Raw genomic sequence first — 57,226 nt, forward strand, 5'->3', positions numbered from 1 at the left:
CTCGGCCCGGTCGCCGCCGGCCGGACCGCCCGCGCCGTCCGCGCCGGCGGCTGCCTGCTGATCGCCGCGTTGACCGCGGCGTTCGCCGCAGGCGCGGGCCACCACGGCCCACCCGACGAGCAGGCCCGCACCGCCGTGCCGATCTTCGCGGTGCTCCTGACCAGCTACCTGATCGGGTTCCTCGCCCTGACCGCCGCCCGCACCGCCGTCACCGGCCGCGCCCTGGCCGTCGGCGTCGCCGCGGCGTGCGCCGCCGCCGGGGTCTGGCTGGCGCTGCAGGTCGCGTTCCCGCCGCTGCCCACCAACGTCGGCGGCGCCGTGTTCACGGTCGGCTGCGGCGTCGCCGCCACCCTCCTCGCCCGCGGCGGCGCCCTCGCGGCCCTGTCCGTCGGCGTGCTCGCCCCGCTGCTGGTGTTCGGCGGTGTTGTGCTCCTGTCGGTGTACGGCCCGCCGCGCCTCATCCCCGACCTGGTCCCGGCCGCCCTGACCCCCGCGGACGACCTCGCGAACAGCCGCATCGAGATCCAGGACCCGTACGTGGCGATGCTCTTCCTCGCCTGCCTGTCCGCCCTCACCCTCACGGCCGCCGCCGTCACGACCCGCCGCCCCGCCGCTACGATGGCCGCGTGCTGATCTTCGGCTGGGGCTGGCGCGTGACCCACCTGCGTACCCTGACCCTGCGCTGCCCCCACTGCGGCAACACGGCCGCCCACCCGCTCTACAAGCGGGTCCTGAAGCTGTCGCTGTTCTTCATCCCGCTGATCCCGCTGCGCGTGAAGCACACTGTGCAGTGCACCGCCTGCGGCACCTCCCGCGACGTGGACCCCGCCAACGTCCACTGAGTCGCCATTACCGGTTTCCTGCAATCCGCTAACCGGTAATCGGTCGCGCGCCGGCACCGCTGCCGTTTGCCCGGCCGGTCGCGGGCGCTCATGCTGTACAGCGGGATGAGCGCCGACGGGACGACGGTCGACGACGACGGCGCCGCCGGCGAGCTGAGGGGGCCTTCCGACATGGTGCGCTGGACATGCCCGACCACACGGTAGCGCTCGCGGCGTTCGGCGAGGAACTGCGGGCGCTCGGCTGGGTCACCGACCTGCTGGTCGCCGGCTCGCTGGCCACGGGTGACTACGTGCCGGGCGTCAGCGACCTCGACCTCGTCGCGGTCACCGACGGCCCCGTCGGCGAGGACCGGCAGGCTCAGCTGGCGGCCCTGCACCGCCGCCTGGACGCCACGACGGCCGCGGGCCTCGACCTCGGTTGCGTCTACGTCGACGGCGGCCGGCGCGACGGCATCGGCGTACAACACCCGACGTGGACACACGGATTGCTGGTGCTGAGAATCCTGTCCCTGGTCTCCAGGGCCGAGCTGGCGCACCACGGGTATGCCGTGTTCGGGCGGGCGCCGCAGGCGCTGTTCCCGGCGGTGACCGGCGACGACGTGCGGGAGGCGGCCCGCGCGGAGCTGACCGGCTACTGGGCGTGGGCGTCGCGGCGGCCGTGGATCTTCCTGAGCCCGGTCATGATCGACCTCGGCCTCACGTCGATGGCGCGGGGGCGGCACGCGCTGCGCACCGGTGAGCTGCTGACGAAGTCCCTCGCCGTCGAGCAGGCGGCCGCGCCGGCGTGGCTGGTCGGGCAGCTGCGCGCCCGCCGCCGCGGGGAGACGGTCGTGTCGCCCCGGCTGCGGGCGGCCTGGATCGCGTGGCGCGACACCCGGCGCACCTGCAGGGCCGCGACCGCCAGGTAGCGGGTCGCTCGCCGCCGGATTCTTGTCGTACCCGGGCGCTATGTTGACGGCGTCGGGTTCGGGGTGTGGTTCGGAGGTGCTCGGTGCTGGCGCAGGATTCGCCGTTTCGTCCGTTCTGGTGGGGCGTCAGCAGGACGCCGATGAGCACCTATGGCAGGTATGAGTTCGACGATCTGCCGCCCGTGCCGTTCGCGATGTCCGGGGACCTGGGGTGGCTCGCCGCGCAGCCGGCACCCGACGCGTGGGGCATCGGCTCGGCCCCGGCGAAGGAGCTCCCCGCGCTGCTGTCCGCGTGTGCGGCGCTGGGCCTGCCGCTGCCGCCGGCGTTCGTGAAGTTCGCCGGCGACGGCGAGTTACAGCGCAGGATCCGCTCGTGCACGGCGTGCTTCGTCGACGTCAGCGCCGCACCCGTCGCGGCGCCGGGCGCCGACGGGTATCTGATCCGGTTCCTCGCCGACCAGCAGGGATGCCTGTACTGGTACCTGTACGTCACCGCTGACGGCAGCGACCACGCCGTGGTGTGCTCGCCGAGCCACTTCGGCCCGTCCGCGGACGACGACCCCGACGTCCGGAAGGACTGGGACGACCCGGACGGCGAGCCCGGACCGGAGGAGGTCGTCTTCTGCGGCGAGTCGTTCGAGGCGTTCCTGTGCCGCTACTGGTTGGAGAACGAGCTCTGGTTCGCCGACAACGAGAGCTTCCCGCCGCCCGCCGTGGACGCCGCGTACATCGAGGGCTTCCGGTCCTTCAGCGCGACGGAAGGATCCGTGACGGGATAGGCTCAGGCGGTCACCCGCGACGGCGCTCGGCTCGCATCCACACCGTGCCGGCCGACTGCCTGCGGGGCCCGGCGACGGCCGGGCCCGCGCGGACCTCTACCGATGCCGCGTTCGACCCTTCGTTACCCCCATGGCAACCCGGTCCCTGCCACGTCCGTGGAACTTGTTGTACCTGCTCGCGAGCCTTCGCCACTGCTTGCGGCGGCCGAACCTGCGTTCGACCTGGTTGCGGTGCTCGGTACCGGGCCGGGCCGAACCTGGGTGACCGGCCGCCGCGTGATCCAACGCCGGCGGCGCCCGCTCCCCGGCCGCCATTCCTTGCCGGTTGGCGATCTGGTCCTTCGGCCGCGGGAACACGTTGGTCGTCAGTCCCCGCGAACGTGACCCAGACCCTGCCGCGCCTGCGAACCGGCAGCATCGAGCCTCTCACGGCCCGAGCCGCATGTTTGATTAGCCCGCAGCCACCGTCGAGCCGGCCTGCGCGTCCCGGTCCACGTCACCGGCAGCCTCGGCCATCGCGATCACCTGCTGCAACCGTGCCCAAGTCGCGTCGTCGGTCCACCGCCCCAACCTGCAGCTGCGCCATCCGCCGCGGCCTGTGCCGCCGCGGAGGCCCAGTCCGGTTCGCTCCGCAGGTTCCGTTGATCACCTGCCGCTGGTCACGCCCCGAGCCGCATGCTGATGCGCCCGCACCACCATCGAGCGGATCTGCGCGTTCCAGGCGAATCCGCCGGCGGCCGCAGTCGGCGTAAGCACCTGGTGCTGCGCCTGACGGGCCCCGCGATCGGCTGGCTGTGCCTCAGCCGGCCTGGCCGGTCGCGGTGCGGGAGAGGCGGGCCGTGACGTGCGGGCCGGCGTCGAAGAACGACCGCCACTCGATCGCCTGGCGGGCGGTGGGGTGGCCGGCGAGCGTCACCGCGTGCAGGTTGTCGAGGCGGGCGAGCGCCGGACGGACTCGTTGCCACTGGTCGAACGACAGCTCCAGGTACCACAGGCCGGTCAGCTCGGCGATGGTCTCCAGGTCGGTGACGGTGGCGGCGCCGGCCAGGGCGAGGCCGTGCAGGTTCGGCACGTCGCGCAGCGGGGCGAGAGTGACCGGGGCGGCGCCGGGCCACAGGGTGAGCGTCCGCAGGGTCGGGTGGCCGGCCAGCGGGGCGAGGGAGCTGCCGGGGTGGATCTGCAGGCACTCCACCGGCAGGTGCCGCACGGGGGTGAGGTCGATCGGGCCGCTGGACCACAGCCGGCGCAGGTGGCGCAGCCCGGCCAGCGGTGCGCTGTCGATGCCGGCCCCCTGCAGCCGCATCGCCTGCGCGGTGGGCCGCAGGCTGAGCGGGCCGACCACCACCGGTTCGACGTCGGCGTCGGGGTCGGCGGCGGCTCCGGCGAGCAGTGACGTGACCGAGTCGGCCACGTACTCCGGGCCGTCGGAGTGGGAGTTGCCGATCCGGATGACCTGGCCGGGGCGGCCCAGCCGGGCCGGCGCCAGGTCGACGGCGAGGAAGTTGCCGTCGGAGTCCTCGGCGAACGGGATCCACCCGGGGCGGCCGGTGGCCCGGCGTACGGTGTCGAACGGCTCGGCGTCGAGCACGACCCGGTCCCAGCGGGTCGTCCAGCCGCCCGGCTGCGGCGCCGAGGTGAGGTCGGCGTTGCCGAGCTCCGCCAGCGTCAGCCACCGCATGCCGTCCATGATGTCGTCGCCGCCGCCGTCGGCGACGGTGTAGAGCGCGCGCAGGTCCGGCGGGAGCGGGAAGCCGAGCGCCGCCTCGGCCGCGGCGATGGCTTCCTCGGTGGCCGGCGGGTTGAGGTCCGCCTGGTCCAGCGCGCGCAGGAGCGCCACGGACCGGTCGGGGTCGCCGGCGTACGAGGGGTCCGCCACCACGGGCTCCGGGTCGAGCGACTCCGGGGGCATGCCGTCGCGGAGCACCGCGGTGTAGGTGCTGCCGACGTTGGCGCCGCGCAGGTTGAACCGGGCGGCCGCGTCGAACCGGCCGGCGGCGTCGAGGGTGAGGTGCGCCAGCACGTTGCGGAACCGTTCGCCGGCGGCGAGCTCGTGGAAGAGTTCGACGAGGGCCGGTCCGACCGCCCGGTGGTCCATCGACGGCTGGTAGATGCCGGTGCCGTCCTCTCGGAGGTAGCGGACCCCTTCGCCGCCGTGGCCGTTGCGCACGATGTCGGCCGACAGGACCGCCGTGTGCCAGCCGTCGGGTGCCTGTTCGTACATGCGCCGAGCGAACCGCTCGAATGCCTCAGCCACCCCGTCCGCCGCCATGGCACGAGATCATAAGCCGCGACAATCCGGGAAGGTGGCCGCGGCCGGGTCGCCCGGGGACCGGCTCACCGGCCGCAGCCACGTCATGTGCCCGCGGCGCCGGTCAGCTGTCAGGGTCGAACGCGCCGTCGAACTCGAACGCCGGGTTGGTCACGTCGACGCCGCGGGTGTCGGTGATGGTGGCCAGGCCGACCAGCTTGGACGGGCCGCCGGCGACGTAGGTGGCGTCGGCGTTGGCCGTGACCTCGAACTTGCCCTCCTGCCGCTGGCCGGCGTCGTCGGTGAACGTGATCATGCAGATCCAGTTGGCGCCGGGCCCGGTGTCGGGCACCTTCGGGCCGCCGCGGTCGCAGGCGGCGTGCGCGTCGATCGAGGCGACGGTGACGCCGGTCTTGCCGAGGATCGTGGAGCGCTGGACGTAGAGGTTGGCGAACGTCGGGGCGATCGCGTGTTCGAGGCGGGGCTTGGTGATGTCCTCGCCGCCGTGGCCGGCGGTGGCGGCGAACACGGCCGCGACGACGGCGAGGACGGCCGTGGTCGGGCCGAGCCGGCGGATGGGCAATGTGGTGCGGTGCATGTCGGTCAGCCTCCGATGACGTCGCGGCGGCGCAGCGCCAGGTAGCCGATGAGCAGGCACCCGACGGCCCAGCCGGCGGCGACCGCGCCCGCCTGCACGATCGGGCCGGTGAACCGCTGCTGCGTGAACAGGCCGTGCCAGGCCTCGAAGCCCGTGGTGAGCAGCAGCCGCCGGGCCAGGTCGAGGCCGCCGAGCGTGGACAGCAGCTGCATGGCGAAGCCGAGCACGACCGGCGCGGCGACCCCGGCGGTGGGATTGCGCGACAGTACCGACAGCAGCAGAGCCAGCGCGGTGAAGCCGAGCAGCGGCGCGATCGCCGTCGCCCAGGCCGCGGCGACCAGTGGCAGGGCGGTCCCGGCCGGGATGAGCTGCCCCGACAGGCCGGGCAGCGGCTGGGTGCCGACGATGAGCAGGCTCCCCGCGATCGTGCTGGCGGCGAGGACGAGCAGCGCTAGGAGGTTGAAGCCGGCGGCGGTGAGCGTCTTGGCGGCGAAGATCTGGCCGCGGCTCGCCGAGCGGGTCAGGATGGTCTTCCAGGTGCCGTGGCCGTCCTCGTTGGCGAAGATGTCCCCGGCGACCAGCGACGCCAGCAGCGGCAGCAGCCACTGGTGGGCGAAGGCGAGGATGAGCAGCGCGTCGGCGAGGCCGCTCTCGTGGATGTGCCGGCCGTAGATGGTGTCCGACGGCGGCTGCTGGCCGGTGAACACGGCCACGATGACCGGCGGGACGATCAAGCAGCCCAGCAGGAGGTAGCGGGCGCGGGCGTGCGCGGCGAGCTTCGCGACCTCCCAGCGCAGCACCGTCAGGGTGCCGGGGCGGCGGGCCTGCGCGTGGTGGCCGGCGGTGTGCGTCGCGACGGCGGCGACGCTGTGGCCGGTGGCGGCGTCGTGGCCGGTGGCGGCGTGGGTCATCGGCGGGCCCCGGACGTGACGGCGTGACGGGCCTGGTCGGCGGCGGGCGCGGTGGACGCAGTCGGCGCCACGGGCCCGGTGGACGCAGTCGGCGCCGCGGACGCGGCGGACGCGGCGGACGCGGTTGGCGCGCGCTCGGTGAGCATGAAGAACAGCGCCTCCAGGGGTGTCTCGGACATCGCCAGGCCGCGCAGCCCGATCCCGGCGCCGACGAGGTCGGCGATGAACGCGTCGAGCGCCTTCTCGTCGCCGCGGACCGCGAGGCCGCCGGCGGCCGGCTCGGCCTCCAGGCCGCGGGCGCCCGCGAGGGCGGCGGCGCGGTCGTCGTCGGTGGTCGTCAGCCGGTGCGCCGGGGCCGGCGCCCGGTCGCGCAGGCCGGCGATGGAGCCGTGGTAGACGACCTGGCCGGTGCGCATGATGGTGACGTCGTCGCAGATCTGCTCGACCTCGGCCATGTCGTGGCTGGACAGCAGGACCGTCATGCCGCTTCCGGCGAGGCGTTTGACGAGGGCGCGCATGTCGCGGATGCCGGCGGGATCGAGGCCGTTGGCGGGCTCGTCCAGGACCAGCAGGCGGGGCGCGCGGAGCAGGGCGGCGGCCACGCCGAGGCGCTGGCGCATGCCGAAGGAGTAGCCGCGGACCTTCTCCCGGTCCCGGCCGAGCAGGTCGACGGCGTCGAGGACCTCGTCGACCCGCCGGGTCGCGGTCGCGCCGTCCAGACCGTCGAGGCCCGCGAGGAGCTGAAGGTTGCGCCGTCCGGACAGGCCGGGGTACAGCTTCGGGCTCTCGATGAAGCCGGCCACCCCGTCCAGGGTCCGCACCCCGTCGCGGGGCCAGGAACGGCCGAACACCTCGAGGACGCCGCTGTCGGGGCGGATGAGGCCGAACAGCATGCGCAGAACGGTGGTCTTGCCGGCGCCGTTGGGGCCGAGGACGCCGTAGACCTCGCCCTGGGCGACCTGCAGGCTGATGTGGTCGACCGCGGTCAGCGGGCCGAACGTCTTGGTGAGGTCGACGGCGTTGACCGCCAGCACATCGCTCATGGCCGCCGACGGTACGGAGGCGACATGAAACAGACATGAAGCCGCACGGCAGGCCGCAGATCATGCGGGCCGCGCACCACCCGGCCATCGGACGGCAGGCCGCCGAAGATGAAAAGCGGATGAACGCCCACGGCTGCGTGATGCACTGGGCGGCATGCGCGTACTGGTGGTGGAGGACGAGCGGCGCCTCGCTCAGCTGCTCGCCCGCGGCCTGACCGAGGCCGGCCACGACACCGAGACCCGGTTCACCGGCCCGGACGGGCTGCTCGCCGCGGCGGGTGGCCACTTCGACGCCGTGGTCCTCGACGTGATGCTGCCCGGCCTGGACGGCGTCGCTGTCTGCCAGCGGCTGCGGCAGGCCGGGCACCGGGTGCCGGTGCTGATGCTCACCGCCCGCGGTGAGGTCCCCGACCGGGTGGCGGGCCTCGACGCGGGCGCCGACGACTACCTCACCAAACCGTTCTCGTTCGACGAGCTCCTCGCCCGGCTGCGGGCCCTGCACCGGCGCAGCGCCGACGCGGCCGCGGCCACGCTCACGGCCGGCGACCTCACCCTCGACCCCGCTGCCCGCCGGGTCGCGCGCGGCGGCACCGAGATCGACGTGTCGGCCCGGGAGTTCGACATCCTCGCGCTGCTCATGGCGCGGGCCGGGCAGTGCGTCACGCGGTACCAGATCCTCGACGAGGTGTGGGACGGCGAGACCGACCTGCGTTCCAACGTCATCGACGTGTACATCGCCACCCTGCGCGGCAAGGTCGACAAGCCGTTCGGGCGGCACGCCATCGAGACGTTGCGCGGCGCCGGTTACCGGTTACGCCCGGACGGCGGCTGAGGTGGCGGCTGAGGTGGCGGCCGAGACGGCGCGCGGGTCGGTGCGGTGGCGGCGGCTGCCGGTGCGGGTCCGGCTGATCGCCGGGTTCGCCGCGGCCATGCTGGTCGTGCTCACCGGGGCAGGCGGATTCGTGTACCTGCGGGTGCAGTACGCCCTCGACCGCCGCCTCGACGCGGACCTCGCCGCCGAGAGCGCCGCGGTCACGGCCGCCCTGCACGACGGCACGCTCGGCCCGCGCAACCCCGCGGTCGTCTCCGGCGGCCTGTACGAGATCCTCGACCCTGCCGGGACCGTCCTGCAGGCCAGCCCGGGCCTGGCCGGGCGGCCGCTGCTCACCGCCGGGCAGGTCACGGCCGCGCGACGCGGCCCGGTCCGCGCCGATCACGGCACGCTGCTGCCGATCAGCCCCGAACCGTTACGGGTGCTGGCCACCCCGCTGTCCACCGACCCGGCACCGGCGGCCGGGCGGCCGGCCGTCGTGGTGGTCGCCGTGCGCCGCGACCAGCGCGACGAGGCCCTCCGGGAGCTCATCGCCCAGCTCGCGCTCGCGAACCTCGCGGCCCTGGCGGTCGCCTCGTTCGTCGGTTACCGTCTCGCGCGGGCCGCGCTCGACCCGGTCGAGCGGTACCGTGCCCAGGCCGCCCGCATCACCGACGGCGCCGCCGGTGTCCGCCTGGACGTCCCCGCCGGCGACGACGAGCTCACCCGCCTCGGTCGCACCCTCAACGACATGCTCACCGCGCTGGACGCGGCCCTGGAGCGGGAGCGGCGCTTCGTCAGCGACGCCAGCCACGAGCTGCGCACGCCGCTCACCCTGCTCGCCGCCGAACTCGAGCTGGCCCTGCGACGTCCACGCCCCGCCGCCGAGCTGGAGGAGGCGCTGCGGGCCGCCGCCGCGGACACCGCCGGGCTCATCGCCCTCGCCGACTCCCTCCTGGACGTCGGCGTGCAGCCCGCACCCGCGGCGGACGCTCCGCCGACCGACCTCGCTCTCACGGTCGCGCCGACCGTACGGCGGTACCGCACCGCCGCCGGCCTCACCGACGACGCGGTTCGCACCGACCTCGGCCTCGCGCCGCCGGTCCGCATCGACCCGGGCCGCGTCGACCGCATCCTCACCAACCTGCTCGACAACGCCCTGCGACACGGCGCGGCACCTGTCACCGTCGCCGTCTCCGCGACCGACAGCTGGGTGCGGCTCACCGTCCACGACGCCGGCCCCGGCATGCCGGCCGAGTTCCTGCCGCACGCCGCGGAGCGCTTCGCCCGTGCCGACGCCGCCCGCACCACCCCCGGCACCGGCCTCGGCCTGTCCCTCGTCGACGCCATCGTCACCGCGCACGGCGGGTGGCTGCGCTGGTGTTCCGGCTCAGAACACCATCACCCGCAGCCCACCGGGGTCCCGTGCACCCACCCCGGTGCAGGCACCACGATCACCGTGCTGCTGCCCGCGGCACCCGAACCGGGCACCGGCCGACTTACATGAAGGCGAATGCCGGCGGGAAGATCAGGACCACGGCCCACGCCCAGACCGCGTACACCGGCAGGAAGCGGGTCTGCCACAGCTCCAGCGCCGCGAACCGGCCCTGCCGCCGGATGAACCGCAGCAGCAGGTGCGCCGACCAGGCCAGGTTGACCAGCAGGATCACGTTCTCGCCCAGCGCCGCGGCCTTGTTGGGTGTGGTGCCGAACTCGGTGACCCGGCCCGTGATCTCGATCAGCACCAGCGCGTCGATGGCCAGGGCGCTCACGACCAGCGCGAGCTGCAGCTTGTCGAACAGCCCGGGCGGGGCGAGCGGGTCCCGCGCCGAGATCGAGTACAGCAGCAGCCCCAGCACCACGACCAGCAGCAGGTCGAACAGGATCAGCGCCTCACGCTCCACGTCGATGCGGGCCGCGGTCACCCCGACGGCGACCAGGAACGCGATCAGCACCGCCGTGAACAGCGGCGTGAACAGCCGGGTCAGCACCGGCGCGATGTTCTCCACGACGCTCTGCTTCGCCTCGACGAGCCACCCGGCCACGACGACCGACGCCATCGCGCCGCACGGGACCAGCCACTCGACGATGAACCGCTCCGGCTGGACGCCGATCGCCTTGAACGTGCCGACCATGAACGCGACCATCACCACGCCGCCGAGCGCGATGAGCACGAAGTAGATGACCACCTCGCCGGTGAACCGGATGAAGTCCATGTGCCGGCGGGTCGAGCGCCAGTCGTCCGCCACGTACGCCAGCCCGACGACCAGCCAGAGCGCGATGGGCAGGTGGATGGCGGTGATGACCAGCGACTGGGACCCCTCGTCCAGCGGGTAGACGTTGGCGGCGACCGCGCCGAGCACGAACAGCGCGGCGATCAGTGCGATCAGCCCTGGCCGGGCCCGCCGCCGCCAGGCGAGGAACCCGGCGAGCCACGGCAGCGCGAACAGGCTGATGTTCGTCGCGTAGAACAGGCCGTCCTCGTCGAGGTCGGCCCCGAACAGCTCCGGCAGCTTGAACGTCGCCGCCGCCCCGGCCGCGCAGCCGGCCATCACCCACAGCGTCTTCCGCGACCCCGTCTCGCCCGCGACCGCGCCGTCCGGGCCGGTCAGCACCAGCTGCTTCCACAGCCGCTCGGAGTGCTCCCGGGCGAACTCGCGGGACAGCTCGTCGAGGCTGCCCATCCGCTTGACCGCGACCAGGAACGCCTCGTCGCCGCTCAACCCGGCCTCGACCAGCTCGTCGACGGATCCGCGGAGGTGGTCCTCGAGCTCGTCGGCGTCGGCGGTCTTCAGTTCGCGCCGCCGCTCGACGTACTCCCGCCACTGCGCGATCTGCGCTTCCAAGGCCTCGTCGGGCCCGTCCAACGCTTCGAAGTCGGTCATGACGGGCACTCCACCGGCGCGACGGCCAGCGGGGCCCGCCAGATTTCCCGCAACGCGTCGACGACCGTGTCCCATTGCCGCCGCTGCTCCGCCAGCTCCGCGAGCCCCTGTTCGGTGATCCGGTAGTACTTGCGCCGCCGCTCGCCGGTCACCGCCTTCCAGTTCGACTCGACGTGCCCGAGCCGTTCGAGGCGGTGCAGCAACGGATACAGCAGCCCTTCGGTCCAGTCCAGCTCCCCGCTGGACAGCTCGTTGATCCGCTTGAGGATGGCGTAGCCGTAGCTGTCGCCCTCAGCGAGAATCCCGAGCACCATCGGAGTCGCCGACGCCGCGACAAGGTCCTTCGCCACTTTCACCGGGACCACCCCTGGATACCCTAGAAGTATGATGCATAGTACTGCTAGGTAAGACCGTCCACAATGGCATGACGGTGGGTCGCTACTCGTGCTGGCCGCGGGCGCGGGGCAGGTCGCGGAAGTAGCGGAGGTTCTGGCAGGCGTCGCAGGCGCACCGGCCGGCGGGATCGTGAGGCCGAGGTGGAGCCCGAGAGCGCCCATGGCGGCACACCGTGCCGGCGCCGCGGACGATGACGCGAGGGCAGGGTGCGGTAGCATCGACGGCGCGCGATGCCATGGGAGCCGGGCAGGTGCTGTTGCACGTCCGTCTTGCCTAGGAAGTGTGCTCTCATGTCGCTGCGTTCCATCATGTACGCCACCCTCGCCGCGTTCCTCGTCGCGGCGTCCTTCGTCGTTGCCCGTCCGGCCGTGTCGGCGGCGGCGGCCGTGCGGGTCATGCCGCTCGGCGACTCGATCACCGCCGGGCCGGGGTGCTGGCGGGCCAAGCTGTGGCACCGGCTGCAGACCAGCGGATACACCAACATCGACTTCGTCGGCGGGGTGTCCGACGGCGGCGGGTGCAATCCCGGGTACGCCTACGACTTCGACCACGAGGGTCACGGCGGGTTCTCGGCGACCGGGATCGCCGACAACAACCAGCTGCCGCCGTGGCTGGCCGCGGCCCGGCCCGACGTCGTGCTGATGCATCTCGGCACGAACGACATGTGGGGCGGGTACATCCCGACCGCCACGAAGCTGGCCGCGTTCACGAAGCTGGTCGGCCAGATGCGGGCGCAGAACCCGGCGGTGCGGATCGTGGTCGCGCAGATCATCCCGATGAGCGCGTCGGCGTGCGCGACGTGCCCGGCGGACGTGGTCGCGCTGAACGCGGCGATCCCCGGGTGGGCGGCGGGGCTGACGACCGCGCAGTCGCCGATCGTCGTCGCGGACCTGTGGACCGGGTTCGACGCGGCCACGGACACCGGCGACGGCGTGCACCCCAACGACGCCGGCTTCCAGAAGATGGCTGATCGCTGGTTCCCGGCTGTGACGCAGGTCCTCTCGGGCGTCACGCCGTCACCGTCCGGTTCCCGGTCGGCCTCGCCGTCACCGTCCCGGTCGGTGTCACCGTCGGCGTCGGCCTCCGCGTCCCGGTCGCCGTCCATGTCGCCGTCCGCCGGCGGCGCGAAGTGCGTCGCCGAGTACAAGCTCGTCTCGCAGTGGAGCGGCGCGTTCCAGGGTGAGGTCACCGTCCGGAACGCGTCGGCGGCGGCGTCCTCGGCGTGGACGGCGACGCTCACGTTCAGCGGCGGGCAGCAGGTCAGCCAGGCCTGGAACGCCACCGTCACGCAGGCGGGCGCGGTCGCCACGGCACGCAACGCCGCCTACAACGGTGCGCTGCCGGCCGGCGGGTCCACGTCGTTCGGGTTCATCGCGAGCTGGACCACCACGAACCCCGCGCCGGCGGTCACCTGCGCGTTCGCCTGAGCGGTCCAGTGTCACCAGTGTGCCGGCCCGGGTGTTCCACGGGTCCGAAGGACCACCCGGGCCGGGCACGCTGTCGTCAGCCGATGCGGTTGTCGGCAGCCGACGAACAGGAGCGCGACATGTCCACCATCCACCTCAGCGAGACCACCACCGCGACGCCGGAGCAGTTCGTCGCCGGCCTCACCGACTTCGGCCCGGGCCGCCAGCGGCTGTTCCCCGCCAGCTCCGACGAGTACCTGAAGGTGCACGAGCTCGGCCCCGACCACGCCGACGTCACCGAGGGCTCGGGCGGCGTGTGGGAACGCCTGCGCTACGACTGGTCCGACCCGCACCGTGTGACGATGCGGACCACCGACTCCAACGTGTGGGGCGGCGCGTCGGGCCACACGTACACGCTGACCAGGCGCCCTGACGGCACCACCGCCGTCGACGCGGTCGTGGTCCGCGAGGGCAGGAACCTCAAGGGCCGGATCATCGGCGTCCTGCTCGGCAGCGTCGCCAAGGGGCAGCTGCGCAAAGCGCTGCGCAGCACCGTCGCGGCGATCGAGGCCCGGAACCAGGACGGACGGCCCGCAGCCGGAGCCGCCCGCCCGTGACCTGGGCCGGTCGGGAGACCTCAGATGTACGTGAGCGGGCAGCCGTGCCGCAGCGAGTGCTCGGCCGCCTGCCGGTACATCGCCACATAGAACGCAACCGGATCGTCGATGCCGGTAACGAGCGCGAGCGGGCCGCGCGGCAGGGGCGACGGCAGACGGACGTCGGCGACGAGCGGCGCCACCAGGTCCCGGAGCCGGTGCGAGCTGAGCACCACCGTGCGCTCGTCGTCGTACGCGTTGCCGACCGGCAGGGTGATCAGGCCGTCGAACGGCACCGGCACGAACAGGGCGGCCTCCAGCACGTCCGTGGCGCCGTGCCGCTCGCACAGGTCGGCGAAGCCGTCCATCGGCGGTGACAGCTTCTCCTCGAAGCGGTCCGCTGTCTCCTGGCGCGGCCCCGGGTACGCACCGAGCCCCCGCTCCGCGAGGGCCCGGTCGAACTGCGTCGCGTACTCCCAGTTCCCGGGCCGGACGTCGACGAGGTACATCCCCATGCGGGGCACCGTACCCGCCGCGGCAAAGGTGTTTCGCGTTCGGTCGTCGGATGGTCGCGGGCCGCCATACGCTGGAGGTGGTGAGAGTGGGTGGCGCGCTCATGGTGTGCGGACCATGGCGCCGCCGGTCACCAGTGGTAGGCCACGTTCACGACGAGCGTGGCCACCATCGTCACGAAGAACACCGCCCACCCGACGAGCTGCCGCGACCCGACCCGCAGGTGCGCGATCAGCGCCCCGGTGAAGTACAGCACCAGGCCGGCCGCGGCCAGGGTCCCGACGATCGGCACCGCGAACCCGGCGAGCAGCCCCAGCGACCCGGCGGCGAGGGTCGCTCCCAGCCGCGGCACCCAGGACTGCGGCAGGCGCTTCATCTCCGCCTGGGCCTTCGGGTAGTCGTGGCCGATGAGGTACGTGACGGCGGCGCTCCCGCTGAGGAACGCGGCGACGATCGTGAGCGTGACATAGGTTGCGAACATGCGCTGTCTGACGTGCCGCCCCACCGGAACGTGACACGCTCCGATGTGACCCGCCGCACAGCTCCTACCGGGTCACGCCCGCTGTAACACCGGCTCCGTCTGCTCGGCCAGCGGCTCGAGCTCGGGACGGGGCGGCAGGACCAGCGTGTAGCCGACCTGGCGCACGGTGCCGATCATCGACTCGTACTCGCTGCCGAGCTTCGCCCGCAGGCGCCGCACGTGGACGTCGACGGTCCGGTGGCCGCCGAAATAGTCGAACCCCCAAACCTCCCGCAGCAACTGGTCGCGGGTGTAGACCCGGCCCGGGTGCCGCGCCAGGAACCGCAGCAGCTCGAACTCCTTGTACGTGAGGTCCAGCGCCCGGCCCTTGAGCTTCGCCGCATACGTGTCGGGGTCGATGTGCAGCGCACCCGCCGTGATCACGCTCGTGGCCGCCTTCGCCGCGACCGCCGCCGCCTGCGTCACGAGCCGCAGCCGCGCGTCGATCTCGGCCGGGCCGGCGCCGGCCAGCACCACGTCGTCGAAGCCCCAGTCTGCGGCGAGGGCGACCAGCCCCGCCTCCTCGACCACCACGACGACCGGTGTCCGCACCGCCGAACCGCGCACCGCCCGGCAGAAGGCCCGCGCCTCCGCCAGCTGCCGGCGCGCGTCGACCAGCACCACGTCCGGCTCGGTCCCGGTGAGGCACGCCTGCACGTCGTATCCCGCGACCCGCCGACCGTGCGTCAGCAGGTCCAACGCCGGCAACACCCGCCCCACCGGCTGCATACCCGTCACCACCAGGATCTCCACGCCATGCAGCGTCCCCCATCATTGTTTCGGGCCTGTCTCCGAACGCCCGACATGTCGCAGTACCGTTCCGGACTTCCACCCTGCTGCGCGCCGCCGGTGTGCACGGGGGCCGACCCGGGTGCCCGCCAGGGTCCTCCACTGGGGCGACCCCGGGCGCTTCCGCGCGACAGTCTTCAGCAGATGCCGCGGGGCATCGCGGGGGTACGGCAAGAAGGAGCGGGACAGCATGGTCGACTACAAGCTCGAAATCGTGGTGCTGCCGGTTTCGGACGTGGACCGGGCGAAGGAGTTCTACACGCGGATCGGGTTCCGGGAGGACGTCGACTTCAGCGGGCCGGAAGGGTTCCGGGTGGTGCACTTCACCCCGCCCGGCTCGGCCGCGTCGATCATCGTCGGGTCCGGCGTGACGGACGCGGCGCCCGGGTCGGCGAAGGGCGTGCACCTGGTCGTCGACGACATCGTGGCCGCGCACGACGACCTGGTGGCGCGCGGGGTCGCGGTGAGCGAGGTGTTCCACGACGCGGGTGGGGTGTTCCATCACGCGGGCACGACGGCCCGGGTCGCGGGACCGCATCCGCAGCGGCAGTCGTACGGCTCGTTCCTGTCCTTCGAGGACCCCGACGGCAACGCGTTCGTGCTGCAGGAGGTCACCTCCCGGCAGCCCGGTCGGGTCAGCCACGTCGTGTACGAGTCGGTCGCCGAGGTCGAGCAGGCGCTGCGGGACGCGGCCACCGCGCACGGCGAGTACGAGAAGGAGCTCGGCCACCACGACGACGACTGGCCGTCCTGGTACGCCGCCCACATGGCCCGCGCCGCGGGTCTCGACGCCTGACGGCAAGCCGGGCGTTCGCCGTGCTCGTGGCCGGCGCCGGTTCGGCGGTGTGACCGCCGCCGCGCCGGCAGCGGCCGTTTGAACCCCGTCGGCTTCTCGACACAGGGCTCCCGCAAGGCCGAGATGCACGTGCGTCATGGCAACGGGAGGTGAATGCGGGTGATGCGAATCCGGTTGCTGGGCGACGTCGGGGCGTGGACCGACGGCGAACGCGGCGAGGCTGTGGACGTCGACATCGGGCACGAGCGGCAGCGGTGCGTGCTGGCGGCGCTGCTGGTCGAGCCCGGGCGCCCGGTCCCCGCCGACGTGCTGCTGGACCGGGCGTGGGGCGACCGGCTCCCCCGCCACCCGCGGGAGGCGCTGTACAGCTACGTGTCGCGGCTACGGCAGAGCCTGGCGCCCGGTGGGTGGACGGTCGTGCGCCGGCCGTCCGGGTACGTGGTGCAGATCGACCCGCTCGCCGTGGACCTGCACCTCTTCGACGATCTCGTCCGCCGCGCGGCCGGCACCGACGACGTCGCGGCGGCGGCCTCGCTGCTCGACGAGGCGCTGCGCCTGTGGACCGGTGACGCCTTCGGTTGCCTCGACACCCCCTGGCTGAGCTCGGTCCGCCGCGACCTCCACCGCCGCCGGCGGACCGCCGAACAGCGCCGGGACGATCTCGCGCTGCGGCTCGGACGGCACGCGTCGGTCGTCGACGGCCTGCTCGACCGCGCGGACGCCGACCCGCTCGACGAGGTGGTCACGGCGTCGGCGATGCTGGCGCTCTACCGCTGCGGACGCCGCGGCGAGGCGCTCGGCCGCTACGATGTGCTGCGGCGGCAGCTGGCCGGCCAGCTCGGCATCGAGCCCGGCGAGCAGCTGCGCCGCCTGCACCGCCAGATCCTGCAGGCCGACCCGGCCCTGTCCCCACCGCTTTCCACCATTGCCATTACCAGCAATCCACTAATCGGTAATGACCCGCAGACGCCCGCCACCAACGGGATTGCCATAACCAGCGACCAGCAACCCACCGCCCACCTGCCCGTCAGGCGGAACTCCCGGAGCGCTCCGCTCGCAGCGGAGACACCCGGCACCCCGACCATACAGGTGGACGAGCCCGGACCATGCATACCGGCGGCGGGGGCGGTCAACGACGCGGCGGACCGCCCGGCCGCACAGGGTCCGATGGACGTGGACGGCAGCCCCAGCCGGCAGGGCCCCCTGAGAGGGTCGGCCGCAGCAGGCGAATCGAGCACAACCGACGGATCGACCACGACCGACGGATCGAGCACCGCCAGCGGGTCTGCCACTGCCGGCGGGCCGGGCGCAGCGAACCGGTCGATCGCAGCTGGTAGGTCGAGCGGTGTCGGCGGAGCGCACATGCTTCACCCGCTTGTCGTGCACAGTGCGCGGGCTTTGCGGGATGCGTCCGCCTTACCCGGCGGGCAACGGGCGTCCGGCGAACCGAACACGGCCGGCACACCCGGCGTGCAGGAAGCGCCCGGCTCCCCGAGCACGCCGGCAACGGTAGGGCCGCACGGTGGGCACGAGGCGTCGAGCACGCCCGCGACGGTCGACCCGCACGGTGGGCGCGAGGCGTCGAGCACGCAGGGCGAGGGCAGCGTGCAGGATGGGCGCGGGATTCAGGTATTGCCGGCGGGGCTCGGGGGTGCGAGCGTGCCGGGGGTGTTGGGGTCGCCGGGGGTGTTCAGTGGGCGGCAGGCGCAGCTTGCGGAGCTGACGTCGGCGTTGCGGGGCGCCACCCGAGGGGGTGACCTCGGGAAGGCCGGCGATGACGGTACCGACGCGGCGAACGCGACCAGGGGGATTGTCGTCATCGGTGGGGCCGGCGGGATCGGCAAGACGTGGTTGGCGTTGCGGTGGGCGCATGAGCACCGGCGGATGTTTCCCGACGGGCAGTTGAACGTGAACCTGCGCGGGTTCGATCCGGCCGGGGAGCCGCTGTGCCCGTCGGTCGCGACGCGGATGTTCCTCACCGCGCTCGGGGTCGCCGCGGATGCGCTGCCGGCGGGGGCGGACGAGCAGGCGATGCTGTACCGGAGGCTGGTGGCGCACCGGCGGATGCTGGTGCTGCTGGACAACGCTCACGACAGCGCGCAGGTGGTGCCGCTGTTGCCGGGGACGCCGACGGTCGCGGTGCTGGTGACCAGCAGGCGGCGGCTGACCGGGCTCGTCGCGGCGCACGGCGCGCATCCGGTCACGCTCGAGTGCATGACCGATCCGGACGCGGCCGACCTCCTACGGGCGCGGCTCGGGGCGGCGCGCGCCGAGGCCGAGCCGGAGGCGGTCCGGGCGTTGCTGCCCCTGTGCGGCGGGCTGCCGCTGGCTTTGGGAATTGTCGCGGCGCGGGCTGCCACCGACCCGCACTGCCGGCTCGCCACGCTCGTGAACGAGCTGCGGGCCCGGCGGACCCGGCTGGACGCGCTCGACGCCGGGGACCTTGCCGTCAGCCTGCGCGCGGCCATCGCCGGGTCGGTGCGGCACCTGTCGGCGGCGGCGGGCGCGCTGTTCGGACGGCTGAGCCTCGCGCCCGGGCCTGACATCGGCGCGGGGGCGACCGCCAGCATGAGCGGGTGCGGGCCGGAGGCGCTGCGGCCCGCGGTCCGGGAGCTGCTCGACGCGAACCTCCTCGCCGAAGAGACGCCCGGGCGGTTCCGGATGCATGACCTGGTCCGCCTGTACGGGATGGAGCTCGCCGCAGGGACCGACGGCGCGCGGCCGGCGGTGGAGCGGCTGCTCGACCACTACGTGCGGCAGGCTTGTGCGGCGGCGCTGCGGCTGGAGCCGTTGCGGGACCCGCTGCCCGGGGTCGGGGCGTGGACGTGTCCGGACCGGCGGGCGGCGCTGGCATGGTTCGCGGCGGAGGACCAGGTGCTGGCGTCCGCCGTCCGGTACGCGGCCGGCGCCGGGTTCGACCGGCACGCGTGGCAGCTGGCGTGGGCGCTGGTGTACGTGCTCGACCAGCGCGGCGACTGGCACGCCCAGGCCGACGTGCACCGCACCGCGCTGCGGTCGGCGCGGCGGCTCGGCGACGACGCCGCGATCGCGCACTCGCTGCGGGGGCTGGCCCGGGCGTACACCTGGCTGCGCTGCTTCGACCAGGCGCGGGACCAGCTGCGTGTGGCGCTCGCGGCGTCGCGGCGGCTCGGAGACCTGGCCGGGCAGGGGTTCGCGTTCCGGGGGCTGGCCCGGGTGTCGGCGTGGCAGGGCGAGCCGGGCCGGGCGTTGGCGGACGACCGGCGGGCCCTGGCGATGTTCGAGGCGGCCGGCCACGACCACGGGCGCGCGCAGACCCTCAACGCGCTCGGCTGGCACCTCGCGCACCTCGGCGAGCACGAGCAGGCGCTCGCCTGCTGCGCCCAGGCGATCGAGCTGCACCGCCGGCTCGGCGACCGGCACGGCGAGGGCATCACGTGGGATACTCTGGCGTACTCCCGGCACCGCAGCGGCATGCCCGATGAGGCGGTCGGTTGCTACCGGCGCGCCGCGGCGCTGCTGCGTGAGCACGGCGACCGCTACCAGGAGGCGGTCGTGACGGGTCACCTGGGCGACACGTACGCCGCACTCGGCCGGACCGCCGAGGCCCGCACCGCCTGGCTGTGCGCCGCCGCGCTGCTCGACGCGCTCGGCCACCCCGACGCACCGGTCGCCCGCGCGAAGACCGCGATTACCGGTAATGACAATCCCGAAATTGCCGAGGGCGGCAGGCACACGGCGAACACCGCGCACGCCGTGTAGAGCGGCCCGAAGCACCAAGGCCCGACGAACCAAGGCCCGACGAACCAATGGCCGACGAACCAATGCCCGATCGGCCAGAACCGACAAACCAGAATCCGACGGACCGCAGCCCGCACGCATAGACGGATGCCCATGGGGTGTGGAGACTGGACGGGATGGAGCGGATCGGGGTGCGGACCGTCGTCTCGTTGCTCGCGGGCCGTGGGGCGTACCGGGCCGCGCAGCTGGTGGCGACCGTCGCGCTGCTGCCGCTGTGGGGCACCGAGCGGTACGCGACCTACGCGGGCGCCGTCGCCATCTTTTCGTGGGTCGTCGCGTTGCTCGTCTCCGGGCCTGAGAAGACGGTGCTGAAGCTGCTGCCGCGGGCGCCGCGGACCGGCCCGCTCATCCTCCGTGCCGCCGCCGCGCTGCTGTGGGTGCTGCCGGTGCCGCCGCTCGTCGCGTTCGTGGTCGCCGCGCTCGTCGCGCCGGGCGGGCCGGTCGCGGTGTTTGTGGGTGTCGCGGCGCTGTGCACGATGACCGGGACCTTGCTGCTGCTGGTGGGGCTGCATCGGGCGGTGGGCCGGCCGTGGTACGACGCCCGCGCGTTCTTCCTGCTGACCGTCGTCCAGGGAGTGCTGCTCGGCCTGGTCGCGCTCGGGCTCGGCCCGCTCGGGTACGTCGCCACGCTCGTCGGCACCGAGACCGTGCTGTGCCTGCTGCTGCTGGTGCGGCTCGGCCGGCCGTCGCTCGCCATCCGGCACCGGCCGGCGTTCCTGCGGCGGATCTGGTGCACGGTGGCGCTGATGGGCGGCCCTGAGGTGTGCATGTACCTGTGCTCCGGCGTCCTGGTGGCGCTGCTGACGGTGTCGGCGTGGAAGGAGCAGGTCGGGCCGCTGGTCGCCGTCGACGTCGTCTGGTCCGCCGGGATCAACTTCCTGCTGTACCTGCTGCGGGTCTACACCCCGTGGGCGTCGGTGCGGCTGCTCGGCGCCCGCGGCGCGGCGGGCAGGGACGCGGCCCGGCGGATCACGCGCTGGGTGATCGCCGCGGATCTCGCGTATGTCGCCGCCGCAGGTGTACTGGTGTCCGCCACCGACGCCCGCCAGGGTGTGGTGCTGTGGGCGGTGCTGTTCGCCGCCCGGACCCCGATGCTGGTGGCGACCATCTTCGCCGGCTACCTGGTGGAGAACTCCGACGCGCGGTCACCCCGGATCACCGGCCTGGCCGCCGCCATGGGTCTGGCCGCCGCGGCGGTCACCGGGCTCGTCGCCGTGCCGTACACCGGCGGCGTCGGTCTGCTGATCGCGCTCGCCGCCGCGGAGATCGCGCAGGCCGCCACGCTCCACGTCCGGCTGGGCAAGCGCGCCCGGCCGGCCCGCCGCACGCCCGTCGAGGAGGACGTCCATGTTGCTGCGTGAGATGGCGTACGTGCCGGTGACGCTGCTGCGGCAGTACGGCACCCGGTCAGGACTGCGGCGGTTCCAGCTGCGCCGGCTGAACCGGTTCCTCGCCCACGCGAACGCGCACGTGCCGTATTACCGTGGCAGGCTGCCGCGGCTTGCCGGTGTCGAGGACCTGGCCCGGTTGCCGCTGCTGACCAAGGCGGTCATGCGCGCCACGCCCAGCCGGGAGTTCGTCGCGGACGGCGTCGACACGGGCGGATGCGTGGAGTTCTCCAGCAGCGGCACCACCGGGCACCGGGTCACCGGCTGGCACGACATGAACGCGCACGACTACCACATGGCCGCGTGCGTCCGCCGGTTCTTCGCGACCCGCCGCTACCTGCCCTGGGACCGGCTCGCGCACCTCAAGCCGTTCCCGATGCCGGGCCGTCTGGTGGAGAAGGTGGGCCTGTTCCGCCGGCACGTCATCCTGACCACGACGCCGCCGGCCGACTGGGTCGCCGGGCTGCTGGCGTACCGCCCGAAGGTGCTGATCGGCTATCCGGTGCACCTGCGCGAGCTGGTGCGGACGATGACCGAGGAGCAGCGGGCCGCGCTGCGCAAGAACCTGCGGCTGGTGCTGACGGAGTCGGAGCTGCTGGTGCCGGCGTGCCGGGCCATGCTCGAGGAGCGCCTCGGGGTGCCGGTCCGCGACGAATACTCCGCGTACGAGACGCTGAACATCTCCTTCGAGTGCCACCGCGGCGGGGCGCACCTGGCCGAGGACCGCGTGCTCGTCGAGATCGTCGCCGAGGACGGGACCGTGCTGCCCGACGGCGAGGAGGGGCAGGTGGTGGTGACCGCGTTCGGCGAGCGCGCGATGCCGCTGGTCCGCTACGCGCTCGGCGACCTCGGCGCGATCCAGCCGGACCCGTGCGCGTGCGGCCGGCGGTTCCGCACCTTGAAGCTGACCAGCGGACGGATGAACGACGCCGTGGTCCTGCCGGACGGCCGGAAGGTCTTCGGCGACGTGTTCCTGGGGGTCGCGATGTACGAGCCGGGCGTCGCGGAGATGTTCGTGCGGCAGGACGCGGCCGGGACGATCCGCGTCCATGTGGTGCCGGACGGCACGCTGGCCCCCGAGACCGTCCTGGCCGGCGCCGCGCGGACGCTGCGGGAGCGGGCCGGCGGCGACCTGCCGCTGGAGATGCGGCTCAGCGACCGGATCCCGCTCACCGCCGGCGGCAAGGGCCAGCTCGTGCAGAGCGAGTACGCGCCCGCGGTCGCCGTCAACCGGTCGGCCGCGGCCTGACGCAGCAGCGGCAGGGGAACCCGCACGGGCGCTCCGGGCAGAAACAGGGCATGAACGCACTGACGACCGGGGCGCGTGACGTCTCGCCACCGGATGTGGCGGCCTTGTTCGACGCATACAGCGAGCGTGTCCACCGGTACTGCGCCCACCGCGTCGGCCCGGTCGCCGCCGAGGACCTCGTCGCCGAGGTGTTCCTGGTCGCGCACCGGCACCGGGACCGCATCGCCGGGCCCGGCGAGCCCCTCGCCTGGCTGTACGGCATCGCGACCAACCTGCTGCGCCGGCACCGGCGGGACGAGGTGCGGGCCTACCGGGCCCTGGCCAGGGTCGGCGTCGACCCGTTCGGCGGTGCGACGGGGGTTGTCGACTCGCACGACTCCCGCAGCGCGGAACGGGTCGACGCGACCAGGACCGGCCGCCGGCTCGCCGGCGCCCTCGCCGCGCTGCCGCGCCGCCAGCGTGACGTCCTGCTGCTGTTCGCGATCGCCGAACTGTCCTATGCCGAGATCGCCGTGGCGCTCGACATCCCGATCGGCTCGGTGCGGTCCGCGCTCAGCCGGGCCCGGGCGAGCGTCCGCGCCGCGATCGACCTTCCGTCCGACCCCGACGCCAGCACTGACGATGGGAGCACACCGTGAACGACCTTCGTGACATCGATGAGATCCGCGCGCTCCGGGCCCGGTTCGACCAGCCGGCCAACCTGACGCGCGCCCGCGCCCGGGTCCTCGCCGGCACCGGCGAACGATCCGCACGACGCTCACCGGTGCGGTCGTGGGCACCCGCGCTCGCCGGCGTCGTCGTCGTAGGCCTGGTCGTCGCCGTCGCGCTCGTCGCCCGCGGCACCGACACGGCTCCGCTGCGGCCCGGAGTCACGGGCACGCAGAGCCTGCCGGCCTCCGCCGAGCCGTCGGTGGGCCCGGTCGACGTGCTGATCCGGCTGGCGCTGACCGGACCGGCGCCGGCCGAGGTCCGTGCGGGGCAGCACATCAGGTCGGAGGTGCGACTGTCCGACAGCGGGATCCGCCGGACCGAGACGCAGCTGTACGAACCCGAGGGGCTGATCCTGACCACCACCGCCGCCGAGTACGTGCAGCAGCAACGGACCACGTTCGCCAAGGACGGCCCGTCGCTGCGCCACCCGACACCCGGCTACCTGGCCGGACTGGCCGGTGACCCAGGCCGGCTGCGCACGATGCTGCTCGACGCGCCGTGCCCGCCCAGTGGCTGCACCGACGAGGTGCGCGCCTGGTTCGCCTGGAACCTGGTGAGCGACCTCGCCCGGTCCGCCGACGTGATCACCCCTCCGGCGCTGCGGTCGGCGCTGCTGCGCGTCCTGACCGGCCTGCCGGGCGTCACGCTCGGCACCGAGACCATCGACGACGTCGGGCACCGGACGCTCTCCATCACCGTCAAGGGCGACCAGACCCACCGGCTGATCCTCGGCGAGCACGCCCGGATCGTCGGCGCGTTGACGGGGGGCGGCAGCACCTACTCGCTCTCGCTGTGGACGACCACGCTCGTCGACTGACGCAGCTGGCCGACCGGGACCCTCGCCGTGAACTCCAGCCGGAGCACGGCGAGGGCCGCGTCCAGGCGGGACTGGGCGGTGGCCGGGTCGGGGCCGGTGACGACGAGGTAGCCGATCTTGTTCGCGGCCTGGTCGAACGGGTGGACGGTCGCGCCCGGCTCCGCGTACACCTCGCAGCACACGACACCGGGCAGCTGCCGGGCCTGCGTGACGCCGCCGACCGCGGTGAGGATCGCGTCGCCGGGCAGCGGCGAGGCCAGCACGTGGATGATGCCCGCGTGCTCCTGGGTCGGGGTGAGGTTGAACGGCTCGCCGAGGACCATCGAGACGAGGGCGGCGACGGTGTCGACGCCGTACATGTGCCGCATCAGCAACGGGAAGGCGTTGCCGCACAGGCGGGCGTTGGCTTCCAGGACGGCGAACGAGCCGTCGGCGCGGAGGATGACGTCGAAGTTGGCGGGGCCGTCGAACAGGTCGATCGCGCGGCACAGCCGGCCGGCCGCGGTGACGAGTCGGCCGCGGACGGCGAGGCCGATGGTGGCGGGGGCGGCGTGCCCGCCGATGACGAAGCGCGGGCCGGGCACGATCCGCTTCTCGGTGATGCCGGCGAACGCGACCCGTCCGGCCCGCATGAACACGTCGACGGTGAGGTTGCGGCCGGCGATGAACTCCTCGACGAGCAGCGGCCCGCCGGGGGCGGTGAAGCGGGCGGCGTAGTCGAACGCGCCGGGCAGCTCCGAAGCGTGTGAGACGAGGGTGATGCCCTTGCTGCCGGAGGTGTCCGGTGGCTTGACGACGACGGGGAAGCCGATGTCGTGCGCGGCGGCGGTCAGGACGGCCCGGTCGGCGCTGCGCCGCCAGTGGTAGCCGGGGACGCCGGTGGCTCGCACGACGTCGTGGAAGGCCGCCTTGTCCAGCGATGCGCGGGCCGCGGCGGCCGGGAACCGGAACGGCAGGCGGTAGCGATGGCTGAGCTCGTGCCAGGTCCACAGGCCGGCCTCGCTCGCCGCGGCGACCACGGCGGTCGGGCGGCGCCCGTCGAGCGCGGCGACGATCCCCTCGTGGTCCTTGATGCTGACCGGCAGCCACACGTCGGCGTACGGGTACGCGGGCCGGTCGGTGCGCATGTCGACGCCGATCGTGGGGATGCCGCGGCGGCGGGCCTCGAGGTAGACGGGCAGCTGGTCCTCGCTCGCCCCCAGAATGAGCATCATCGGGCGGCCTCCGTCTCCGCGAGACGGCGGGAGACGGCACCCGCCGGGGGTGCCGCGTACAGCATGTCCCCCGGATCGATGGGAATGTTGGCCTCCCGCACGTAGTACAGCCCGGGCCGCACCGAGCCGCGCACGAGACGGTGCACGTAGGCGGCGAGGATCCCGACGGCGCCGAGCAGCACCACCTCCCCGGCCACCACGCCGGGCCGCCCCGCGGCGATCACGACCGGCACCGCGCAGGCGACCGCCGCGTACAGCCACACCAGGGGCCGCAGCGAGAAGCCGAAGAACAGCTCGGCGCTGTGCGAGAACAGCCGCCACACGGCCCACCGCGACCCGCCGTCCTGCCGCTGCCGGTGCGCGACGTCGACGGTCGCCCAGCGGGCCCCGAGCAGCGGCATCGTCGCGACGAAGTACGGGGTGGCCAGGCGCAGGTCGACGGCGCGGCGGGCGACGGCGGCGCGCACGACCCGGAACACCGACGAGCCGTAGACGAGGTCGACGCCGAAGAGCCGCTGCGCGAGGCGCTGCTGCGCCGCGGACCCGAGGCGGCGGAAGAGCGGGTCGTGGCGCTCGCGGCGGATCCCGTACACCACGTCGTAGCCTTCGAGGGCCTTCGCGATGAGTTTCGGCGCCTCGGCCGGCGGTGACTGCAGGTCGGCGTCGAGCTGCACGACCCATTCGCCGCCGGCGTAGCGGAACCCGGCGCCGTGCGCGGCCTCGAGGCCGAAGTTGCGGGAGAACGACACGTACCGCACCCTCGGGTCCCGGGCGGCGAGAGCCTTCACCTTGGCGAGGGTGCCGTCGGTGGAGCCGTCGTCGACGAACAGGATCTCCAGGCCGGGGTAGCCGGACAGCTCGGCGTCGATGGTCGCGTGGACCTCGTCGACCTGCCCCTCCTCGTTGAAGCACGGGATGAACGCGGTCAGCGAAGCGGGCGCCGGCTCGCCGGACCGTTGCCGTGGGATCTCACGCATGCGACCTCCCCGTACACCTCGGACAATGACCTCAGTCGCGCAGCACTGCCCGCCATGACGGTGGCAGGTTGCGCCGCACCTCGATCGCGTCGAACACCGACGGCTCGCGCGGTCCCTGCCCGCGCACCCAGGCCGCCATGGCCACGAGTCCGGCCTCAAGGGGCACCTCGCCCTCGTCCAGGCCGAAGCATTTGCGCACCTTGGTGTGGTCGGCGTACGCGTGCCGGACCTCGTTGCGGGCGGGCAGATGCGTGACCCGCAGCGGCACGTCCATCGCGGCGGCGGTCGCGCGGGCGAGGGCGTTGAGCGAGTAGACGCTGTCGCCGCCGATGTTGAACGTCTCGTTGTAGGCGGCCGGGGTGGTCACGGACCGGGCGACGACGGGTGCGACGTCGCTGATGTGGGTGAAGGCGCGGACCTGCTCGCCGTCGCCGAACACGGTGAACGGCTCACCCCGCAGCGCCTGGTTCATGAAGATGCCGATGACGTTGCGGTACCGGTCGCCGATGTTCTGGTATTCGCCGTAGACGTTGTGCGGCCGGAAGATGACGTACGGCAGCCCGAACATGTCGTGGGTGACCCGCAGCTCCTGCTCGACGGCGAGCTTCGCGATGCCGTACGGGTCCTCCGGCGCCGGCACCAGTTCCTCGCTCATCGGCACCTGGTTGCTGCCGTAGACGGCGATCGACGAGGTGAACACGAAGCAGCGGACCGTGCCCGCGTTGACGGCGGCGTTGATGAGGGTGACGCTGCCGAGCACGTTGTTGGTGTAGTTGAACCGCTTGATGAAGTGGCTGAGCCCTTCGGCGGCGTACGCGGCGAAGTGGAACACGTAGTCGAACCCGAACTCGGCGAAGAGCGCGTCGACGACGGCCGGGTCGCAGACGCTGCCGCGCCGGAAGACGGCGCCGTCGGGGACGTTGTACGGCGATCCGCCGCTGAGGTCGTCGAGGACGACGACGCGATGGCCACCGGCGAGCAGGCAACGGGCCACGTTCGCGCCGATGAACCCGGCGCCCCCGGTGACCAGCGACGTCGCTGTCGGCATGGCGCGTCTCCTCACACGCTGGTGGACTGCGTCGCCGCCGGCGCCTGCGCGTCGCCTTTCGCCCGGCCGAGGCGGAACCACCGGTCGGGCGCGGTCAGCACGAGGATGACGAGGACGACGTGGACGGCGATGAAGGCGTACGCCTCGTACTTGGTCGGCGGGTGGCCGAGGAACACCGTCATGTGCGACGCCCAGGTCCACACGTCGGGGATGGTCGCCCACTGCGGGTCGGTGTGGTCGTTGACCGTGAGGAACGCCAGGTCCTCCAGGCCGGAGACCATGATGAGCAGCATCGCGTAGGCGATCCGGCGGGCGTTGCCGGGTGTGCCGCCACCGAGCCGGTACGCGAGGGTGAGCGACATGATGACGATCGGGGTCAGCACGAGAATGTGGTAATAGACGGTCGGGAAATCGTCCAGGTAGAAGAAGATCTTCGGCACGAAGTAGAGGAAGAACACGCAGAACGCGACCGGGATCAGGATCCGCACCAGGTGCAGCCGCCGGGCCAGCTCGACGTCGAGGCGGGCGATCGCCTCCGCGGCGAAGACGAACGGCAGCAGCTTGAACAGGAAGATCGCGAGGGACTTGACCTCGCGGTCGTGCGGCAGGACGAACCACACCACGGCGGCGCTGGCGGCGGCGAGCGCCACCAGGACGAGAAACGCCGCGTTACGGCGGAGGACCTGACTCATCGGCGGTTGCTCCCCGATCGGGTGAGGGACGCGTGGCCCGAACAGCCCGAAGCATACGTGAGCGTCATTGCCGCCACGGAGATGATATTGACATGCGGCAATGATCGAGGGAGCGGGAAAGGGGTGCACGAAAGCGGCTAAGGAGCGTTCAGGTGTGCAAAAGCGGCAGCTGTACCCGCAAATGGGTACCGCGGCCCGCGGGGCTGTCGACCCGGATCGTGCCGCCGAGCGCCTCGACGCGGTCGGCGAGCCCGACGAGCCCCGATCCGCGGCCCGGGTCGGCGCCGCCGACGCCGTCGTCGCGGACCGACACCTCGAGCCGGCCGTCCCGCACCGCCCCGCGCACCTCGATGCGGGTGGCGCGCGCGTGCTTCGCGGCGTTGGCGAGGGCCTCGGCGACCACGTAGTACGCGGCGACCTCGACCGGCCCGGGCAGCCGCTCCGCCAGGTCGAGGTCGACGTCCACAGCGACCACGGACCGCCGGGCGAGCGCCTTCAACGCCGGCTTCAGGCCGCCCTCGGTCAGGATCGCCGGGTGCACGCCCCGCGAGATCTCCCGCACGTCGTCGACGGTCCCGTTGATCCCGTCCACCACCTCCGACAGCTCCTCGCGCAGCTCGGGCTGCCGCGCCGACACGGTGTGCTGGATCCGGCGGACGTCGAGGCCGAGTGACAGCAGCCGCTGCTGGACGCCGTCGTGCAGATCGCGTTCGATGCGCCGGCGGGCCTCGTCGGTGGCGAGCACCACCCGGGTCCGCGACGCGGCGAGGTCGTCGTGGGCCTGGGCGTTGGCGACGGCGGTGCCGATGAGGTCGGTGGCCGCCGTGAGGCGTTCCTCGGCGTCCGGCGGCATCGGCTGGTCTCCCATCGCGAACACCGTGACCGCGCCCCAGAGGCGGCCGGCCACGCTGATCGGGGCGCTGACGGACGCGTGCGCGCCGAGCTCCCGCGCGTGGATGGCGACCAGCGCTGTCGCCCCGTCGAAGGTGCCCATCCGGGCGGTCTGCCCGGTGCGTTGGACGATGCCGGTGGCGGTGTCATCGCCCAGGGACACACGCGCGCCGACCGGCATCTCCGGGTCCGGAGCCCCCCAGGCCGCGACGACGGTCGCGGTGCCGTCGGCCTCGAACCGCACGATCCGCGCCGCGCCCGTGCCGACGAGCCGCCCCAGCTCCTCGACGACCGCCGCCAGCACCTCGCCCGGGGTGCCGCCGTGGGCGACGAGGGTGGCGACCCGCCGCAGCGCCGACTGCGTCCCGACGCTGTGCTCCAGCGCCGCCGCCATCACGTTGAACGACCGCTCCAGCCGGCCGATCTCCGCCTTGCCGGTCTCGGGCATGCGGGTGCCCAGGGCGCCGCCGGCGAGCCGGTCGGCCATCGCGGCGGCCCGGCGGATCGGCTGCACCAGCAGGCGGGTCTGGTAGCCGCCGACGAGCGCGATGGCGAGCGCCGACCCGGCGATGCCCGCGATGATCGCGATCATCTCCCGGTTGGCCGTCGCCGCGGTCTTCGCGTCGCGGGCCCTGATGATGCCCCCCTCCGTCGTCCGCAGGGTGCTGAGGTCGGCGTGGAGCTGGTCGATGCGGCGGTCCCCTTCCAGCAGTACCGGTGCCGCCCTGGCGCCGGCGTCGCCGCGCTGCGCCGCCTCCACCGCGGGGCGCGAGACCTCGTCGGCGAAGCCCATGCTGGTCTGTGCGATCTGCCGCGTCTGCAGCCGCTGGGTGTCGGTGGTGGCGAGCCCCTCGAGGCGCTGGTTCGCCTCGACCAGGGCGGTGTGCGCCGTCTGCCACCTGGCCAGGAACTCCTTGTCGCCCGACAGCGCGTAGGACTCCTGGGCCGCGCGGAGCTCGATGGTGTGCCGGTTGACCTGGTCGGCGGCGGCGAACAGGTCGTGCGAGTGCTGGGACGCCCGGGCCGTCTCCCGGCTCTCGCCGATCGACACCAGCAGCGTCGCGAACGCCCCGCCGACGAACACCACCAGCACGCACGTCGCCAGCACCATCCGGCGGATGAGCCCACCCTTCGCCCCACTCATGCCCACTCCTGCCCCGCTGCGACGCCCTCACTCCATGCCCGCTGCGGTCCCGCTCACGCCTTGGCGGGCCCACCGCGTTTGCGCACGGTCAGATGGGTAGGCCACCGCGGTGACACGGATCGCCGAACCACTCGTCGCCGACGCCAGGGCGCACGGGCTCGCCGGGGACGGGACCACCGACGACCGGCCGGCGCTCGCCGCGCTCGTCGACAGCCTCGGCGCCGCCTACGCCGCGGACGGCCGGCCCCGCACCATCGTCTGCCCGGCTGGGGCGTACGCCATCCACGACGAAGGCATCAGGTGGCGCAGCGGCGTGTCGCTCATCGGTGCGGGGCCGGGCGCCACCCGGTTCCTGCTGGCCAACCCGTCCCGGCCGGCGGGGCCGACCCCGCTCGCCGTCTTCACCACCCGGGAGCACGGCGCGGGCCGCGACAACCACCTCGCCGACTGCACCTTCGCGCACTTCGAGATCGACGGCTCGGGCGTCAGCCTGCCCGCCTACGACGTGGCCGCCAAGGGGCTGTTCCTGCAGTACGTGCTGCGGGGCCGGTTCCACGACCTGTACATCCACGACACCGGCGCGACCGGCTTCGGCTGCGACTTCCTGCAGGACAGCGTCGTGGACGCCGTCCGCGCCGTGCGCTGCGGGCGGCTGAACAACGGCGAGGAGGAGGGCGGCGCCGGCATCGGCATCGGGATCGGCGGCTGGGGCGACACCGAGCGGCTCGCCGTCACCGCGTGCACGACCGTCGGCAACGGCACCAGCGGCATCTTCTTCGAGCTGCAGAAGTGGCACTGGACCCCGCCGCGTGGCATCCGCGTCGTCGGCTGCCACGCGGAAGGCAACCGCTTCGGCATCTCCGACTGGGGCGCCGACGGGCTCGTCGTGTCGGCGTGCACGATGACCGCCAACCATCAGGCGGGCTTCGACGTCTCGGCGCTCGGCACGTCGTCCGTCGCCGGCCGCGGCGGCATCGCCACCGGCTGCGTCATCGACGGCAACGTGTGGGACGGCGTCGCGATCGGCAACACGCCCGGCCCGTACACCGTGGAAGGCAGCCGCATCAGTCGCAACGGCCGCTACGGCTACTGGCAGCACAACCTCGGACCGTCGGTCCGCGGCGTTCCTCCTCTGCCCGGCGACGCCGACCACTCGTGCGCGGACATCACCGTCACCGGCAACGACATCTGGGGCAACGCCCTCGACGGCGTGTTCGTCGACTCCCCCGTCGTGGACGCCTGCATCGCCGGGAACCGGGTCCGCGGCAACGGCCGCCAGGTGTCGCCCGCGTCCACCGGTGGCGGTGCGTCCGTCGTGTACGAGCGGCTGTCGGTGCGCGACGCGTCGGCCGGCTGGGTGCCGGACGGGCACGCCGGCAAGATGATCGCCGCCGGCTCGCAGCGGGCCGTGGTCGTGGCCAACACCGCGACCGAGCTCGTCCTCGCGCCGGTCCGTCCCGGCGCCGCCACCGCCTGGCCGGAGGGCACGCCGCGGGAAGGCACCGCGTACCGGCTGCCGGACGCGCCGCCGGTGCGGGCCGGCATCACCCTCGGGGCCCGCACCGACACGCCGACGATCCGGGACAACCGGGTGTGGGACCGCGGCGGGCACCGGACCCAGACGCACGGCCTGCGCACCACTGCCCACGGCACCTGCATGTCACCCCGCGTCCACGACAACGACCTCGAGGGCAACACCGTCGCCGCGACCGCCTTCACGACCCCGCCCGCGGGTGGCGTCTGGTACCGCAACCTCGGCCTCGACCCGTCGCCTTAAGGCCGGACCCACGCCTCGGCCACACCGCCGCGGATCGTCACCACCCCGTGCTCGAAGTGCTGCACCCCGTCGTCGACGTCGTGCAGCATCGGCCGCTCGGCGGTGACCGGGAAGCCGAGCCTCCGGGCCAGTCCGGCATCGCCTGCCAGCAGGTCCGCCACGACCCTCGACACCGCGACGGCGCCGTGGGCGCTCTTCCAGTAGATCGCCCCGCCCTCGAACGTGGCGTAGCAGCACCACTCCTCGCCCGGGTCCGTCCGGGCGTCGATCTCGCCGGAGGTCGGGAAGCCGAGCCAGCTCGTGGTGCCGTTGATCCCCTCGTACAGCTCGCCGATCCCGCTGTGGACGGCATGGATGCCGTGCTCGCTGACGTAGACGGTGCAGCTGCCGACGCCCTCCTCGGCGGTCCAGCGGTCGAGGATCTCGCTCGGGTAGTCGTACGTGCCCTCGAACCGCTGGAACTCGCCGGTGGTTCCGAAGGGCGACGCCCCTGCCGTCAACCTGACGCCGACCGGGAACCCGAGCGTGCCGGTGACACCACCGCACCGCTCGTGATATTCGTCGATGTCGCGGCTGACGCACACCGCGCCGGTCCGCTCCGACCGGTACACGGTGTCACCCTCGAACCGCTGATGCCGGCCGATGGTGCCAACGCCGGACGGACCCACCGCGGACTCGCCAGAGACCGGGAACCCGAGCCAGCTGCGGGTGCCGCCGACCTGGTCGTAGTACTCCCCGATGCCGCCCCAGACGGCGTGGCTGCCGTGCGCGGCGCTGGAGACCACGACGCCGCCCTGGTAGCGCTGGAGGTACCCAGTCGTCCCGGACCCCTCCGGGACCTCCGCGGGCGTCACCGGCGACAGCGGGAACCCGAGCCGGTCCTCGTGGTGCGCCAGGTACGACTCCGGAATGATCTGCGCGTCGCCCTTCGCGCTCCAGCGGATCTCGCCCTGCTCGTACCGGCGAAGGAAACCATGGGTGTCCCCCGAGGAGACGCGGGCGAAGGGACCCGCTGGGTCGCCGAGCACGGCCGCGTGCACGACGTCGACCTGTTCGATCGCGGCGGCGGCGTCCGGCAGCCCTTCCAGCCAGTCGAACGTGGCGGTCAGCTCGGCGACGACGGGCCGCGAATGGCCCGGGTTCATGGTGCCGAGCAGTGACACCGCCAACGCTTCGTCCCGGTGGAGCAGGACCCACGCCACCTTGGCGGCGGGCGGGACCCGCATCGCGGCGAGCGCCTGCGCCGCTTCGGCCTGCGGCAGCTTGGCGACCAGCTCCGCGGCCGCCGACGCGGACAGCGCCTCCAGCATCGCCGCGTCGATGCGCCGGCCGCCGAACCAGAAGTTCCACTGGACGTTGTGGTTGCCGCTCAGGACGCCCTGACCGCCGGAGAGGTCCGTCATCCGGACAGTGTGCCAGCAGGCCGCGCCGGCGGAGGACCGACGAACGGTTCAACTGGGGGCTTCGATCATCCGCTCGATGACGGCGCCGGCGCCGCCGCGGGCGGCGGCGGTGAAGCCGAGGTTGGACGCGACGAAGTGGCAGCGGGCGGCCGGGGAGGCCATGGCGAGGCGGGTGAGCTGGGCCTGCGCGGCGGGGATCAGGTGGTCGGCCAGGTCGGCGAAGTAGCCGCCGAGCACGACCACCCGCGGGTTGAACAGGTTGACCAGGATCGCGCCGCCGTGGCCGAGCCAGCGGCCGATCCCGGCGACCGCCTCCAGGGCCGCCGGGTCACGGGCGTCGAGCCGGCGGCGCACCTCGGCGATGCGTTCGCGGGGATCGGGGACGGGGCCGTCGCCGAGGCCGTACGCGAACTCGGGCGTGATCCGCCGGACCAGCTCGGCGAGGCCGACCTTGGTCTCCCAGCAGCCGGTCCGGCCACAGCCGCACGGGTCGCCGACGGGCTCGACGGGCAGGTGGCCGATCTCGCCGGAGAACCCGTCGGCGCCGCGCAGCAGCCGGCCGTCGACGATCGCCCCGCCGCCGACGCCGACCGAGCCGGTCAGGTAGACGAGGTCGGCGGTGCCGGCGGCGACCCCCCACGTGTACTCGGCCAGGGCCGCCAGGTTCGCGTCGTTGTCGACCCCCACCTGCAGCGCGGGGTCGAGGCCGGCGGCGAGACGGGACACGACGGGCACGTCGTGCCAGCCGAGGTTCGGCGCCACGACCACCACGCCGCGGGCGACGTCGACCAGGCCGGGGACCGCGACGGTCAGGCCGACCGGGGTCACGCCGTGGTCGGCGAGCTCGGCGATGGTGCGGTCGGCCGCCGCTGCTAGGTCGTCCAGGCACCCCTCGACGTCGCGGCGCCGCGCGTCGAACCCGACCCGACGCTCGACGACGGTCCGGCCGGTGAGGTCGCAGGCGTGGACCGCGAGGTAGTCGACGTTGATCTCGATGCCGACCGCGCCGAGCTCCGGTGACAGCGCCACCACCCGGCCCGGGCGGCCGGCGGTGCCGGAGCGTTCGAGCCCGGTCTCGCGCACCAGCCGCCGGCTGAGCAGCTCCTCCACGAGGCTCGACACGGTCGTCTTGTGCAGCCCGGTGGCCGCGGCGATCGCCGCGCGCGACCTCGGCCCGTTGGCGCGGATGTGGCGCAGCGTCCGGCTCAGGTTGGCGCGGCGCACCGCCAGCTGATCCGTCGTCTCATGCGCCGGCCCCACGCCCCCAAGGTCCATGGCCACCATCGTGCCTCCACGGGCCGCGACCCGGCTCCTCGGGTCGGGCCGGAGCCGCCGGAACGGCACTGTCGGTATAGCGTCTGATCACTCCCAAGATATTGATAGATGTGATTGCGTTCGCGGTGTCCTGTCCACTCCTTTCCGCCAGGAGGAGGGTCCACATGCGCAGGAAGCTTCCCGCCCTGCTCATCGCCCTGGTCACCACGCTCGCCGCCGTCTTCGGCGCCGTCTCGCCCGCCGCCGCGGCGCTGCCCGACGCGGTCGGGTTCGTGCTGTGGAACGGCGCCGCCACCGTCCCGTCGGGCACGTGGCCGGCGGCGACCAGCGTCTCCCCCGGTCCGGTCGGCATCTACACGATCAAGTTCCCCGGTCAGGCCGCCAAGGGCGGCGTCGTGCACGTCACCGCGATCAACTCCGGGCCGCGCTTCTGCCAGGCGGTCAAGTGGGGCCCGTCCGGCACCGACGAGATCGTCGTCGTGCAGTGCTCCCAGCCCGGCGGCGTGCTCGTGGCGACGGCCTTCACCGCCCTGTTCGACAGCAGCTCCGCCCCCATCAGCAGCGCGATCAACGGCCGGTTCGGCTACGTGGACTGGAACGACGCGACCGGCACCATGGTCGACCAGTTCAACTCCTCCGGCGCCGTCAACGGCGTCACCCCGCTCGGCGGCGGCGTCTACGAGGTCAAGCTGCCCGGCCTCAGCACCGCCGGCCCGATCGACGGCAGCCTGCAGGTGACGGCCGTCAACAGCACCCCGGCGCGGTGCAAGGTGCGCAACTGGACGTCGAGCCCCGCCGGCCAGGTCGCGTACGTCGCCTGCTTCACGTCGACCGGCGCGCCGTTCAAGACCCGGTTCACGCTGTCCTACCAGTACAACCAGTCGCTGTGGGGCGCGGGCTGGCCGCCGCGCTACTTCGGCTACCTGTGGTTCCGCCCGCCGGTCGGCCCGCCGTCGACGAACTTCAACTCGCAGGCCGGCTTCGGCGTCAACACGCTCATGAGCGCCGGCGTCGGGCTGTCGCTCGTCACGTTCCCGCGGCTGGTCGGGCTGCCGGACACCGTCCAGGTGACCGCGTCCGGCGGCACGTCGGAGTTCTGCAACCTGCTCGCGCCGTGGGTGCACAGCGCCACGGACACGATCGTGCGCGACGTCGCCTGCTACGACAGCGGCGGCGCCCGGGTGAACACCGGCTTCCTCGTCAGCGCGAACGCGGCGGTGTAACCCCTGGTGCCCGCCCCGGCCGTCGTTCAGGCCACGGGTGGGGCGGGCGCCAGCCCGGTGCAGCGCCGCAGGTCGGTGAAGCGCTTGGTCGCGGCGGCGGCCGATGTACCGGTGAGCGGCTTCGGCTGGCCGGTGCCGGACACGACCGCGGGGACCAGCTCCGCCCCGACCACGTCCCGGCCGCGCACCCGCACCTTGAGCACACCGGTGTCGGCGGACCCCACGTACCAGACGAAGTTGCCGAGCCCGTAGGCGACGTAGGTCCGCCCGAGCCACCCGTCGCCCTGCAGCACGTGCGCGTGCGCCCCGATGATCATGTCGGCGCCGGCCTCGGCGAGCGCGGCGGCGAAGGTCTTCTGGTTGTCGTTCGGGCACGACTCGCGCTCCGTGCCCCAGTGGTTGAACACGACCACGACGTCGGCCCGCTCGCGGGCGGCCTTCACCGCGGCGACGGCCCGCGGCACGTCCCACGCGAGGGCGATCCCGGGCGTCGCGGGCCCGGCCTTCCAGCTCTCCGCGAGGGTGTGGATCTGGCTGAATCCGACGATCGCCACCCGCACCCCACGGGCGGTCAGGATGAGCGGCGCGTAGGCCTCGTCGATCGTCCGCCCGCCCCCGAACACCGGCATACCCTTCGCGGCCGCAGCGTCCAGCGTGTCGGCGAACCCGACCCTGCCGTAGTCGAGCGCGTGGTTGTTCGCGATCGAGACGGCGTCGATCCCGGCTGCCTTGACCGCGTCGTACGCCGTGACGGGCGCCCTGAAGTGGAACTCCTTCGGCTCCGGCGTCCCCCGCGTGGTGACCGCCGTCTCCAGGTTGACCACGGCGAGGTCGGCCGCCGACAGCACCTCGGCCATCGGCCCGACCGCGGTCGCCGGGTCCTTCAACAGCCCGGCGGTCCGCTCGGTGAAGTGCACATCCCCACCGAACGCCAGCGTCAGCTCCACCGGCGCCGCGACCGCCGGCGGCGACCCGGACGGTGACGGCCCAGACGGTGACGGCCCAGACGGTGACGGCCCAGACGGTGACGGGTATGGGGACGGGGCGGTCGCGGGTGGCGGTGCCGCGCTGCACCCGGCGAGCACCAGCGCGGCCACCACGACGACTGCCTTCACGGCGCTCAGCGTACGAGCCCGGCGCTTGTCCGGCCTAGAACGGGTGCGGGTCCAGGAGGCGGTGCAGGAGCCTGCCCTCCTGCACCGCCTTCACCACTGGGTGCTGGTCGCCGAGCGCCGCGTCGAGGTCGGCGAGGACCTGCGGGTCGACGCCCGTGGGTGAGCCGATGAGGGAGGCGTTGGCGCGGGCCCGCAGGGCGTCGGGGTGCCTGACGCCGAGCACGTCGGCGGTCAGGTCGGCAACCCGAGGCGCGAGGGCAGCCGCCTCCTCGACGCGGCCGTTCTCGTGCAGGATCACCGCCAGGTTCGCCTGGGCCGCGAGCAGGAACGGGTGCCGGTCGTGCAGCGCGGCGGAGAGCCCTTCGCAGGCCGCCTCGGCGGCGACCAGCGCGGCGTCGAGGTTGCCGAGCGCCCGCTCGATCGCCGAGAGATTGTTCTCGCACACGAGCGTGTGCGGGTGCTGAGGGCCGAGCGAGCTGGCGTACGCCGCGCGGACCGCGTCGGTCTCCCACCGCGCCTCGGCAGTCTTCTGCAGCGACAGCAGGTTCGTGGCGCGGCTCAGCCGGCAGGCGAGGGTGTCGGGGTTGTCGGCGCCGAACTGGCGGTCCAGGCTCCGGTAACAGTCGTCCAGGATCGGCTGGGCCTCGTGGGCACGGCCGGCGCTGCGGATGGACACCGCGAGGTTGACCCGGGCGCTGAGCGTCCAGACCGCCTCGTCGCCCCGGAGCTCTCCGTATCCAGCGACGACCTCCAGCAGCAGGCCGATCGACCGGTCGTAGTCGCCGAGCTCGCGCAGGCCCCGGGCGAGCGAGCCCTGCGAGCAGAGGTGGAAGAACGTGCGGCGGCCGAGGACGACCTCGCGGCGCTGCATGGTCTGCTCGTCCTGCTCGCGGGCCAGGGCGAAGTGGCCGGCCAGGCGCAGCGACGAGGCGAGATTGTGCTGCGCCGCGAGCGTCCCGGGGTAGTCCTCACCGTACTCCTGGGACCAGGTCGCGTACGTGGTGCGGTCGCGCTCCAGCGCCTGCCCGTAGTGGCCCAGCGCACGCAGATCGGCGCCGAGACCACTGGCCGTCATGAGCGTGTCGAACGCCGTGTCGCCGAGCAGCTCGGTCTGCTGCCGCAGCGTCTCGGTGTCCAGGTCGCGGGCTTCCCGCACCTGGCCGAGGTCGCGCAGCGCGTTGGCGTGGTTGAACTGCGCGCGCAGCAGCGGCACGAGCAGCCGCTCCCGCTCCGCCGGGTCGGTCAGCGTCGCAAGCCGCTCCCGCCAGGCCTGCTCGATCCGCACGGCGAGATCGTGGCTCTGCATGAACGAGCCGCGGACCCACACGTAGCGGATGCGGTCGACGATCAACTCCAGCACGGCCGGGTCGTCGGACACGAGGGCCGTGTCGAACAGCGACCTGACCGGGGACCCGGGCCCGGCCTCGACCTCCAGGTGCGGCCAGAGCATCCGGTACCGGTCCCAGGTGCCGGCGTTGTCCACGTCGCCCTCGGGGCGCACCTCGGCGAACACCCGCAGGATGTCGCGCTGGGTCGACCCGATCTCCTCCCGCGACATCCGGGCACGCACGACGTTCTGCAGGATCCGGTGCACCTGGATGCGGCGGGCGCTGCTGTCGAGTTTGAACAGTGCCAGCCGGTTGAGCTGCTGGATGAGTCGGGCGGCACCGGGGCGCCGGAGCAGGGTCGCGTCCGCGCGCCGCAGCAGATCCAGCATCGAGTTGTTGTTCAGCAGATCCAGCGCGATGTCTGGGGCGAGCAGCGAGCAGACCTCCAGTAGCCGGTAGGCGCCCGGCGACTCGGCCTGGAGCTGGTCGAGCGACAGCTCCCACACCGCGTCGACGGCGGCGTCGGTCTCACCGGCGGCGATCTGCTCCCGGTACTGCGCCGGAGTCATGCCGCTGGACGCGAGCAGCGCGCCACCGACAGCGACGGCGATGGGCAGATCGCCGAGCAGATTCGCGATCTGGCCCGCCTCGTCGACGGAGATGTCCTTCACCCTGCGGCGCAGGTGCGCGACGCTCTCCTGGCGGGTGAACACCTCGACCGGGAGGGTCTCGGCGCTGTCGCCCCACGTCTGGTTGCGGGTGGTGGCGATGACGTGGCCGTGGCCGCCGGACGGCAGGAAGCTCTCGATGTCGGCGAGCTCGTCGACGTTGTCGAACACGATCAGCCAGCGGGCGTAGTCGGCGGTGCGGCTCAGCGCCTCCAGGACGGCGCGGACGCTCAGCGGCACGTTCTGCTGGCGGGGCAGGCCCATGCGCTCGCCGAGGTCGGCGAATGCGCTGTCGATGAGCACCTTCGGCTCGGCGTTGATCCAGTGGACGAGGTCATAGGCGGCGCCGAAGCGGTGCACGTACTCCAGCGCCACCTGGGTCTTGCCGACGCCGCCGAGCCCGTGCAGCACGACGAGGGCCGGGCTGCCGGGGCGGGCCTGGCGCAGCGCCGCGCGCAGGGCGCTGAGCGTCAGGTGCCGGCCGGTGAACTGCACGTTGGCGAGCGGCGCGTTGGTGACGTCCGGGCCCCTGCCGGGGTAACGCCCGGCGGCGGCGTCCGGCGCGGGCCGGCCGAGCAGGCCGGTGACCTTCTCGACCGCGTCCCTGGCCGACAGCCCGCTGAGGAACACCGAGGAGTCCGCGGCGAGCTCCGGCAGCGGCGTGGTCTCGTCGACGTAGACCGCCAGCGAGCCCTCCGGCAGCGGCAGGCCCGCCTCGAGGTAGGACGACGACACGATCACCATGGACCGCGGCGGCCGGGTCGACCGCTCCGCCTGCGCGGGGTCGAGCACGGTGACGCCGCTCGCGGCGAGCAGCCGCTCGATCCACTCGTGCCACACCTGATCCCGCGGGGCGTGCCGCAGCACGATCTCGGCGCTGCGCACGACCCGCTTGCGCTGGAACCGGTCCCGCCACTGCGTCCGCAGTGTCTCGTCGAGCCGCGGCATGGAGGTGACCTCGCCGTCGGTCACCGCGGCCGTGATGTTCTCGTAGGCGGTGAGCAGCGACGTCTTCGCCCCGTGCCGGTCGCCGAAGGTGGCGAGTGTCTCCTCGTAGGCGTACCAGGCCAGGTAGGGCACCTCGACGTCGAACCAGTAGCGGTCGCGATCCGCGTCGCTGAGCCCGCTGGGGAGGCCGGCGAAGCGCAGCATCGCGTGCGAGCGCCCGGTATCGGCCTTGTCCTTCTCGGCGAGGTCGACCCGCATCGGCACCGGCAACACCCGGATCCTGCGGTTGTGGTACTGCTGGCTGACCGCCCGGGCGACCGACGCGGCACCGTCGATGCCCTGCTCGCTGAGCGTGAAGCAGGCGACGAGGGCGTCGGGCAGGTGGATGGTGCAGATGTCGGCGACGTCGCTCAGGCCGGTGCGGCTGTCGATCAGCGTGTAGTCGTAGTTGCGCTTCATGTCCGCGCGCAGCGCGTCGAAGAGCATGCCGCCGTGGAGCTTGTCGTAGAAGACGTCCCAGTCCAGCGCACCGACGGCCGGCTTGTAGTCCCGGTTCTGCCGGCCGGCGGACAGGAAGTCGATGCTGCCGCCCTCGGCGAAGTCGTACTCGACCGAGAACGCGAACCTCTGGGTGTCGGCGAAGTGCGCCTCCCAGCCGGCCGGCAACTCCCGCGGCTGCTGGGCGTTGACGGCCCCGTTCTCGAACTCGCGGATCATGTCGATCACACCGGCGCGCTGCCGGACCGCGGCCTCGTCCAGGAACGGGTTGAAGAAACGGTGCAGGCCAGGCGACTCCAGGTCCCAGTCCACCACCAGCACACGCTTGCCCGCTCGGCGAGGATCCACGCGACATTGGCCAGCGCCATGGTCCGGCCGGTGCCGCCCTTGAACGAGTAGAAGGTGATCACCTGACCGTTGCGATCCATCATCGACTCGCTCTCAGAAGGTGGCGTCGGACGACTGCTCGACGGCGGTGGGGCGCGAGGATCTCGACGGTGCGTTCTTCAGGTACTGACGGACCGCCTCACTGACGAGTTGCGGCAGGTGGGACACGGGTCGATGAGCAGGACCGCGGTCGCGATCGCGGCGGCTGTCCGGTCGGCCGGTCACGTGGTCCGTGGGGGCCAGCCGTCCAGCGTCGTGCGCACGCCCGCGACGAAGCGCGCGCCCTCACGGGTCAATGTCGCGGTCCGCGCCAGGGTCTCGGCCGCGGCGGCGACCCAGGCGCGGTACCGGTCGAAGTTGGCCGAAGCCTCCGGGCCGGGCCGGCGACGCCACAGATCCGCGATCGCCAGGTGCGCATACAGCCCGTGCAGCGCCCCCTCCAGGGGTCGCGGGTCCCGGCGCCACGGCACAACGACGGTCGTGCGGTCGTCCGGGTCGAACAGGTCGCACACGTCGAACACGGCGCCGAGCTTGACGTGCTGGAGCTCGTGCACGAGCAGCACGGCCGTCTGCGCCCCGCCCGCTTCGGCCAACCCGACCGCCGCGAACGCGTCGCGGTGGGTGGCGCTGCGCAGGGCGCCGCCGGGGTCTGCCCGCAGCGGCACGACGGCGCGCACCCCGGCGCGCAACGCGGGAAGGTACTCGGCTGCCTGCTCGGCGAGCACCGTCCACGCCTCGCTGAGCCGCCCGTCCCATGCGGCGACGTCGGCGTCGCCGAGCCGGCCGGTGACGGCCCAGCCGTGGCAGTCCCGGCCGGGGTCCAGGTCGTCCAGCAGCACGCGCCAGCCGGCGGGTCCGGCGTGCCGTGCCGGCAACCAGCTCGGCCCCGCGGCGGGCCGGTCCTCCAGCCACGACACGGCGACCGGGGCCTGCCCGGACGCCACCACGGTGAAGCCGGCCGGGGTGACCGACAGCGTGGCACCGCCAGGTGCGGGACCGGTCACGGCGCTGCCGAGCCCCGGCAGGTGGACCACGCCGTCGCGGACCGGCACCCACAGCCGCGCGTCCGTGCCGGCACGGACCGCGGCGGCGCCGGCCAGTGCCGCGAGGCGGCCCAGGTCTGGCGGCGGGTCCGTGTCCGGCTGGTGCGACAGCAGCCAGAGCCGCAACCACGGCTGCTGGAGCCCCTGCCTGACGGCGGCCGGAGCCTTCTCGTCCAGCTCGCACAGCAGGGCCCACGCCTCGGCAACCGGCGGCGGCAGCTGCGCCCGCTCCGCCAGGTCCCACAGCAGCGCCCGCACGAACGCCTCTCGCATGTTCATGAGCAGCTGCACGGCGCCCGCCGAGCCAGCGCCACCCGCGAGGTCGTCCAGCAGCTGGTCGAGTGCGGGACCGGATGCCATGATCGCGCCGCCCTCGGCGTTGTCCGGCTGCTGCCGCATCGACAGGACCAACTCCTTCAGGTCGGCGCAGTGCACCGACGGGTTGTCGAAGCCGCTGCCGGACACGGATGTCGCGGCGAGTCCCCGGCGACAGTATGCACCGCGGGGGCCGGGCGGCTCTGCGTGCGTTCGGCCGCAACGCGGATCCGTTTGTCGTATTGCCCCCGGCGAGCGTGGCACTGCCCGGTGCGGCGGGTTCACGAGGAGGCCCGCACCGCCGGTGGGACGGTCCACCACTGGTCGGGGCGATCGACGACCGGGGCGGTGAGGCCGTCGCGGTCGACGCGGGCGAGGCGGAGCAGGAAGGCGGCGATGCCGGCCGAGCCCTGCATCCAGGTGGGGTTCGGCGGCAGTAGCGGCGGGTCCTGGCGGTGCTCGACGAACCGCCAGTGCGCGCCCGCCTCGTCGAACAGCGCGCGCTCCGCCAACGCGTCGGCCATGGTGCGGGCGGCCGCGAGCAGCGAAGCGTCCGAAGTGGACTGGGCGGCGTCGAGGAGGATGTCGCCGACGCCGGCGGTGCCGCAGCAGCGGCCGTCGTTGTCCCAGAAGCCGGGGCGCAGGCGGGCCGGGACGCCCGAGGTGAGGACGGAGTGCAGGCAGCGGCGGCGCAGGTCGCCGACCGGGAAGCCGCCGACCTCGGGGATGCCGGCGAGGGCGAGGGCCGGGAAGAGCTGTGAGGTGCCCGCCGGGCCGTGGCACCAGTTGTACGTGACGGGCTCCACCTCCCGCTGCGACCGCGGGATCGTGTGCTCGACGGCGAACCCGTCGCCGGACAGGTCCGCGATCGCGGCCAGGTGCTCGCCGCCGCGCCGCGCCGCGTCGACGAAGTCGGCCCGGCCCAGCGCCCGGCCGGCCACCGCGAGGGCGGCGGCGACGCCGGCGGTGCCGTGCGAGAAGTTGGGGTTGCTGGAGCGGTACCCCGGCCACATCCGCCAGTCGAGCCCGTGGTCCGTCGGCTCGGCGGCCCGCAGCAGGGCCTCGCCGCCCGTGGTCATGATGGCGTCGGCGAGGTCGCCGCCGGCCCACGCGGCGGCGTGGACGACCCCGGCGGTGCCCATGACGACGTCGGTCAGCGGCGCGCGGCTGCCGGCCCTGATGTCGAACGTCGTCTCCCACCCGTCCGGGGTGCGCAGGTGCGCGAGCCGCTCCAGCGCGATCCGCTCCGAGCCGGGCGCGAGCAGGCGCAGCACGGTGACGTCGCCGGCGAGGCCGTCGTACAGCGACGGCTCGACCCGGTCCGGGACGCCGGCCGTCACGCGCGCGACGATCCCGTCCGCGAGCGCCGCCTCGGCGCCGGTCAGCGGCCGGTGCAGGCGCAGCTCGGCGAGGACGGGCGCCAGCCCGGGCACGCCCGCGTACACCGTCTCGCGGTCGCGGTCCGGCCCGGGCAGCACCGGGCCGTCGTCGTCGGCGCCGACCTGGGCGAGCGTCCACGCCCAGGCCGCCTCGCCGAGCTGCTGGTAGGAGGTCACGTCACACCGCCAGGGAGTCGATGAGGCGATCGAGGACCGCGCCGATGTCCGCGCGGGCCCGCACCGGGTCCTCGGCCTGCGACAGGTAGAGCGCCGCCTCGTCGATGGCGCCGATGAGCACGTGCGACAGCGGCTCCGGTGGCTGCTCGGCGATCCGCCCGACCGAGATCGCGTAGCTGACCAGGCTCTGCACGAGGCCCATGCCGTGCCGGAGGCTGATCTCCCGCCACCGGGCCCAGCCGAGGACCGACGGCGCCTCGATCAGCACGATGCGCTGCACCTCCGGCTCGGCGCACGCGTCCAGCCAGGTCGCCGCGCCGAGGCGCATGAGGGCGATCGGGTCGGTCAGCCCGCTGCCGCCCACCGCGTCGTCGATGCGGCGGGTCAGGTCCGCCTCGACCGCCTCGAACACCGCGGCGAAGAGGTCGGTCTTGTCGGCGAACTGGTGATACATCGCGCCGCGCGTGACGCCGGCGGCGCGGACGATCGCCTCGGTGCCCACGGCGGTGAAGCCGGACGCGGCGAAGAGCGGCCTGGCCGCCTGGATGAGCGCGGCGCGGGTCGCCTCCGAACGCTGTTCCTGGGTTCGGCGATTGCTTTTCATACAGGCAGTACGTATGTTTGTTGTGCCATGCACTGAACATATCGCGAGGAGGCGCCATGCCCGCCGTCGACATCCCGCAGGGGCGCATCGAATACCGCGTGGCCGGCCCGGAGGACAGCGCGCTGCCGCCGGTCGTGCTCGTCCACGGCCTGCTCGTCAACGCCGAGCTGTGGACCCGCACCGCCGACGCGCTCGCCGCCCGCGGCATCCGCAGCTACGCGCCGGACCTGCCGCTCGGGTCGCACCGTGTGCCGTGGCCGCCCGGGACCGACCTCAGCCCGCGGGGCATCGCGGCGCTGCTCGGCGACTTCATCGCCGCGCTCGACCTGACCGGCGTCACGCTCGTCGGCAACGACACCGGCGGCGCGATCTGCCAGTTCCTCATCGACGCCGGGCACGAGCGCATCGGGCGGCTGGTCCTGACCAACTGCGACGCGTTCGACCAGTTCCCCCCGGCGCCCATCGGGCTGCTCGTCAAGGCCGGTCGGCGGCCCGCTCGGCTGCGCATGTTGGCGGCGTCGGTGCGGGCGAAGGCCCTGCGCCACTCCATCGCCGGCTACGGCGGGCTGGCCCGGGACCCCCTCGACGCCGCCCTGACCGCCCGCTGGGTCGCGCCGCTGCGCGCCGACGCGGCGATCCGTCGCGACACCGCCGCGTTCCTGCGCGGCATCTCGCCCGCGGAGCTGCTCGACGTCTCGACCCGGCTGCACACCTTCACGAAGCCGGTCCGCCTCGTCTGGGGCGACGCCGACCTGTTCTTCAAGCTGAGTCTCGCCCGGCGGCTGCGCGACGCGTTCCCCGACGCCGACCTCGTCGAGGTCCCGGGCGGTCGCACGTTCCTGCCCCTCGACGAGCCGGACCGGGTCGCCGCCGAGATCGCCCTCGCCGCCTGACAGCGAGGCGAGCCCGACCGGGTCACGGCCGAGATCGCCCTCGCCGCCTGACAGCGATATGGTGCAGCGATGCATCGCACCGCGCTGGTCACCGGGGCATCGTCGGGCATCGGCAAGGCGACCGCCGCCGCCCTCGCCGCGCGCGGCTACCGCGTCGTCGGCACCAGCCGCCACCCCGCGTCCGTGCAGGACCCTCCCGAAGGCGTCGAGCTCCTGCCGCTCGACCTCGAGGACGACACGTCCATCGAGGCCCTCGCCGCGGCCGCCGGCCAGGTCGACGTGCTGGTCAACAACGCCGGGGAGAGCCAGACCGGCCCGTTCGAGGACCTCCCCGCCGACGCGCTGCGCCGGCTGTTCCAGGTCAACGTCCTCGGGCCCGTCCGGCTCGCCCAGCTGCTCCTGCCCGGCATGCGGGCGCGCCGGCACGGCCGGGTCGTGATGGTCGGGTCGATGCTCGCGTCTTTCCCGCTGGCGTACCGCTCGTCGTACGTCGCGTCCAAGGCCGCCCTGAAAGGCTTCGCGGAGGGGGCGCGGCACGAGTACTCACCGTTCGACGTCTGGCTGACGACCGTCGAGCCCGGCTCGATCAGCACCGGTATCAGCGAGCGCCGCACGAAGTACGTCGCCGACGACTCCCCGCACCGCGCGGACTTCGAGCGGATGCTGGCCGCCCTCGACCGCAACGAGCGCAAGGGCGTGCCGGCCGCGCGGGTCGCCGCCACCATCGTCAAGGCCGTCGAGGCGCCCCGGCCGAAGGCGTTCTACGCCGTCGGCAGCAACGCTCCGGTCGTCTTCCCGCTGCGCCGCCTCATGCCGTCCTCGCTCGTGTCGAAGGCCACCCACCGCCGCCACGACCTGCGCCGTTAGCGCAGCTGCGGCAGCACCTCGAGAGCGAGGCGCTCCACCTGCTCGTCCCGGCCCGGGCCGGGCACCTTCAGGTTGAGCACCGTGAAGCCCATCGCGACGAGCGCCTGCAGCCGGTCCGCCGTGTCGTCGCCGGCCCGCACCTCGACGTTGAGGGCGCAGGTGATGTCCTCGGGCGAGCGACCCGCCCGCTCCGCCGCGGCCAGGACCCGGTCGCGCATCGCGGGGAGCGCCTCCAGGGACGCGTACCCCAGCGACGGCATCCACCCGTCGGCCAGCCGACCCGTCACGTCGAGGGCGCGGGGGCCGAACGTCCCGAGCCAGATCGGGATCCGGCGGTCCGGCTTCGGCTCCATCGGCGCGGCGGCGACGTGATGGATGCGGCCCGTGTACGTCGTGGCGGGGCCGGTCCAGAGGCCACGGATGATCTCGATCGCCTCGGCGAGGCCGTCGACCTTGTCGCGTGGCGACGGCACGTCGATGCCGAACGCGCGGAACTCCTCGTCGGACGAGCCGCCGCCGAGCCCCAGGATCAGCCGGCCGCCGCTGAGCCGGTCGAGCGTCTCGGCCATCTTGGCGACCATGGCGGGCCGCCGGTACGGCACCCCGAGCACCCTGGGCATCACCCCGATCCGCTCGGTGTGCGCCGCCATCCACGCGAGCATCGTCCAGCTCTCGTGGCTCGGATCCGCGCCGCTCGGATGGTCGGACGTGGACACGAAGTCGTACCCGAGCGCCTCGGCGGCGCGCGCCGCCGCGACCGGGTCCACCGCCGTCGACGCGGGCACGTCGACCCCAACCCTGATGCTTGACATGTCATGCACGCTAGCTCGCTTTCGTTTGACACGTCAAGCAGATCGCCTAGGCTTGGCCGCATGACGGAACCGCGCTGGCTCACCGACGCCGAGATGCACACCTGGCGCGGGTACCGGCGCATGCGCGGCCTCCTCGACCTCCAGCTGACCCGCGACCTCGGCGCCGACTCGGGCCTGTCCGACGCCGACTACGACGTGCTGACCGCGGTCTCCGAGGCCCCCGACCGGCGCCTCCCCCTCGGCGAGCTGGCCGCCTCGATCCGCTGGTCGACGAGCCGCCTGTCCCACCAGGTCAGCCGCATGGAGCAGCGCGGCCTGGTCGCCCGCGGCCCCTCCACCGCCGACGGGCGCAGCGCCACCGTCATCCTCACCGACCACGGCTGGGCCACGGTCCAGGCCGCCGCCGTCCACCACGTCGCCTCGGTCCGCCGCCACTTCATCGACGTCCTGGACGAGGCCGACGTCGCCGCGCTGGGCCGCATCGCCGACAAGGTCCTCGCCCACCTCACCGACGCGACGCCGCCCACTCCCCCACGCCGCCGTCGGTCCTCCGGCGGGTCAGTCGCGCAGCCTGCTCCGGAGGGCGGCGAGACGGTCGGGTGACAGGCCGTGGGCGAGCAGGTAGCCCTCGGCACCGCCCCACCGCTCGTCGACGAGGTCCAGCACCGCCTGGATCGACTCGGGCTCGCACTCGCCCGGCGACTCCCAGCACACCGACGAGAACGTGTAGTCGGCGACGATCACGTCGTCGGGCACGGCCGCGACGCGGAGCAGCAGGGCGACGAGCATGCCGGTGCGGTCCTGGCCCGCCTGGCAGTGCACGAGGACCGCGCCGGGCGGGGCATCGGCGACGGCGGCGACCGCGGTGGTGATGCGCCGGGCGTCGCCGGCGATGCGGCAGCGGTACAGCTCGTCGATGCCGGCCAGGTCCCATAGCTCGTCGGCGGGGTCGTCGTCGGGGTCGGTGAACGGGACCAGCCGGTACATCGGGTCCGCGGCCAGGACGTTCGGCCGCAGGAACGCCTCGTCGGCGCTGCGCAGGTCGATGACGCGGGTGACGCCGTGCGCCCGCAGCGCGGCCACGCCGTCGGGAGTGAGCCGGTGCGGCGAGTCGGCGCGCACCACGGCGCCGTGCCGGACCTGACCGCCGTCCGCGGTCGGCAGGCCGCCGAGGTCGCGGGCGTTGCGCAGCCCGGACCACGGCAGCGGGGTGAACCTCATGACGCCAGGCCGATGAGGACGGCCGCGACCAGCACCAGCAGCGCGCCGAGCACGAGGAGCCACCGCCGGCGGGCCCGCTGACGGCGGCGGCGACGCTTCCGTGCCGCCGCCCTGGCCGCGGCTCGCGACGCCCGCCTCGCGACCGGCCGGGCCTCGACCTTGACCGGCGCACCCCCGGGCACCGGCGCACCCCCGGGCACGGGCACGGCCTCCGGCACCGGCACGACATGCGGCACGGGCGCATCGTGCGGCACGGGCGCGGACCCAGGGACGGACGCGGCCCCCGGCACGGGCGCGGCGGCGTCAGACACAGGCGCAACGTCGAGTACAGGCGCAACCTCAGGCACAGGCGCCGGCGAAACCGAAGCCGCGGGCGCAATCTCAGCCGACGGCGCCGGCGAGACCGAGGGCGCCGGCGGGACCGGCGGCGCGGGCGGGACCGGAGCGGGCCGGGGTGCGGGCACGCGGATCGTCTCGGCGTTCGCGCGGGCGATGAGCTTCCCGACGCGGACGCTGGCCGCCCGCAGCCGGGCGGCCCGCTTCGGCGCCAGCTTCCGGCCGGTGATGATGCCGCAGGCCTGGGCGACCGCCACGACGAGGACCGGGTTGCTGATGAGGTCGCGGTGGCCCAGCATCAGCGCCGCGACCATGTTCCGGTCCACCCGCAGCCCCGGCGCAAGCTTGTGGGCGCGGACGACCTCGGCGATGTGCCGGCGGGTGCTCTTCGACCGAGTCCGGCCGCGGGGGCGTTTGCGGGCGCTGCGGTCCGCGGTCCGGGCGGCCTCCGCCACCAGGACGGCGACCAGCGAGTGCACCGCCTCGTCGGCCTCCTGCCAGCGCGGCGTCAGCGCCTCGGTCAATCCGTGGTCTCCCAGTGCGAACCCGTCGATCGGAGCAACTTACCCGGTGGCGGCCGCGGGCCAAACGCGGCGGCCGGAGATCCAGGTCTGGGTGACGCGGGTCGCGGGGTCGAACGGGTCGCCGTCGCAGATCGCCAGGTCGGCGGTCTCCCCCGCGGCGAGGCCGCCGGCGCCCGGCGCGCCGAGGGACGCGGCCGCCGTCACCGTCAGCGCCCGCACCGCCTCCGACGGGGTCAGCGCCTGGGCCGGCTGGATCGGCCGCCGCACCGCGAGCCTGAGGTTGCCGAGCGGGTCGAGCGGCCCTGCCGGGTGGTCGGAGGCGAGGGTCAGCGGCACGCCCGCGTCCAGCAGCGACCGCCCGCCGACGACCGTCAGGAAGCGGTCGGTGCCGCCGTCGACGATCTGCGGGCCGAACGTGGTGAGGAAGCCGGGCTGCACCGTCGCCCACGCCCCGCTCGCCGCGACCAGGTCGACGGCCGCCGGGTCGAGGAGCACCAGGTGGTCGATGACGGCGGCGCCGGCGGGGGCTCCCACGGCGCGCAGGGCGGTCGCGGCCTGCCGCACGGCGAGGTTGCCGAGCGCGTGCATCCGCGGGCGCAGCCCCGCCGACAGGTACGCGGACAGCAGGTCGGCGAGCTCCCGGTCCGAGTACCGCAGGTACTCCAGCCGCAGTGTCCGCCCCTGTACGGAGGTGCGCCGGCGCATCGCGTCGCGCAGCGGGCCCGGGTGCCGGGCGGCGACGGTCTCCTTGACGGCCTGCCAGGTGAGCCGGCCGAGCGCGCGGGCCGGCATGCAGACCGCGCACCGGTCGCCGCCGTCGAGGAACAGCTTCGCCTCGCGCCCGCTCGCCCCGTAGTCGCCGTCCGGCGCGACCGACGGCCCTTCCAGGGGGCTGAGCAGCCCTTCGCCGGCACCGACCGCCCACGACAGCCGCGGCGACGCGGGCGCCGCGAGGCCCAGCATCCGCTCGTGGTGCTGCGGCGGGACGTACGCCTCGTGCGCGTGCGTGATGCCCAGCGACACGCACCGGTCGAGTGCCCGGCGGGTCAGCGCGACCGGGTCGCCGGGGGCGGAGGCGAGCGCGCGGGCGAGGGCCTCGCCGTAGGCCTGCTCCCAGATCTCGCCGGTCGGCCGGCCCCGGCGGTCGAGGCTCACGTCACCGTCCTGGGCCCGCCGCGTGGTGATGCCGAGCGCCCGCATCGCCTGGGAGGAGACGGTGCCGCGGTGGACGTCGACGCCGCTGACCAATATCTGACGGCCGGGCGCGACGGCGTCGAGCTCGGCGGCGGTCGGCAGGCGCCGCTGCGGCCACCGGAACGGCCGGGCGTTCCAAACCAGCAGCCAGGGCGCGTGCGGGTCGGCCGCGGCCGCCGCCCCGATCGCGGCGAGCGCCGCGGGCAGCGACGTCCAGGCGGAGCCGTCGACGCCGAGCGTCTGCCACCCGACAACGGTGGCGTGCAGGTGTGTGTCGACGAACCCGGGCAGAATGTGACACCCTGCGACGTCGATCATGGTGTCCGCCGGCGGGGGCGGTGTGTCGTGCGCGCCGGTGGCGGTGATCCTGTCGCCGGTGACCAGCAGCCAGCCAGGCTGCGGGGTGCAGGTCGGGCCGGCCCAGATCGTCGCTCCGGTCATGAGTGTCCCGGCCATGCGGCAACAATACTTACCCGGATGCGAGTAGGACGGCTCAGGCGCCACGACGGCCGGCAGCCGAGGATGTAGACGGTCCGTGTGGATGGTCAGGGAGGAAGGGAACGGTCGTGACGTTCGTGCGCCAATGGGTGCTTCGGATCAGCAGCTTCGGGCTGACCTGGCTGTACGCGATCTACCGGGTGCACCCGGCGGTGTGGCGGCTGATGGCCCGCAACTACCGGCCGTGGATGGCCCGGTTCGCCCGCCTGCACGCGTGGATGACCTGCCAGTTCGCGGCGATCGACGTGCCCGCGTACGGCGACTTCCTGCGTCGCAACGACTGGCGGTTCCGCTGGTTCGACCTGACGTCCTACCCGCCGACCGCGAAGCTGACCTACGTGAAGGCGTACCCGGAGGAGCAGCGCTGCTGGCACGGCCGGATCGAGATCGCCGGCAGCGTCGTCGACGAGTCGTCGGGGTCGTCGGGCCAGCCGTACAACTGGATCCGCAGCAAGAAAGAGCTCGGGACGGTGCACAAGAACCTCGCCGGCTACACCACGCTGGTGTTCCCGTCGAAGCGGCGGTTCGTCATCAACGCCTACTCGATGGGCGCGTGGGCGACCGGCACCAACACCGGCATCGCGATGGCCCGCGTCGCGATGGTGAAGAACACCGGGCCCGACCTCGACAAGATCATCGACACGCTTCGGCACTTCGGGCCCGGCTTCGACTACGTCATCACCGCCTACCCGCCGTTCCTGAAGCACCTGCTGGACAAGATGGACGCGGTCGGCTTCGACTGGGCGCCCTACAAGCTGTCCGCGCTGGTCGGCGGCGAGGGCATGACCGAGGCGCTGCGTGACTACCTGGAGCAGCGCTTCACGAAGGTGCGCTCCGGCTACGGCGCCAGCGACCTGACGATCGGCATGGGCGGCGAGACCGACCTGACGGTGTGGCTGCGCCGCCGCCTGCGCACCGACCAGCGGCTGCGGGAGGCGCTGCTCGGCGCCGACGAGCACCGGCTGCCGATGATCTTCCAGTACAACCCCCTCGAAACTTATCTGGAGACCACCGCCGACGGCGAGATCCTGTGCACCATCAACACGACCGCGGTGCTCAACCCGAAGGTGCGCTACAACATCGGCGACGAGGGCAAGCTCATGTCCTACGCGGAGCTGACCAGGATCGTGGGCAAGGACGCCGAGATGCAGCGGGCGTTCGAGGGTGACCGGATGAAGCTGCCGCTGCTGTTCCTGTTCGGGCGGAAGGACAGCACCATCTCGTACATGGGCGCGAACATCTACCCGCAGGACGTGGAGAACGGCCTGTACCAGGACAACCCCCTCGCCCACCAGATCCAGAGCTTCTGCCTCACGCTCGAGGAGCACACCGACCTCGAGAGCCGCCCGGTGATCCACATCCAGCTGCGCGAGGCCGTACACCTGACGCAGCCGGAGCAGGAGGAGCTGGCCGACGTGTGCCGGCGCGGCGTGGTGCGCTACCTCGCCGAGGTCAGCCGCGACTTCGCGGAGTCCCTCGCCGAGGACCCCAGCGCCGCCGACCTGCGCGTGCGCGTCCACGAGCACGGCGCCGGACCGTTCGCCGCCAGCAACGGCAAGATCAAAAACGTCTACCTGGCCAGGAGCGCCGCATGAGGACCACCGACTTCTCGAAGGTGCCACCGGTCGGGCAGGCGACCGCGATGTTCGTCGGCGCCACCCGCTACCGCGGCCCCCACTCGATCTTCATCCTCACGTTCACCTGGTTCAAGATGGTGCGCCAGATGAAGCGGCTGCCCGGCTACTGCTGGCACACCGTCTACTGGCAGTGGCCGTTCACGCTCGGCACCATCGCGTTCTTCCGCGACCGGGACGCGCTGCTGCAGTTCGCGCGCACCAAACACCACCGCGACCTCATGTGCTGGATCACCGACAACGGCACCCGCAACGCCACCGGCGGCTACATCCGGCTCTACAACGCCGAGGAGAGCGGCTACACCAACGGCGTCTGGCGCGCCGAAGGCAATACGATGGCGCACATCGAGACCTACACGCCGCTGTCCCGCGAGACGGACGGCCCCGCCGTGCACCGGCCGGCGTCGTGACCGTCCACCTCGAACCCGTGACCGGCCGGGCCGGGCTGCGCGCGTTCTGCGACCTGCCGCTGCGGCTGCACCCGCGCGACCGGTACGTGCCCCTCGCCGACTCGGTCATCGCGGGCTTCACCGGCGACGGTGCCGAGCTGTTCCTCGCCCGCGACGACTCGGGCACCGTGGTCGGCCGCACCTGCGTCCACCGCAACGCGAAGTTCGACGCGAAGCTCGGCCGGCGGCACCAGCTCTTCGGCCTCACCGAGTTCGCCGACGACGCGGCGGCCTCGGCACTGTTCGATCTGGTCGCCGAGCGTGGCCGCGACACGGAGGCGCTGTTCGGCCCGGTCGGGCTGCTGCCCAACCAGACCGGCGGCGTCATCACGTCGGGCTTCGACGAGCGCGGGTTCATCGACTCCGCCTGGAACCCGCCGCACTACCCCGTCTCGTACGAGCGGCACGGCTTCACCCGCCGCTTCGAGGCCGACACGTGGCTGTGCGACGTCTGCGCGGGCGGCGAGTTCACCTTCGACGACGCGCGGATCGCCGCCGAGGACCTCGTGGTGCGGCACGGCTCCCGCCGCCGGTTCAAGGCGCAGCTGCCGATCCTGCGGGAGATGCTCAACGCGTCGTTCGCGCAGCTCGGCTACTACACCGAGATCGACGCCGACGAGCTGGCGAAGCAGACCGACGGGCTGTCGTTCCTGCTCGACGAGGCGCTGCTGCTGTGGCTGGAGAAGGCCGGCCGGCCCGTCGCGTTCATCGTCACCGTGCCCGACGTGTCGGAGTTCTTCATGAAGGTCGGCGGCCGGCTCGGCGTGCTCAACCAGCTGCGCCTGCTCGCCACCCGCAACCGCTACCGCCGCGACGCCGTCCTCATCATCAAGGGCACCGTCCCCGACGAGCAGGGCCGCGGCTACCTGACGCTGCTGTCCCGCGAGCTGTACCGGGGGCTGCGCGCCGGCGGCTACCGCACGCTGCGCAGCACCTACGTGGAGCGCGACAACCCGGCGTCCGCGGCGCAGTACCGGCGGATGGGCGGCCGCCCGCTGCACGGCTACACCTTCTACGAACGGGCGGTCGGATGAGCTGGGTGTCTTCGTTGCGGGCGGTTGAGGACGACTGCCGGCGGGCCCCGAGCGCGCACAACACGCAGCCGTGGGTTCTGCGGTACGGCGACGACGCCGTCGACGTGCACTGGGACCCTTCGCGGGCGCTGCCCGACTCGGACCCGACGCGGCGGGACCTGTTCCTCTCCCTCGGCGCGTTCATCGAGACCTGCCTGATCGTCGCGGCCGACGCGGGCCTGCCGGTGCGGGCGTCGGTGTCCGTCGACCGCGCCTCGCTGCGGGCCGCCAGCCTGGTGCCGGATTCCGCCGTGTACGAGACGCCCTTCACCCTCGCGTCGGTGCGGCAGCGCGGCTGCGCGCGGGGCGGGTACGCGCCCGGAACCCTGGACACCGCGACGCTCGCCGCGCTGGCCGCGCTCGGCGCCGACCTGCGGCAGCTACCCAGCCGCTCGCTCGTCAAGCCGCTCGCGGCGGCGGACCGGTGGATGTTCGGCACCCCCGCCGTCGTCGCCGAGCTGCGGGAGTGGATGCGCCTGTCGCCGAAGCATCCGCGGTACCGGCTCGACGGCCTCACGGACCGCGCGATGGCGCTGTCGCGCGTCGAGGCGTCCGGGCTGGCCGCGATGATCGGGCCGCGCGCCTACCGGGTCACCCGCCGGCTCGGCGGCCCCGCGTTGCTGGCCGCCGCGTCGAAGGGTCTGCTGCGGTACGACGGCAGCGTCCTCGTCCTCGTCGGCAGCGCCGTCACCCCGGAAGCGGTGATCGAGCACGGACGCGCCCTCGTGCGGGTGTGGCTGGCGCTGTCGGAGCGCGGCCTCGCCGTCCACCCGCTGAGCCAGCTCCTGGACTGCACGGCCACCGGCACCCGGCTCGCCGAGCGCCTCGGCCTCGCGCCCGACGAGGCACCCCTCGCCGTGTTCCGCACCGGCCGGCCGCTCCAGCCGCCGGTCCGCTCGGCCCGCATCCCGTCGGCGTAGGACGCTACGCCGGCTCGCCGGGCGCCGCGGCGATCCGGCCTCACACGCCGTCGTGCCAGGAGTGCCACAGGGCGGCGTACGGGCCGCCGGCGGCGACGAGCTCGTCGTGGGTGCCGAGCTCGATGATCCGGCCGTCCTCCATCACCGCGACCCGGTCGGCGTCGTGCGCCGTCTGCAGGCGGTGCGCGATCGCGATGACGGTCCGCTCGTGCAGCACCGCGGCGAGGGCCCGCTCCGCCGTCCGGGCGGCCGTCGGATCCAGCAGCGCGGTGGCCTCGTCGAGGATCACGGTGTGCGGGTCCGACAGCACCACCCGCGCCAGCGCGACCTGCTGGGCCTGGGCGCCGTCCAGCGGGTGCAGCGCCAGGTCACGGTCGAGGTCGTCGGCCCAGTCGGCGCCGACGGTCTTCAGCGCCTCGTGAAGCTCCTCGTCGGGGGCGGCCACGATGAGGTTGTCGCGCAGCGACTCGCGGAACACGTGGTGCTCCTGCGTCACGAGCACGACCTGCCGGCGCAGCTCGTCCGGTGGCAGGTCGGCGATCGGGACGCCGCCGACGGTGACGGTGCCGGCGGTGGGGCGGTCCACGCCCGCGACGAGCATGCCCAGCGTCGACTTCCCGGCGCCGGACAGGCCGACGATCGCGAGCCGTTCACCGGGGCGGACGGTGAGGTCGACGCCGTGCAGGACGTCATGTCCGGGCTCGTACGCGTACCGCACGCCGCGCACCTCGATCCGGTCGTCCCGGGGCGCCTCCGTCGCGGCCGGGGCCGCCGCCGGGATCGCGGCGAGGCCTTCGACGCGGGCGAACGACGCGCTGCTGCTCTGCAGCTGCTCGATCCAGATGAGGATGCTGTCCAGCGGGCCGACGAGCTGCCGCAGGTAGAGCACGGCGGCGACGACCGTGCCGAGGCTGACCCGGCCCCCGATCGACAGCATGCCGCCGACCAGCAGCACGAGGACCACCGGCACCGCATACGACGTCTCCACGAGCGGGAAGAACACCGTGCGCAGCCCGAGCGTCGCCAGGCGGGTGCGGTGGGTCTCGGCGATCGCGGCGTGCCCGGCGGCGAGGCGGCGCTCCCGCAGCGCGAACGCCTCGATCGTGCGGGCCCCGGCCGTGGTGGCGCTCAGCTCGTCGGCGAGCACCGAGTTGGCCGCCCCCTCCGCGAGGTACGCGGTGCGGGCCCGGCGCAGGTACCACCTCGTGACGAACCAGATCCCCGACAGCCCGAGGACGCCGACCACACCGAGCAGCGGGTTGATCACCAGCAGCGCCGAGCAGATGAACACGATCTGCACGGCGCCGACGGTCATGCCCGGCAGCACGTCGCGCAGCGTCGATGCGACCGCGTCGATGTCGGTGGTGCCCCGCGCGGCGAGGTCACCGGCCGGCACCCGCTCGACGACGGCCGCCGGCAGGGCGAGGGCGCGCCGGAGGAAGTCCTCCCGGATGCGAAACGCCGTGCGCTCGCCGAACCGGTACGCGATCGCGAGCGCGAACCGGGTGAGCAGCAGCTGCGCGACGGCACACGCGAGCACCGCGAGCGCGAGCCGGTCGACGGCGCCGCCCTTGCCGGTCACCGTGTCGACGATCCGGCCGAGCAGCCACGGCGCGCCGAGCCCGGCGATCGCTGCCAGGGAGTTGAGCACGAGGATCGCGACGACGGACGGCTTGTCGGCCGCGATCAGCCGCAGCGCCGCCCGCCCGACCACCCGCTGGCCGGCGATCGGCAGGGTCGTCGTCATGCGTCGTCTCCGAACGCGCGGGTCACCAGGGCCCGGTAGCCGGGTTGGGCGGCGAGGAGCGCGCGGTGCGTGCCGGATGCGGCGACCCTGCCGTCGACGAGGTAGTGCACCACGTCGGCGTGGTCCAGCAGCACCGGCGACGTGGTGGCCACGACGGTGCCGCGCCCGGCCCGCGCGGCCGTGAACCGCTCCGCGATCGCCGCCTCGGTGTGCGCGTCGACCGCGGACGTCGGCTCGACGACCAGCAGCAGCTCCGGATCTGCGTGGACGGCGCGGGCGAGCCGCACCCGCTGCCGCTGCCCGCCGGACAGGTTCCGCCCGCCCCACTCGACCCTGCGGTCCAGCTCGGCGGCGACGTCGTGCGCGACCGCGGTCCGGATCGCCGCGCTGACCAGGTCGTCGTCGGGCTCGTCGCGCCCCGCGACCACCTCCCGCAGCGGCCCCGCGAACAGGTCGGCGTCGTGCTCGGCGACCAGGATCCGGGCCCGCACCTCGGCCTGCGCGATCTCGGCGAGCCGCCGGCCTCCCCAGGTGACGTCGGTCGGCCCGTACCGCCCGAGCCGGTCGATCACCGCCGCCGACTCCTCGGGTCGCGCCCCAGCCAGCGCGGTCAGCCGGTCCGGCTCCACGACCACCCCGGACTCCGGGTCCCGCAGCGTGGCAGGCCCGTCCGGCGCGGCCGTCCCGCCCGGGTCGTCGACGGGCAGCTTCAGGAAGTCCACCACCCGCCGCGCCGCGACGAGCCCCCGCGTCGCATCGAACGCACAGAAGATCATCACATCGACGGGGATCACGAGCATGGCGGTGTACCCGTACACCGCGACCAGCTCACCGGCCGTGAGCTCCCCCGCCGCGGCCTGCCGCGCGGCGAGCCACACGACGAGCCCGAGGAACACCACCGGCAGCCCGCCGCCGAGCGCCCCGATCCAGCTGGACGGGCCGCCGACCCGGTAGCCCTGGTCCCGC

50 protein-coding genes (1 of these 50 cut by a window edge) are annotated in these 57,226 nt (G+C 73.6%); 23 read left to right on the forward strand and 27 right to left on the reverse strand.

Going from position 1 to position 57,226, the window contains the following annotated elements:
• The 4 genes from AB0I21_RS34775 to AB0I21_RS34790 all read left to right on the forward strand — a co-directional run.
• Positions 1-633 (forward strand): hypothetical protein (locus AB0I21_RS34775; protein ID WP_360567559.1); only part of this gene is annotated, 633 nt, incomplete at its 5' end.
• A complete protein-coding gene (locus tag AB0I21_RS34780) occupies positions 627-842 on the forward strand; it encodes a zinc-ribbon domain-containing protein (RefSeq protein WP_360567561.1) in 216 nt (71 codons plus the stop codon). The genes AB0I21_RS34775 and AB0I21_RS34780, both read left to right, overlap by 7 nt.
• A 185-nt stretch (positions 843-1,027) precedes the next feature.
• Positions 1,028-1,750: a nucleotidyltransferase domain-containing protein gene (locus AB0I21_RS34785; protein ID WP_360567563.1), complete on the forward strand. Its 723-nt coding sequence runs from the start codon at positions 1,028-1,030 to the stop codon at positions 1,748-1,750.
• 140 nt (positions 1,751-1,890) lie between these two features.
• The gene (locus AB0I21_RS34790) at positions 1,891-2,529 is read left to right on the forward strand and encodes a hypothetical protein (protein ID WP_360567564.1); all 639 of its coding nucleotides are present in this window, start codon (positions 1,891-1,893) and stop codon (positions 2,527-2,529) included.
• Positions 2,530-3,328: 799 nt separating this feature from the next.
• Here the strand turns inward: AB0I21_RS34790 and AB0I21_RS34795 are convergent.
• The 4 genes from AB0I21_RS34795 to AB0I21_RS34810 all read right to left on the reverse strand — a co-directional run bounded on the left by AB0I21_RS34795 (position 3,329) and on the right by AB0I21_RS34810 (position 7,329).
• The gene (locus tag AB0I21_RS34795; protein WP_360567566.1) at positions 3,329-4,750 is read right to left on the reverse strand and encodes an SMI1/KNR4 family protein; all 1,422 of its coding nucleotides are present in this window, start codon (positions 4,748-4,750) and stop codon (positions 3,329-3,331) included.
• A gap of 151 nt (positions 4,751-4,901) precedes the next feature.
• Entirely contained in the window at positions 4,902-5,375 is a 474-nt protein-coding gene (locus tag AB0I21_RS34800) for a hypothetical protein (protein ID WP_360567568.1), read from the reverse strand.
• 5 nt (positions 5,376-5,380) lie between these two features.
• Positions 5,381-6,286, reverse strand: a complete 906-nt coding sequence (locus tag AB0I21_RS34805) for an ABC transporter permease (RefSeq protein ID WP_360567570.1) — start codon at positions 6,284-6,286, stop codon at positions 5,381-5,383.
• A complete protein-coding gene (locus AB0I21_RS34810; RefSeq protein ID WP_360567572.1) occupies positions 6,283-7,329 on the reverse strand; it encodes an ABC transporter ATP-binding protein in 1,047 nt (348 codons plus the stop codon). The genes AB0I21_RS34805 and AB0I21_RS34810 overlap by 4 nt, the downstream gene beginning before the upstream one ends.
• Before the next feature lie 154 nt (positions 7,330-7,483).
• Here AB0I21_RS34810 and AB0I21_RS34815 point away from each other — a divergent pair, with 154 nt between their 5' ends.
• A complete protein-coding gene (locus AB0I21_RS34815) occupies positions 7,484-8,161 on the forward strand; it encodes a response regulator transcription factor (protein ID WP_360567574.1) in 678 nt (225 codons plus the stop codon).
• 1 nt (position 8,162) lies between these two features.
• On the forward strand, positions 8,163-9,647 hold the full coding sequence (locus AB0I21_RS34820; RefSeq protein WP_360567576.1) for a HAMP domain-containing sensor histidine kinase: 1,485 nt from the start codon (positions 8,163-8,165) through the stop codon (positions 9,645-9,647).
• Here the strand turns inward: AB0I21_RS34820 and AB0I21_RS34825 are convergent.
• Entirely contained in the window at positions 9,640-11,025 is a 1,386-nt protein-coding gene (locus AB0I21_RS34825) for a permease prefix domain 1-containing protein (RefSeq protein ID WP_360567578.1), read from the reverse strand. The genes AB0I21_RS34820 and AB0I21_RS34825 overlap by 8 nt on opposite strands.
• Entirely contained in the window at positions 11,022-11,381 is a 360-nt protein-coding gene (locus AB0I21_RS34830) for a PadR family transcriptional regulator (RefSeq protein ID WP_360567580.1), read from the reverse strand. The genes AB0I21_RS34825 and AB0I21_RS34830 overlap by 4 nt, the downstream gene beginning before the upstream one ends.
• A 330-nt stretch (positions 11,382-11,711) precedes the next feature.
• On the opposite strand from AB0I21_RS34830, the gene AB0I21_RS34835 reads away from it, so the two are divergent.
• Both AB0I21_RS34835 and AB0I21_RS34840 read left to right on the forward strand, forming a co-directional pair.
• The gene (locus tag AB0I21_RS34835) at positions 11,712-12,848 is read left to right on the forward strand and encodes a cellulose binding domain-containing protein (RefSeq protein ID WP_360567582.1); all 1,137 of its coding nucleotides are present in this window, start codon (positions 11,712-11,714) and stop codon (positions 12,846-12,848) included.
• A 119-nt stretch (positions 12,849-12,967) separates the two neighbouring features.
• Positions 12,968-13,444, forward strand: coding sequence for a hypothetical protein (locus AB0I21_RS34840; protein WP_360567584.1), 477 nt, complete (start codon positions 12,968-12,970; stop codon positions 13,442-13,444).
• A gap of 20 nt (positions 13,445-13,464) precedes the next feature.
• Here AB0I21_RS34840 and AB0I21_RS34845 read toward each other — a convergent pair whose 3' ends face one another.
• The 3 genes from AB0I21_RS34845 to AB0I21_RS34855 form a co-directional block, all read right to left on the reverse strand.
• A complete protein-coding gene (locus AB0I21_RS34845) occupies positions 13,465-13,938 on the reverse strand; it encodes a hypothetical protein (protein ID WP_360567585.1) in 474 nt (157 codons plus the stop codon).
• A gap of 128 nt (positions 13,939-14,066) precedes the next feature.
• Complete coding sequence (locus tag AB0I21_RS34850; protein WP_360567587.1) at positions 14,067-14,417, reverse strand: DoxX family protein; 351 nt, start codon at positions 14,415-14,417, stop codon at positions 14,067-14,069.
• 72 nt (positions 14,418-14,489) lie between these two features.
• Complete coding sequence (locus AB0I21_RS34855) at positions 14,490-15,209, reverse strand: response regulator transcription factor (protein ID WP_360567589.1); 720 nt, start codon at positions 15,207-15,209, stop codon at positions 14,490-14,492.
• A 226-nt stretch (positions 15,210-15,435) separates the two neighbouring features.
• Here AB0I21_RS34855 and AB0I21_RS34860 point away from each other — a divergent pair, with 226 nt between their 5' ends.
• The 6 genes from AB0I21_RS34860 to AB0I21_RS34885 all read left to right on the forward strand — a co-directional run bounded on the left by AB0I21_RS34860 (position 15,436) and on the right by AB0I21_RS34885 (position 23,986).
• Positions 15,436-16,041 (forward strand): VOC family protein, encoded by a 606-nt coding sequence (locus tag AB0I21_RS34860; protein ID WP_360567590.1) that lies wholly within the window; start codon positions 15,436-15,438, stop codon positions 16,039-16,041.
• Between the two features lie 162 nt (positions 16,042-16,203).
• On the forward strand, positions 16,204-19,782 hold the full coding sequence (locus AB0I21_RS34865) for a BTAD domain-containing putative transcriptional regulator (protein ID WP_360567592.1): 3,579 nt from the start codon (positions 16,204-16,206) through the stop codon (positions 19,780-19,782).
• A 155-nt stretch (positions 19,783-19,937) separates the two neighbouring features.
• Positions 19,938-21,182 (forward strand): hypothetical protein, encoded by a 1,245-nt coding sequence (locus tag AB0I21_RS34870; protein ID WP_360567593.1) that lies wholly within the window; start codon positions 19,938-19,940, stop codon positions 21,180-21,182.
• Positions 21,169-22,458 (forward strand): hypothetical protein, encoded by a 1,290-nt coding sequence (locus tag AB0I21_RS34875; RefSeq protein WP_360567595.1) that lies wholly within the window; start codon positions 21,169-21,171, stop codon positions 22,456-22,458. Before AB0I21_RS34870 ends, AB0I21_RS34875 begins: the two co-directional genes overlap by 14 nt.
• A 50-nt stretch (positions 22,459-22,508) precedes the next feature.
• Positions 22,509-23,096 (forward strand): RNA polymerase sigma factor, encoded by a 588-nt coding sequence (locus AB0I21_RS34880; protein WP_360567597.1) that lies wholly within the window; start codon positions 22,509-22,511, stop codon positions 23,094-23,096.
• The gene (locus AB0I21_RS34885) at positions 23,093-23,986 is read left to right on the forward strand and encodes a hypothetical protein (RefSeq protein WP_360567598.1); all 894 of its coding nucleotides are present in this window, start codon (positions 23,093-23,095) and stop codon (positions 23,984-23,986) included. Before AB0I21_RS34880 ends, AB0I21_RS34885 begins: the two co-directional genes overlap by 4 nt.
• Here AB0I21_RS34885 and AB0I21_RS34890 read toward each other — a convergent pair.
• From AB0I21_RS34890 to AB0I21_RS34910, 5 genes are all read right to left on the reverse strand, one after another.
• Entirely contained in the window at positions 23,947-25,200 is a 1,254-nt protein-coding gene (locus tag AB0I21_RS34890; RefSeq protein WP_360567600.1) for an ATP-grasp domain-containing protein, read from the reverse strand. The genes AB0I21_RS34885 and AB0I21_RS34890 overlap by 40 nt on opposite strands.
• Complete coding sequence (locus AB0I21_RS34895) at positions 25,197-26,177, reverse strand: glycosyltransferase family 2 protein (protein WP_360567602.1); 981 nt, start codon at positions 26,175-26,177, stop codon at positions 25,197-25,199. The genes AB0I21_RS34890 and AB0I21_RS34895 overlap by 4 nt, the downstream gene beginning before the upstream one ends.
• A 31-nt stretch (positions 26,178-26,208) precedes the next feature.
• Positions 26,209-27,225, reverse strand: coding sequence for an NAD-dependent epimerase/dehydratase family protein (locus tag AB0I21_RS34900; protein WP_360567604.1), 1,017 nt, complete (start codon positions 27,223-27,225; stop codon positions 26,209-26,211).
• Between the two features lie 11 nt (positions 27,226-27,236).
• Positions 27,237-27,917, reverse strand: a complete 681-nt coding sequence (locus tag AB0I21_RS34905) for a hypothetical protein (protein WP_360567605.1) — start codon at positions 27,915-27,917, stop codon at positions 27,237-27,239.
• Between the two features lie 148 nt (positions 27,918-28,065).
• Complete coding sequence (locus AB0I21_RS34910) at positions 28,066-29,952, reverse strand: histidine kinase (protein ID WP_360567607.1); 1,887 nt, start codon at positions 29,950-29,952, stop codon at positions 28,066-28,068.
• A gap of 109 nt (positions 29,953-30,061) precedes the next feature.
• On the opposite strand from AB0I21_RS34910, the gene AB0I21_RS34915 reads away from it, so the two are divergent.
• Entirely contained in the window at positions 30,062-31,729 is a 1,668-nt protein-coding gene (locus AB0I21_RS34915; RefSeq protein WP_360567609.1) for a right-handed parallel beta-helix repeat-containing protein, read from the forward strand.
• Here the strand turns inward: AB0I21_RS34915 and AB0I21_RS34920 are convergent.
• Positions 31,726-33,132 carry a hypothetical protein gene (locus AB0I21_RS34920; protein ID WP_360567611.1) on the reverse strand — a complete coding sequence of 469 codons (1,407 nt, stop codon included), beginning with the start codon at positions 33,130-33,132 and terminating at the stop codon, positions 31,726-31,728. The two genes, AB0I21_RS34915 and AB0I21_RS34920, sit on opposite strands and share 4 nt — an antisense overlap.
• A 48-nt stretch (positions 33,133-33,180) precedes the next feature.
• Positions 33,181-34,407 (reverse strand): ROK family transcriptional regulator, encoded by a 1,227-nt coding sequence (locus AB0I21_RS34925; protein WP_360567613.1) that lies wholly within the window; start codon positions 34,405-34,407, stop codon positions 33,181-33,183.
• A 164-nt stretch (positions 34,408-34,571) separates the two neighbouring features.
• Here AB0I21_RS34925 and AB0I21_RS34930 point away from each other — a divergent pair, with 164 nt between their 5' ends.
• On the forward strand, positions 34,572-35,630 hold the full coding sequence (locus AB0I21_RS34930; RefSeq protein WP_360567615.1) for a hypothetical protein: 1,059 nt from the start codon (positions 34,572-34,574) through the stop codon (positions 35,628-35,630).
• Between the two features lie 26 nt (positions 35,631-35,656).
• On the opposite strand, the gene AB0I21_RS34935 is transcribed toward AB0I21_RS34930, so the two are convergent.
• The 5 genes from AB0I21_RS34935 to AB0I21_RS34955 all read right to left on the reverse strand — a co-directional run bounded on the left by AB0I21_RS34935 (position 35,657) and on the right by AB0I21_RS34955 (position 44,092).
• The gene (locus tag AB0I21_RS34935; protein WP_360567617.1) at positions 35,657-36,745 is read right to left on the reverse strand and encodes a CapA family protein; all 1,089 of its coding nucleotides are present in this window, start codon (positions 36,743-36,745) and stop codon (positions 35,657-35,659) included.
• A gap of 34 nt (positions 36,746-36,779) precedes the next feature.
• Positions 36,780-40,502 carry an FxSxx-COOH system tetratricopeptide repeat protein gene (gene fxsT / locus AB0I21_RS34940; RefSeq protein WP_360567619.1) on the reverse strand — a complete coding sequence of 1,241 codons (3,723 nt, stop codon included), beginning with the start codon at positions 40,500-40,502 and terminating at the stop codon, positions 36,780-36,782.
• Between the two features lie 293 nt (positions 40,503-40,795).
• Positions 40,796-42,082: an HEXXH motif-containing putative peptide modification protein gene (locus AB0I21_RS34945; protein WP_360567621.1), complete on the reverse strand. Its 1,287-nt coding sequence runs from the start codon at positions 42,080-42,082 to the stop codon at positions 40,796-40,798.
• 131 nt (positions 42,083-42,213) lie between these two features.
• Positions 42,214-43,488 (reverse strand): lanthionine synthetase LanC family protein, encoded by a 1,275-nt coding sequence (locus AB0I21_RS34950; protein ID WP_360567623.1) that lies wholly within the window; start codon positions 43,486-43,488, stop codon positions 42,214-42,216.
• A gap of 1 nt (position 43,489) precedes the next feature.
• Complete coding sequence (locus AB0I21_RS34955) at positions 43,490-44,092, reverse strand: TetR/AcrR family transcriptional regulator (RefSeq protein WP_360567625.1); 603 nt, start codon at positions 44,090-44,092, stop codon at positions 43,490-43,492.
• A 56-nt stretch (positions 44,093-44,148) separates the two neighbouring features.
• Between AB0I21_RS34955 and AB0I21_RS34960 the strand changes: the two genes are divergently transcribed.
• The gene (locus AB0I21_RS34960; RefSeq protein WP_360567627.1) at positions 44,149-44,985 is read left to right on the forward strand and encodes an alpha/beta hydrolase; all 837 of its coding nucleotides are present in this window, start codon (positions 44,149-44,151) and stop codon (positions 44,983-44,985) included.
• A 69-nt stretch (positions 44,986-45,054) separates the two neighbouring features.
• Complete coding sequence (locus tag AB0I21_RS34965; protein ID WP_360567629.1) at positions 45,055-45,852, forward strand: SDR family oxidoreductase; 798 nt, start codon at positions 45,055-45,057, stop codon at positions 45,850-45,852.
• Here the strand turns inward: AB0I21_RS34965 and AB0I21_RS34970 are convergent.
• Positions 45,849-46,664 carry an LLM class flavin-dependent oxidoreductase gene (locus AB0I21_RS34970; protein WP_360567631.1) on the reverse strand — a complete coding sequence of 272 codons (816 nt, stop codon included), beginning with the start codon at positions 46,662-46,664 and terminating at the stop codon, positions 45,849-45,851. The two genes, AB0I21_RS34965 and AB0I21_RS34970, sit on opposite strands and share 4 nt — an antisense overlap.
• Positions 46,665-46,724: 60 nt before the next feature.
• Between AB0I21_RS34970 and AB0I21_RS34975 the strand changes: the two genes are divergently transcribed.
• Positions 46,725-47,267 carry a MarR family winged helix-turn-helix transcriptional regulator gene (locus AB0I21_RS34975; protein WP_360567633.1) on the forward strand — a complete coding sequence of 181 codons (543 nt, stop codon included), beginning with the start codon at positions 46,725-46,727 and terminating at the stop codon, positions 47,265-47,267.
• Here AB0I21_RS34975 and AB0I21_RS34980 read toward each other — a convergent pair.
• From AB0I21_RS34980 to AB0I21_RS34990, 3 genes are read right to left on the reverse strand one after another with little or no spacing between them, the layout of a single operon-like run.
• Positions 47,223-47,885, reverse strand: coding sequence for a tyrosine-protein phosphatase (locus AB0I21_RS34980; protein ID WP_360567635.1), 663 nt, complete (start codon positions 47,883-47,885; stop codon positions 47,223-47,225). The two genes, AB0I21_RS34975 and AB0I21_RS34980, sit on opposite strands and share 45 nt — an antisense overlap.
• A complete protein-coding gene (locus AB0I21_RS34985) occupies positions 47,882-48,745 on the reverse strand; it encodes a hypothetical protein (RefSeq protein ID WP_360567637.1) in 864 nt (287 codons plus the stop codon). Before AB0I21_RS34985 ends, AB0I21_RS34980 begins: the two co-directional genes overlap by 4 nt.
• 39 nt (positions 48,746-48,784) lie before the next feature.
• Positions 48,785-50,395, reverse strand: coding sequence for an amidohydrolase family protein (locus AB0I21_RS34990; RefSeq protein WP_360567639.1), 1,611 nt, complete (start codon positions 50,393-50,395; stop codon positions 48,785-48,787).
• A gap of 110 nt (positions 50,396-50,505) precedes the next feature.
• On the opposite strand from AB0I21_RS34990, the gene AB0I21_RS34995 reads away from it, so the two are divergent.
• Genes AB0I21_RS34995 through AB0I21_RS35010 form a run of 4 tightly spaced genes read left to right on the forward strand, consistent with a single transcriptional unit; the run spans position 50,506 to position 54,513 of the window.
• On the forward strand, positions 50,506-52,032 hold the full coding sequence (locus tag AB0I21_RS34995; RefSeq protein WP_360567640.1) for a phenylacetate--CoA ligase family protein: 1,527 nt from the start codon (positions 50,506-50,508) through the stop codon (positions 52,030-52,032).
• Positions 52,029-52,481, forward strand: coding sequence for a DUF4188 domain-containing protein (locus tag AB0I21_RS35000; protein ID WP_344505158.1), 453 nt, complete (start codon positions 52,029-52,031; stop codon positions 52,479-52,481). Before AB0I21_RS34995 ends, AB0I21_RS35000 begins: the two co-directional genes overlap by 4 nt.
• Positions 52,478-53,554 carry a hypothetical protein gene (locus AB0I21_RS35005; RefSeq protein WP_360567642.1) on the forward strand — a complete coding sequence of 359 codons (1,077 nt, stop codon included), beginning with the start codon at positions 52,478-52,480 and terminating at the stop codon, positions 53,552-53,554. The genes AB0I21_RS35000 and AB0I21_RS35005 overlap by 4 nt, the downstream gene beginning before the upstream one ends.
• A complete protein-coding gene (locus AB0I21_RS35010) occupies positions 53,551-54,513 on the forward strand; it encodes a hypothetical protein (RefSeq protein ID WP_360567643.1) in 963 nt (320 codons plus the stop codon). The genes AB0I21_RS35005 and AB0I21_RS35010 overlap by 4 nt, the downstream gene beginning before the upstream one ends.
• A gap of 40 nt (positions 54,514-54,553) precedes the next feature.
• Here the strand turns inward: AB0I21_RS35010 and AB0I21_RS35015 are convergent, their stop codons facing one another.
• Positions 54,554-56,260, reverse strand: a complete 1,707-nt coding sequence (locus tag AB0I21_RS35015) for an ABC transporter ATP-binding protein (protein ID WP_360567645.1) — start codon at positions 56,258-56,260, stop codon at positions 54,554-54,556.
• On the reverse strand, positions 56,257-57,226 hold the 3' portion of the coding sequence (locus tag AB0I21_RS35020; RefSeq protein WP_360567688.1) for an ABC transporter ATP-binding protein. 614 nt of this gene lie beyond the right edge of the window; the window shows 970 of its 1,584 coding nt (coding positions 615-1,584); its start codon lies beyond the right edge, outside the window — the gene reads right to left on this strand; it ends in the stop codon at positions 56,257-56,259. Before AB0I21_RS35020 ends, AB0I21_RS35015 begins: the two co-directional genes overlap by 4 nt.

This window comes from Dactylosporangium sp. NPDC050588 (assembly GCF_040654975.1).
Lineage (GTDB): Bacteria > Actinomycetota > Actinomycetes > Mycobacteriales > Micromonosporaceae > Dactylosporangium > Dactylosporangium maewongense.

Coding starts and splice junctions, on each gene's coding strand:
- AB0I21_RS34865 (WP_360567592.1), top strand. CDS start 16,204: ATGCGAATCCGGTTGCTGGGCGACGTCGGGGCGTGGACCGACGGCGAA.
- AB0I21_RS34875 (WP_360567595.1), top strand. CDS start 21,169: ATGTTGCTGCGTGAGATGGCGTACGTGCCGGTGACGCTGCTGCGGCAG.
- AB0I21_RS34925 (WP_360567613.1), bottom strand. CDS start 34,407: ATGGACCTTGGGGGCGTGGGGCCGGCGCATGAGACGACGGATCAGCTG.
- AB0I21_RS34825 (WP_360567578.1), bottom strand. CDS start 11,025: ATGACCGACTTCGAAGCGTTGGACGGGCCCGACGAGGCCTTGGAAGCG.
- AB0I21_RS34960 (WP_360567627.1), top strand. CDS start 44,149: ATGCCCGCCGTCGACATCCCGCAGGGGCGCATCGAATACCGCGTGGCC.
- AB0I21_RS34800 (WP_360567568.1), bottom strand. CDS start 5,375: ATGCACCGCACCACATTGCCCATCCGCCGGCTCGGCCCGACCACGGCC.
- AB0I21_RS35010 (WP_360567643.1), top strand. CDS start 53,551: ATGAGCTGGGTGTCTTCGTTGCGGGCGGTTGAGGACGACTGCCGGCGG.
- AB0I21_RS34890 (WP_360567600.1), bottom strand. CDS start 25,200: ATGATGCTCATTCTGGGGGCGAGCGAGGACCAGCTGCCCGTCTACCTC.
- AB0I21_RS34920 (WP_360567611.1), bottom strand. CDS start 33,132: ATGACGGACCTCTCCGGCGGTCAGGGCGTCCTGAGCGGCAACCACAAC.
- AB0I21_RS34970 (WP_360567631.1), bottom strand. CDS start 46,664: ATGTCAAGCATCAGGGTTGGGGTCGACGTGCCCGCGTCGACGGCGGTG.
- AB0I21_RS34870 (WP_360567593.1), top strand. CDS start 19,938: ATGGAGCGGATCGGGGTGCGGACCGTCGTCTCGTTGCTCGCGGGCCGT.
- AB0I21_RS34905 (WP_360567605.1), bottom strand. CDS start 27,917: ATGAGTCAGGTCCTCCGCCGTAACGCGGCGTTTCTCGTCCTGGTGGCG.
- AB0I21_RS34845 (WP_360567585.1), bottom strand. CDS start 13,938: ATGGGGATGTACCTCGTCGACGTCCGGCCCGGGAACTGGGAGTACGCG.
- AB0I21_RS34910 (WP_360567607.1), bottom strand. CDS start 29,952: ATGAGTGGGGCGAAGGGTGGGCTCATCCGCCGGATGGTGCTGGCGACG.
- AB0I21_RS34900 (WP_360567604.1), bottom strand. CDS start 27,225: ATGCCGACAGCGACGTCGCTGGTCACCGGGGGCGCCGGGTTCATCGGC.
- AB0I21_RS34965 (WP_360567629.1), top strand. CDS start 45,055: ATGCATCGCACCGCGCTGGTCACCGGGGCATCGTCGGGCATCGGCAAG.
- AB0I21_RS35000 (WP_344505158.1), top strand. CDS start 52,029: ATGAGGACCACCGACTTCTCGAAGGTGCCACCGGTCGGGCAGGCGACC.
- AB0I21_RS34930 (WP_360567615.1), top strand. CDS start 34,572: ATGCGCAGGAAGCTTCCCGCCCTGCTCATCGCCCTGGTCACCACGCTC.
- AB0I21_RS34860 (WP_360567590.1), top strand. CDS start 15,436: ATGGTCGACTACAAGCTCGAAATCGTGGTGCTGCCGGTTTCGGACGTG.
- AB0I21_RS34805 (WP_360567570.1), bottom strand. CDS start 6,286: ATGACCCACGCCGCCACCGGCCACGACGCCGCCACCGGCCACAGCGTC.
- AB0I21_RS34975 (WP_360567633.1), top strand. CDS start 46,725: ATGACGGAACCGCGCTGGCTCACCGACGCCGAGATGCACACCTGGCGC.
- AB0I21_RS34785 (WP_360567563.1), top strand. CDS start 1,028: ATGCCCGACCACACGGTAGCGCTCGCGGCGTTCGGCGAGGAACTGCGG.
- AB0I21_RS34790 (WP_360567564.1), top strand. CDS start 1,891: ATGAGCACCTATGGCAGGTATGAGTTCGACGATCTGCCGCCCGTGCCG.
- AB0I21_RS34895 (WP_360567602.1), bottom strand. CDS start 26,177: ATGCGTGAGATCCCACGGCAACGGTCCGGCGAGCCGGCGCCCGCTTCG.
- AB0I21_RS34815 (WP_360567574.1), top strand. CDS start 7,484: ATGCGCGTACTGGTGGTGGAGGACGAGCGGCGCCTCGCTCAGCTGCTC.
- AB0I21_RS35015 (WP_360567645.1), bottom strand. CDS start 56,260: ATGACGACGACCCTGCCGATCGCCGGCCAGCGGGTGGTCGGGCGGGCG.
- AB0I21_RS34795 (WP_360567566.1), bottom strand. CDS start 4,750: ATGTACGAACAGGCACCCGACGGCTGGCACACGGCGGTCCTGTCGGCC.
- AB0I21_RS34955 (WP_360567625.1), bottom strand. CDS start 44,092: ATGAAAAGCAATCGCCGAACCCAGGAACAGCGTTCGGAGGCGACCCGC.
- AB0I21_RS34980 (WP_360567635.1), bottom strand. CDS start 47,885: ATGAGGTTCACCCCGCTGCCGTGGTCCGGGCTGCGCAACGCCCGCGAC.
- AB0I21_RS34850 (WP_360567587.1), bottom strand. CDS start 14,417: ATGTTCGCAACCTATGTCACGCTCACGATCGTCGCCGCGTTCCTCAGC.
- AB0I21_RS34990 (WP_360567639.1), bottom strand. CDS start 50,395: ATGGCCGGGACACTCATGACCGGAGCGACGATCTGGGCCGGCCCGACC.
- AB0I21_RS34840 (WP_360567584.1), top strand. CDS start 12,968: ATGTCCACCATCCACCTCAGCGAGACCACCACCGCGACGCCGGAGCAG.
- AB0I21_RS34835 (WP_360567582.1), top strand. CDS start 11,712: ATGTCGCTGCGTTCCATCATGTACGCCACCCTCGCCGCGTTCCTCGTC.
- AB0I21_RS34880 (WP_360567597.1), top strand. CDS start 22,509: ATGAACGCACTGACGACCGGGGCGCGTGACGTCTCGCCACCGGATGTG.
- AB0I21_RS34810 (WP_360567572.1), bottom strand. CDS start 7,329: ATGAGCGATGTGCTGGCGGTCAACGCCGTCGACCTCACCAAGACGTTC.